The sequence below is a fragment of the Pseudomonas sp. NY8896 genome (assembly GCF_039634505.1).
The window spans coordinates 4,297,719-4,355,389 of sequence record NZ_CP132350.1 but is presented as its reverse complement, the minus strand read 5'-3'; the positions used below and the strand labels follow the sequence as shown (position 1 = coordinate 4,355,389).

Genomic DNA, 57,671 nt, shown 5'->3' with positions numbered 1-57,671 from the left:
TGAACAATGCCGGGCGCGGCACTACCGCACACAGGCCCTGGCGCAGCAGGCGCTGGCCGAGCGGGCGCGGCACCTGCTGCTCGACCACCGCCCGGCCAATGTCCAGCAGGTCGTGGTACTTCACCCCGGATGGGCAGGTGGTTTCGCAGTTGCGGCAGGTCAGGCAGCGGTCCAGGTGCAACTGGGTGCTGGCGGTGACCGGCTTGCCTTCGAGCACCTGCTTGATCAGGTAGATACGCCCGCGCGGGCCGTCCAGTTCATCGCCTAGCAACTGGTAAGTGGGGCAGGTGGCGGTGCAGAAGCCGCAGTGCACGCAGGATCGCAGGATGCTTTCGGCTTCTTCGGCGCGGGCCAGGCGGCGGGCTGTTTCGCTGAGGTTGGTTTGCATGGTCTGGCCTCACAGGTCCGGGTACAGGCGACCGGGGTTGAACACCCCCTGGGGGTCGAGCTGCTGCTTGAGGGCGCGGTGGTAGCGCATCAGGGCGGCGGACAGCGGCGGGCTGCTGGCTGCACCGGGGGCATAGCAGGTGGCGTGGCCGCCCACCTTGGCGACCTGGTCGCGAATGGCCTGAACCGGTGCGCCGGTTGTGAGCCAGCGCTGGGCGCCACCCCAGTCGATCAGCTGTTGGCCGGGCAGGTCCAGCTCGCCGCAGGCGTTGGGTACGGACAGGCGCCACAGCGGAGCGGCGCCGGCAAAAAATGGCAGCCGTTGTTCGCGCAGGTCGCTCCAGAACCGGTTGTGGAGTGTTTCGCCACCCAGCCGCCGGTACGCCGACTGCACCGAGCCTTCGCCGCCTTCCAGGCGCAGGTAAAGTGCTTCGCCGTCATGGCAGGCGGCGCTGATCGGTAGCGGTTGCTGCCCCCATTCGGCCAGCTCCGCCAGGGCTTCATGGCGGCTCATCGGCAGGCGCAGGCCAAGGCATTGACGTGGGCGTGGCAGCACTTTCAGCGACACTTCGGTCAGCAGCCCCAGGCAGCCGAAGCTGCCCGCCATCAGGCGTGATACATCGTAACCGGCCACGTTCTTCATCACCTCGCCGCCAAAGCGCAACAGCTTGCCGTGGCCGGTGATCACGCGGGTGCCAAGCACATAGTCACGCACCGACCCGGCCCACGGCCGCCGTGGGCCAGACAACCCGGCCGCGACCATCCCTCCCAGCGTGGCTTCCGGGCCCAGGTGCGGTGGTTCGCAGGGCAGCATCTGGCCGGCTTCGTGCAGGGCCGCCTCGATTTCGCGCAGCGGCGTGCCGGCGCGGGCGGTGAGCACCAGTTCGGTCGGATCGTAGCTGACGATGCCGCGGTGGCTGCGGGTATCGAGCACTTCACCGGCCACTGGGTTGCCGAGCATCGCCTTGCTGTTGCTGCCCTGGATACGCAGTGGCGTGCGTTGGTTCAGCGCCTGGTTTACCTGTTCCAGCAGTGCCTGGCTCATGTCGCGGTCCATGCTCATCAGAAACGCTCCAGTTCGGGGAAGGGCAGCTGCCCATGGTGCACATGCATGGCGCCGAATTCGGCGCAGCGGTGCAAGGTGGGAATGTTCTTGCCGGGGTTGAGCAGGCCCTGCGGGTCGAAGGCGGCCTTCACCGCGTGGAACAGGGTGATTTCGTCGCTGTTGAACTGCGCGCACATCTGGTTGATCTTCTCGCGGCCCACGCCATGTTCACCGGTGATGCTGCCGCCCACTGCCACGCACAGTTCGAGGATCTTGCCGCCGATGGCTTCGGCACGCTCCAGCTCGCCGGGGCGGTTGGCATCGAACAGGATCAGCGGATGCATGTTGCCGTCGCCGGCATGGAACACATTGGCCACGCGCAGGCCGTATTCAGCGGACAGGTCACTGATACCCTTGAGCACCCGGGGCAGTTCGCGGCGCGGGATGGTGCCGTCCATGCAGTAGTAGTCCGGGGAGATGCGCCCTACCGCTGGAAAGGCGTTCTTGCGCCCGGCCCAGAAGCGCACGCGCTCGGCTTCGTCGCAGGCCAGGCGCACCTCGCGGGCCCCGGCATGCGTCAGTACGTCGGCGACCCGCGCGCAGTCGTCGTGTACGTCGGCCTCCACGCCATCCAGCTCGCACAGCAGGATCGCCGCCGCGTCCACCGGGTAGCCAGCGTGGATGAAGTCCTCGGCGGCGCGGATCGCCAGGTTGTCCATCATCTCCAGGCCGCCGGGGATGATGCCGGCCGCGATGATGTCGGCGACTGCCCGGCCGGCGTCCTCGACGCTGTCGAAACTGGCCAGCAGCACTCGCGCCACCTGGGGCTTGGGTAGCAGCTTGACGGTAACTTCGGTGACGATACCCAGCATGCCTTCGGAGCCGGTGAACAGCGCCAGCAGGTCGAAACCTGGGCTGTCCAGGGCATCGCTGCCGAGGGTCAGGTGCTCGCCCTCGACCGTGAGGATTTCCACCTTGAGCAGGTTGTGCACGGTCAGGCCGTACTTGAGGCAGTGCACGCCACCGGCATTTTCGGCGACGTTGCCACCGATGGAGCAGGCTATTTGCGAGGAGGGGTCTGGTGCGTAGTACATACCATGAGGTGCGGCGGCCTGGGAGATGGCCAGGTTGCGCACGCCCGGCTGCACACGGGCGTAGCGACCCTGCGGGTTCACCTCAAGGATACGATTGAAGCGCGCCATCACCAGCAGGATGCCCTTCGCCAGCGGCAGGGCACCGCCCGACAGGCCGGTACCGGCGCCTCGGGCGACCACCGGTACGCCACGTTGGTGGCACAGTTTCAGCAGTGTTTGCACCTGCTCCAGGCGCTCGGGCAGCACCACCAGCAGTGGCACGGTGCGGTAGGCCGACAGGCCGTCGCATTCGTAGGGTTTGAGGTCTTCTTCGCGGTACAGGATTTCGAGGTCTGACAGGGCATCGCGCAGCGCCTGCAACAGGTCAGCCTGGTTCACGTTGGGCAACGCGCCATCGACGCGCTCGTCGTACAGGATATTCATCGGCTCACTCGGCAACGGTTTTTGTTGTTGTTGGCAAAGCGATCACCCTGCCAGCGTGCGCGTGCCGGCGGCTGTGGTCGAGCGCGGCAGGTACTGGTCCTACCAGTTTTTCTGCCAGGCTGTAGCTATTGCCGGCTTTGTCCGGCTAGATTGAAGCCAGTGATGCAACTGGTCCTACCAGTAGGGGCGTTGAGATGGGTACTGAAGGCAAGGCCAAGGTCGCCGATCAGGTCGCCGAACGGGTCGAACGGCTGATCGTCGAGGGCGTACTGAAGGTGGGCCAGGCGCTGCCGTCCGAGCGGCGGCTGGTGGAAAAACTAGGCTGTTCGCGCTCGGCTCTGCGGGAGGGCCTGCGCATCCTGCGTGGGCGCGGCATCATCGACACCGAGCAAGGACGGGGCTCGTTCGTCGCCGACCTGACGGGGCAGGTGGGGAGCACGCCGTTGATGCACCTGTTCAGCTCGCAACCGCGCACGTTGTTCGACTTGCTGGAGGTGCGGGCGTTGCTGGAGGCGGAGTCGGCGCGGCTGGCGGCTTTGCGCGCCACCGAGGTCGACCGTTTGCTGATCCGTCGGCGCTACGAAGAAATGCTGGCTGCCCATGAAACCGCGCAGGCGCTCGATGCTCGCGAGCATGCCCACCGTGACCATGCCTTTCACCGGGCGATCAGCGAGGCGTCGCATAACCCGGTGCTGGTGCATACCCTGCAATCGCTCAGTGACCTGACCCTGAGTACTGTGTTCGCTTCGGTCAACAACCTGTACTGCCGGCCTGCGCAGAAACGCCAGATCGATCGCCAGCATGCGCGGTTGTATCACGCAGTGATGGAGCAACTGCCGGAGCAGGCTCAGCGGGCCGCACGCGAGCACATCAACGGGATACGTGACAGTTTGCGAGAGATAGAGCAGGAAGAGCAGCGCTTGGTCAGGGCGACCATGCGCATGGATGGCTGGGGTTGAATTGTAACCCCGCACCGGCCTGTTCGCGGACAATGCCGAGCACAGGCCGGTACAGGTTCACTCAATGGTCAGCCACAGGGTCATCCTGAGACAGGATTGCCCTGGCCAACTCTTCATCATTGGCTTGCAGCCCTGGGTGGTCCTTGCGGGCCTGTTCCAAAGCCGACTCCACATAGGCGCCGCGGATGGCACCGCCGCTGGCGACGAACGCAGAAAGCTCGTCACGGGCCGGGATGATCCGTTTGTCATCCTTGAAGGTCGAATACAGCGAGGCGGAAACACCGGCCGAGGTGGCGACGTCGCCCGCATCGACGCGGGCCAGGGCAGCACCGGCAGGCAGCAGGAGCAGCAGCGCAGGGGCGAGGAATAGGTGGCGCATGTCGTGTTCTCCAGTAGCGTGAAGCACAGGGAAATAAACCACTCAGTGTTTAAGAGAGCAGGTGAGTGCGGGTAGTTCCCTTTCCTGGCTGGAATGACGAGAGGGGCAGGTACAGCGCAGGGCTCGATCTCAGTGAGGCCTCTGTGGAAGCGGCTCAAGGTTCAAATCGACAACCGCACCACCCGGTTGTCCAGCACCTGTTGCTCCTGTCCCCGCCGCTTGTTCACTACAAGCTCACCAATCGCAATCAGCCGGGTGCGCGTGATGTTGCGCGACAACCCCAGCAACTGCGCGGTATGCACCTGGTTGTAATGGCAGAACCGGTACGCCGAGCGCAGCAGGGCATTTTCCACCTTCTCGTAAAGATCACCCGACTGCTCCTCGTACAGCCGGCTGAACGCGCGCTGTAGCAAGTCATCCACGCCATTGCCTGCCGGCTCCTCCTCTTGCCGTTCGATACGCAAGTTGGACAAACGCAGGTCCTGCGCTTGCACCGTGCCATCGCCACAGGTCAACAAGCTGTGGTGAATCACGTTTTCCAGCTCACGGATGTTGCCCGGCCAACTGTACTCGACCAGCTTGGCCTGGGCCTTGGGGCTCAGTTCCACCGGCCCGTAGCCCAACCGGTCGCTGTAACTGCGGATGAAATGCCGGGCCAGTGGCAGGATGTCGCCCGGACGGTCGCGCAACGGGTGCAACTGCAACGTCACCACGTTCAGCCGGTAGTACAGGTCTTCACGGAAATGTCCGGCGTTGATGGCCTTTTCCAGCTGTACGTTGGTCGCCGCCAGGACCCGCACGTTGATCGGGATGCTCTTGCGCGAGCCCAGCCGCACCACTTCGCGTTCTTGCAGTACACGCAGCAGCTTGACCTGGATCGGCAGCGGCAAGTCGCCAATTTCGTCGAGGAACAAGGTGCCGCCGTTGGCCTCTTCGAACCAGCCGGCCTTGGCCGCGAGGGCGCCGGTGAAGGCGCCCTTTTCATGGGTGCGCCAGGCATGGCGCGTTGCGCGTAGCGCAACCCGCTTGGTTGTGGTGGCCAAAGCGGGTGACTTGGAGGTGAAAGTCCTCTACACACCCGGCAAGGGGAAGTGTTAGCCAGAGGCAAGGGTGTCGTGGGCGACCGCGAATCTGAAGGAAGCCCGAGGCAAACTGCTGGCCTGACGAACAGGAAGCGGATAGAGGCGGCACAGCGGGGTGAGGCGGCCCAAATCGTCAAAGCCCAGTACTTGCACGGGACGCTGTGACGTAAATCCGACAGGCATAAGCAGGAAGGTCACGCGAATTACCCTGGGAGATCTGCACGTTTGCCACTGTGCTACCGAGCGTCGAGAGGCGACGGGACGAGCGTGCAGAAGTCAGCCGAGGCCGTAGTAAGTGGCGGTTAACCGCGCCACCAAGGGCCGAACAGGTTATGCCGCCAGTAGGCGTCACTGTCTCGTTGGTAGCCGTAATGCAGAAATTTCCTACAACGGAATCTGTCACTCCGAATCCCGGCCAGAAGCCGAGGGTGATGCCTGACAGTGCAAAGGTGCCGGCGGCGTCAGCGACGTGGACGAACGCGGAGCCGGACACGCTGATGGAGCGGGTGCTTGCACCGGCCAACCTCAGGCGTGCGTATCAACGCGTGGTTAGCAACAAGGGGGCTCCGGGTGCCGATGGCATGACGGTCGCTGACTTGGCGGGCTACGTGAAACAGTATTGGCCAACCCTCAAGGCCAGGTTGCTGGCCGGTGAATACCATCCCCAAGCAGTGCGAGCGGTTGAAATTCCCAAGCCGCAGGGCGGCACACGGCAACTGGGAATCCCCACCGTCGTGGATCGCCTGATCCAGCAAGCATTACAGCAACAACTCACGCTACTCTTCGATCCGCTGTTTTCGGACTACAGCTACGGTTTTCGTCCGGGCAAAAGCGCTCACCAAGCCGTTGAACTGGCCCGCTCCCATGTGGCGGCGGGGCATCGCTGGTGCGTGGAGCTTGATCTGGAAAAGTTCTTTGATCGGGTCAACCACGACATCCTGATGGCCTGCTTGCAGCGTCGCGTCGAAGACAAGCGAGTGCTTAGGCTCATCCGCCGCTACCTTGAAGCTGGGGCCATGTCGGGCGGTATCGTCAGCCAACGGCAAGAGGGGACACCGCAAGGCGGCCCACTCTCGCCGTTGCTGTCGAATATCCTTCTGGATGAGCTCGACCGCGAATTGGAACGGCGGGGTCATCGCTTCGTGCGCTACGCCGATGATGCGAACATTTATGTGCGCAGTCCTCGGGCGGGCGAGCGGGTGTTGGCCAGTATCGAGCGCTTCCTGTGCCATCGTTTGAAACTGACGGTGAACCGGAAGAAGAGCCAAGTAGCAGGGGCTTGGAAGTGTGACTACTTGGGTTACGGGATGAGCAGGCACCAGCAACCAAGGCTGCGTGTGGCAACGATGAGCCTGGGGCGCTTACGCGACCGACTCAGAATATTGCTACGCAGTGTAAGGGCCCGCAAAGTGGCGACTGTCATTGAGCGAATCAACCCTGTCCTGCGAGGCTGGGCTGGCTACTTCAAGCTCAGCCAGAGCAAACGCCCACTTGAGAAATTGGATGGTTGGGTCAGGCATAAACTTCGCTGCGTCATCTGGCGTCAATGGAAACGGCCCTCAACGAGGGCGCGCAACCTGATGCGCCTGGGCCTGAGCGAAGAACGTGCCTGTAAATCGGCCTTTAATGGCCGAGGCCCGTGGTGGAACTCGGGAGCATCTCATGTGAATCAGGCGCTACCGAAGAGGCTATGGGATAGGTTCGGACTGGTCTCGATACTGGATACGATAAACCGGCTTAGCCGTATAACCTGAACCGCCGTGTACGGAACCGTACGCACGGTGGTGTGAGAGGACGGCGGCTGTGAAGCCGCCTCCTACTCGATCCGAACAGTTCGGCTTCCACCAGCGACTCGGAAAATGCGCCGCAGTTGACCGCAACGAACGGGCCGTTGCGCCGACCGCTGAGGTTGTGGATGTGGCGTGCGACCAGCTCCTTGCCCGTGCCGGTTTCGCCGATGATCAGGACGCTGGCCTCGCTGGGGGCGACCTGTTGCAGGTGGGCGAGCAGCGCCTGCGACCTTGGGTCTTCGAAGACCTGTGCGGTCGCCCGGATCGAGGTAGCCAGTGTCGGTGACGGGGGGAGGGTCAGCAGTTGCATGGGCAGTCCTCAGGAGTAGAAGGATGGGGCAGGGCGTTTGTCGTTGAGGGCCCACTCGCCAAGTTCGTGGATGCGATAGTCCACCGGGTCGTGCAGGGTTTGCGTGCGCAGGTTGCGCCAGTGCCGGTCGAAGCGCAGCGAGGCATGCGTGGCGCGGGCACCGGTAACCTCGAACAGGCGGTTGCAGATGTCCAGGCCGTGGCGGCTGGCGGCGACCTTGGCAGTGCCGATGGCCAGGGCCAGGTCGCCGCGCTCATCAGCGGTGAGTGCATGTTCCTTGGCCCAGGCGGCGTCCAGCAGGCGCGCGGCTCGTTCGATCAGCAGGCGCACGCTTTCCAGGCCAACCCAGAACTCGCCGTAATGGCGCAGTACGTAAGGGTCTTCGGCGCTGCTGGCGGCGCTGGAGCGGAACCACGGGCGGCTTTCCTTGAGGGTGTACTGACGGGCTTCGTCGAAGGCGCCTTCGGCAATGCCGAGGAACAGGTTGGCGAAATGCAGCTGGGCGATCAGTGGGCGCAAGGCGGCGAACGGAGTGCTCAAGGGGCCTGGATCGAGCAGCAATTCGTTGTGCTCGACCCGTACCCGCTCGAAGGTGGCGCTGCCACTGTCGGTCTGGCGCTGGCCGATGTTGTTCCAGTCGCTGTGCAGACTGATGCCGGTGCGGCCACTGGGGATGGCGGCAATCAGCAACTTGCCGCCGGCACGTTCGTCCACTGCCGAGGCAATCAGCATTTCCGAGTCGCTGGCGCCGGAGCAGAAACTCTTCTTGCCCGAAAACTCGCACCAGCCGTCGAAGTGCTTGACCACGGTGCGGGTGTCCAGCGGGTTCAGGGCATTGCCCCAGAACCACTGTTTGCGAGCAGTCTGTTCGAACCACGGTTGCCATTGGTCCGGGCGCGAGAACAGGCGCACGGTGGCCAGCATCAGGTGGTGAAAACCGAAAACATGGGCGATGGAGCTGTCGACCCGCGCGAACTCGCGCACCACCGCGAAGGTGTCGTGCCAGCTGGCACCCTGGCCGCCGAACGCCTGTGGGATCGCCAGTGACAGCAAGCCGCTGTCACGCAAAGCGTCGCGCTCGGCTTTGGGTGTGCCACCGCGTTCGTCGCGTTCCACAGCGGTCTGGGCAAACTGCCCGGCCAGTTCGCGGGCAATCGCCAAGGCCGGGCGCAGTGGTGTAGTCACAGGTGCATTCATGGCCGCTCCTCAGGCGCTTTTACGCAGGGCGTGGTGGGCGCCGAACAGTGGCACGGCACGCTCGGCGGCCAGGCGGATACGGGCGGCAAGGGCGTCGCTGGAGACGCGGTAGTCGGCCATTTCCGCCTGGCTGGCGAATACGCCGATGGGCAGGGTCAGGGCCTGCAGGAAGCTGAACAGCGGGCGCAGCTGGTGGTCGAGCACCAGCGCGTGGCGTTCGCTGCCACCGGTGGCGGCGAGCAACACCGGGGTGTCGACCAAGGCGTCCTGGCCGATCAGGTCGAACAGGTGCTTGAAGTGGCCGGTGAAGCTGCCGCGGTACACCGGCGTGGTCACCACCAGCAGGTCGGCCCGTTCCACCAGGCGCAGTTGCTGCTCGACAGTGTCGGGCAGTTCGCTGCGCCACAGGGCGCTGCCCAGTGGCCGGGCGATCTCGCCCAGTTCGATCAGGTGCGGCTTGATGTGCAGGTGTTCGGCCAGTTCGGCGAGGATCGCTTCGGTCAGGGCCAGGGTGCGCGAAGGGCGGGAAGTGCCGCCGGACAGGGCTACGACGTTCAGTGGGGTGCTCATGGGCTAGTCTCCGGTTCTGGTTGAGCGGGACTTTGCTTGAGCAATCGTCGTGCCTGGTTCTAATGTTGTTATAGATCAACGAGTTAGCGAGTATTAGTGGCTGCGCTGCTGTTGCCGTGCGGGCGTTTTGTGTTGATCAGGTGTTGCGCTGCAAACAGTTGGCCGGGTGTTGGCGGCTGTACAGTTGGGAGAGTTATAGAGGATTAATGAATAGGTAAAAAAGAATAAGAAGTCATATTCTTATTCTGTTTTTATCTTCAAGGTGCTGCGTGGTGCTGCCCAGCAGCCCCAAGCACCCTAGATGTGGGGGGCGTTGCGAGGGGATACCCCACCTGCAAATTCCGGTTTCAAATGCCCCTGTTCATCCAGCAGGTAAGCATCCATCACCTCCCGCACCACCGGCCCGGCCACTCGGCCCCCAGCCTCGCCGTTCTCGATCATCACGGCCACCACCACGCTCGGGTGGTCAGCTGGGGCAAAGCCAACGAACAGGGCGTTGTCACGGTGCCTTTCCAGCGTCTTGTCGCGGTTGTAGCGCTCACCCTGTTTGATTGCCACCACCTGCGCGGTACCGCTCTTGCCTGCAATCCGGTACTGCGCACCGGCGGCTGCGGCGCGGGCGATGCCGCGCGGGTCGTGCATGACCATCTGCATGCCTTGGCTGACCTGGTCCCAGGCGTGCTTGTCATGCAGCACGATATTGGGCATCGGGTTGGGGTCCACCGGCACATCGCCGCCCACGGTCATGGCCAGGTGCGGGCGATGCCACACGCCTTTGCTTGCCAGCAGGCTGGTGGCTTGGGCCAGCTGTAGCGGGGTGACCTGCATGTAGCCTTGGCCAATGCCGAGGATCAGTGTCTCACCCGGGAACCAGGCCTGGCGCCGCGTGGCGCGCTTCCACTCGGCCGAAGGCATCAGCCCCGAGGCCTCCTCGAACATGTCCAGCGACACCTTCTGGCCCAGGCCGAACTCGGCCATGTAATCGTGCAGGCGGTCGATGCCCAGTTTATGAGCCAGGTCGTAGAAGTAGGTGTCGTTGGAGCGCATGATGGCGGTGTACATGTCTACCCAGCCGTCGCCGCTGCGGTTCCAGTTGCGGTACTTGTGGTCGTAGTTGGGCAACTCATAGTAGCCAGGGTCGAACACCCGGCTGCCAGGGGTGATCACGCCGCTGTCGAGGCCGGCGATGGCCACTTCAGGTTTAACCGTCGAGCCGGGCGCATACAGGCCACGCAGCACGCGGTTGAACAACGGGCGGTCGATCGAATCGCGCAGGGCGGCGTACTGCTTGAAACTGATGCCCTTGACGAACAGGTTGGGGTCGAAGCTGGGGTTGCTGACCATCGCCAGTACGTCGCCATTGGCCGGGTCCAGCACCACCACCGAGCCACGGCGCTCGCCCAGGGCCTTTTCCGCGGCCACCTGCAAGTGCGCGTCCAGGGTCAGGACAATGTCCTGACCAGGGGTTGGGTCCTTGTGGTTGAGCACGCGCATCACCCGGCCCTGGGCGTTGGTCTCGACCTCTTCATAGCCCACGTGGCCATGCAGCTGGCTCTCGTAGAAGTGCTCGATGCCGGTCTTGCCGATTGACTGGGTGCCGCGGTACTCGGTGCTGTCGAGGACCTTGGCTTCTTTCTCGTTGATGCGCCCCACATAGCCGACCGAATGGGCGAAATGCTCGGCCAGCGGGTACTCGCGGATGAACTGCGGCTCGACCTCCAGGCCCGGCAGGCGGAACTGGTTTACCGCGACCAGGGCGATCTGCTCTTCGCTCAGGCCCACCATCAGGGTCACCGGCTCGAACGGCTTGCGGCCACGGCGCAGGTCTTTGTCGAACTGCTTGCGGTCGTCTTCGGTCAGGCCTAGTACCTGGGTCAAGGTGTCGAGCACTTTGGCCGAATCGCCGCCGGCCCGCTCACGGGTCATGGTCAGGTCGAAACTGGGCTTGTTGTCGGCCAGCACCACGCCATTGCGGTCGTAGATCAGTCCGCGTTCGGGGGCGATGGGTAGCACGTGCACGCGGTTGTTTTCCGACACCGCGGTCTGCTGGTCGTGCTGCAGTACCTGCAGCACATAGAGCCGGCCCACCAATACGGCACACAGGCTGAACACCAGGGCGGCGCAGGCCAGAAGCCGGCGGTTCACCAGGTGTTTTTCCTTTTCGTGGTCCTTGAGAGGGATGGGTTGCGGCATCAGGGGCTCTTTCCTACAGGCATCGCGCTGGCCGTGCGGGCGCGCGATCGGGTCGGGGATGCTACGCAACACATCCCGCCCTCTCAAGGCGAGGCGCGGCTGGCCGCAGGCTGATAACGCCTGTGTGTCCCATGATCAGGGCGCTGGCGGCAAACATGAAGATTTGTTCATGGCTGAGCCGCATGGAGGATTCGATGCTGGTTTTTTGCGTCATTATGGATCCATAAATGAATCGTGTTCGATTAACGAACGAAAAATCATATGAGGATTGAGCGGATAAATTATTGAAATTAATAGAGAAAAAATAAAACTGGCAGATCGGTCACATAGAATTTTAGTGGTTTTCTCAAAGCGCTTGGCTTTGGTTTGTTGTTTGTGGATCCATTATCTGGTTGATTAGCGCCTGACAACGGCCGGAGCCCTCCTGCCGTATGCGACAACAATTACAAAAAGGGTCCAGTCATGAATGGCTTTCCAAGGGTACGGAACCGTCAGGGTTCCATGCGCTTTGCCGGCGTGTGCGCATCAGTTCTCCCACCTGTGAACCGGCAGGTGGCCCCATGAATACCGACCTCAAGCAACGCCTGGACAACGACCCGATGGGCCGCTTCCAGTGCCTGGCCATTGGTATTTGCATCATCCTCAACATGATCGATGGCTTCGACGTGCTGGTCATGGCCTTCACCGCCGCCTCGGTGTCCGCCGAGTGGGGCCTGAACGGCGCACAGGTAGGGCTGCTGCTCAGCGCCGGCCTGTTCGGCATGGCGGCCGGGTCGTTGTTCATCGCGCCTTGGGCCGACCGGTTTGGTCGACGCCCACTGATCCTGTTGTGCCTGGCGCTTTCGGGCATTGGCATGCTGCTCTCGGCACTGAGCCAAACCCCGCTGCAATTGGCGCTGTTGCGAGGCCTGACCGGGCTGGGCATTGGCGGCATCCTGGCCAGTAGCAACGTGATCGCCAGCGAGTACGCCAGCAAGCGCTGGCGTGGCCTTGCGGTGAGCCTGCAGTCCACCGGCTATGCCCTGGGCGCGACCCTGGGCGGGTTGCTCGCGGTGTGGCTGTTGGGGCATTGGGGCTGGCGCTCGGTGTTCCTGTTCGGCGGCATCGTCACCGTGCTGGTGATCCCGCTGGTATTGCTGTGGCTGCCGGAGTCGTTGGACTTCCTGCTGGCTCGCCGGCCAGCCAATGCCCTGGCCCGGGTCAACCGCCTGGCAGTGCGCCTCGGTCAGCCGGCACTGGCGCAACTGCCGGCACTGGCGGCGAGGGCGCAGGGTACCACCCGTGGTTTCAGGCAACTGCTGGCGCCGGATATGCGCCGCACCACGTTGGTGATCTGGTTGCTGTTCTTCCTGGTCATGTTCGGCTTCTACTTCGTCATGAGTTGGACGCCGAAACTGCTGGTGGCCGCTGGCCTGTCGGCCCAGCAGGGCATCACCGGCGGTGTGCTGTTGAGTGTCGGCGGCATCCTCGGTGCGGCGCTGATCGGCGGGCTGGCATCGCGTTGGCCACTGACGCGGGTACTGGCGTTGTTCATGCTCATCACCGCCGTACTGCTGGTGTTGTTCGTGGTCAATGGGGCCTCGGTCACTGCTGCGCTGGCGCTGGGGTTGCTGATCGGGCTGTTTTCCAACGGCTGCGTGGCCGGCCTGTATGCCTTGTCGCCAGTGGTCTATGACGCCTCGGTACGCGCCACCGGCGTGGGCTGGGGCATCGGTATTGGCCGCATGGGCGCGATCCTGTCGCCGACCGTGGCTGGCGTATTGCTCGATGGCGGCTGGCAACCGCTGCACCTGTACGGGGTGTTCGCCAGCGTGTTCGTGCTGGCCGCAGGTTGCCTGTTGCTACTGCGGCCAATGGCCAAGCCAGCGGCCGCCCTCTCTACCGATGCACTGAGCCACTGAGTGCAACCCGGCCTGGCCGGGTACCTGAATGCAGCACGTCGCCCCAAGCCCATACCGGCCTGGGGCGGTTGGCTGCGCCTATGAAAAGCGGAGAACAATAATAATGATGCACACAACTTGCACGCTGGCCCGTTCGGCCCTGGCGGTGTCGCTGGCGCTTGGCCTGGGTTTGCCGGCCTGGGCCGAGGAGGGCGGCTTCCTTGAAGATGCCAAGGCCGGGCTGACACTGCGCAACTACTACTTCAACCGCGACTTCCGCGACGCAGGGGCGGCCAAGAGCAAGGTCGAAGAATGGGCCCAGGGTTTCATTTTCAAGTTCAGCTCTGGCTACACACCGGGGCTGATCGGTGTTGGCCTGGACGGCATCGCCATGTTCGGCGTGAAGCTGGACAGCGGCCGTGGTACCAGCGGCTCCGAACTGCTGCCGGTGCACGATGACCGGCGTGCGGCCGACGACTATGGTCGCGCCGGTCTGGCGGCCAAGCTGCGTATTTGCGCGACCGAACTGAAGGTCGGTGAGCTGTTGCCGGATATTCCGCTGCTGCGCTACGACGATGGCCGCCTGCTGCCACAGACGTTCCGCGGGGCAATGCTCGATTCGCGCGAGATCGAAGGCCTGAGCCTGCAGGCCGGCCAGTATCGCGAGGTGAGCCTGCGCAATTCTTCCGACATGCAGGACCTTTCCGCCTGGGCCGCGCCTGGGGTGACTTCGGATGGTTTCAACTATGTCGGCGCCGAGTACCGCTTCAACCAGCAGCGCACGCAGATCGGCGCCTGGCATTCGCAACTGGAGGACATTTACCAGCAAAGCTACTTCAACCTGCTGCACAGCCAGCGGCTGGGGGAGTGGACACTGGCGGCCAACCTTGGCTACTTCATCGACCGGGATGATGGACAGGCGCGCATTGGTGATATCCAGAGCCGCACTGGCTACGCTTTGCTGTCGGCCTCGCACAGTGGCCATACCCTGTACCTGGGGTTGCAGAAGGTCAGTGGCGACAGCCCGTGGATGTCGGTGTATGGCAGTAGCGGGCGGACCTTGGGCAACGACATGTTCAACGGCAACTTCAGCAACGCCGACGAGCGCTCGTGGCAAGTGCGCTACGACTACAATTTTGCCGCTATGGGTGTGCCTGGGTTGCTGGCCATGGTGCGCTACGGGCATGGTGAAAATGCCACCACGGCGGCCGGCAGCAATGGCAAGGAGTGGGAGCGCGATACCGAAGTGAACTACACCTTCCAGAGCGGGGCGTTGAAGAACCTCAACATCCGCCTGAACAATGCGACCAACCGGCGCAGCTTCAACAGTGATTTCGACCAGACGCGGCTGATTGTCAGCTATCCGCTGACGTTGTAAACGCCGCGACTTAATCGTTGGCTGGCCTGCCGGCGATGTGGGCTAACAGGCCACCAACAACCCCTCACCTTGCGCTAAGATGCCCGCTCATGTCCCTGGAAGTAGCCTGGATGAGCAAGCCCGGTCAAATGGTGCTGGTCGCGTTGCGCAAGATGATCGCCTCGGGCGAGCTGGCGGCCGGCGAGCGCTTGATGGAAGTCCCCACCGCCGAGCTGTTCGGCGTTTCTCGCATGCCGGTGCGCATGGCGTTTCGTACCCTTGAGCAGGAAGGCTTGCTGGTGCGTTTTGGCGGCCGGGGCTTTCAGGTGCGCTCAGTCAGTGCCGATGACATCGCCGGTGCGGTCGAGGTGCGCGGCGTACTGGAGGGGCTGGCCGCGCGCCAGGCTGCAGAGCGTGGTTTGTCGGTGCAAGCACGCGCGGCGCTGCAGCAGTGCCTGGTCGATGGCGACCAGCTGTTCGACAAGGGCTTCGTGACCGAAGAAGACCTGCAGGCTTACCACGACCTGAACATGCGCTTTCACCAGGTGATCATCGAAGCCAGCCACAACCCGGCCATTGCCGATGCCCTGGCGCGCAACGACCACCTGCCGTTCGCCTCGGTCACCGCGCTGGCGGTGGACCGCCATGACCTGGCCCGCGAATACCGGCGCTTCAATTTTGCTCACATGCAGCATCACGCGGTGTTCGATGCCCTGACCAACCGCCAGGGTGCCCGCGCCGAAGCGATCATGCGCGAGCACGCCAATGCCACCTTGCGCTACGCCGAGACCTTTGGCGGGGCGACGGCAGACGCAGGCATGAAGGTTATCCTGCCCTCGGCGTAAACCGGTTCAGATATCCAGCACCAGCAGCGGCGTTTTCGAGCGCGAGCAGCAGGGCGTGAACTGATCGTTCAGCGCCTGCTCCTCTTCGGTAAGGAACATGTCGCGGTGGTCCGGCGTACCCTGCAGCACGCGCGTCAGGCAGGTGCCGCAGATACCCTGTTCGCACGACATGGCAATCTCGATACCGTGCTGTTCCAGCACCTGCACCACGGTCTGGTCGGCCGGCACCTCGAACACCTGCCCCGTGCTGCCCACCTGCACCGAGAAGCTACCGTCGTTGCTGGCATCCACCGGCGCTGCGGCAAAATACTCGCGGTGCAGGTTGGCCTCCTGCCAGCCCAGTCCCTTGGCGCTGTCCAGCACATGCTGCATGAACCCGCCGGGCCCGCAGACATACAGGTGCGCATCCTCTTGCGGGTTGCCCAGCACCCGGGCGATATCCAGTGCGGTTTCCGGTTGCTCGTCAAAGTGTACGAACAGGCGGTCGGCGAACGGCGCGTTGCGAATGCGTTCGACAAAGGCCGCACGCTCGCTGGAGCGGGCGCAGTAGTGCAGCTCGAAGTCATGGCCGCTGTGGGACAGCTGCTCGGCCATGCACAGAATCGGGGTAATGCCGATGCCACCGGCAAACAGCAGGCTGCGCTGCGCCCCCTCGGCCAGCGGGAACAGGTTGCGCGGCGCGCTGATGCGCAGCCGTGCGCCGGCCTGCACCTGCTCGTGCAGGCTGCGTGAGCCTCCCCGCGAAGCCGGGTCGTTGAGCACGCCAATCAGGTAACGGTGGCGCTCCTCGGGGTGGTTGCACAGCGAATACTGGCGCACCAACCCATCGGGCAAATGCACGTCGATATGCGCGCCAGCGCTGAACGCCGGCAGCAAGCTGCCATCCGCTGCCGCCAGCTCGAAGCTGCAAATACCTTGCGCTTCGTCGTTACGGGACACCACTACGGCATCGATCATGTCGGCTGTTCCTCAGGCAGGGGTGGCGCTGGTAGCGATCAGTTGCGGTTGTGGCGCACGCTCTTTGGCGATGATGCGCTCCAGCACCTTGCGCGACTGCACGCCGCCAGCATCGATGTTCAGCTTCAGCAGGTTGCGCTCGGGGTGGGCCAGCAGGTTCTGCTGCTGGCGTTCGAGCATCTCCAGGTCTTCGCTGAAAATCTTGCCTTGGCCTTCGCGGATGTTGTCGGTCAGGGTTTGGTCATGCGCGGCGAAGTTGCGTGCCATGCCCCAGAAGTACCAAATCGATGTGTCGGTCTCTGGCGTGATGAAATCCACCACGATGCTCGACGCCTTGTGCTGCGCCTCGGCGTGGTAGCCACCCTTGCCGGCATGCGCCACACCCACTTCGATCAGCACATGGCTAGGCGGGGTGAAGCGGCAGATCTGCCAACGGTCCACCGGTACATCATCGGCCAGGCCGTTGCCACGCAGGGCCATGCGCCAGAAGGGCGGGGCCATGATGTTTTCCATGTGCCGGGCGGTGACCACTTCGTCGCCGGTGACGGTGGTGACTGGCGGGGCCTCGTCGATTTCCTTCTGGCCGATGCTGGAGGCATGCACGTAGGTTTCGTGGGTGAGGTCCATCAGGTTGTCGATCATCAGGCGGTAGTCGCAACCGATGTGGAACAGCCCGCCACCGTAGGCCCATTCATCATTCACCGCCCATTCAAGGTGCGGAATCAGCGCCGGGTCGGCCTGCGCCTGGTCGCCTGGCCATACCCAGACAAAGCCATAGCGCTCGACTGCAGCGAAAGTCTTGTTGCAGGGAAAGCCCCGTACCCGCTGGCCGGGCATCGACACGGTCTTGCCATCGCAGCCCATGACCAGGCCGTGGTAGCCGCATACCAGGTTGCCGTCCTCGACATAGCCAAGCGACAACGGCGCACCACGGTGCGGGCAGAAATCCTCGACGGCGGCTACACGGTTCTCGTGGCCACGGTAGAACACGATTTTTTCCCCGCAGATCCGCCGGCCCAAGGGCTTGGTGGCGATCTCGTCGGGGGTGCAGGCAACGTACCAGGTGTTTTTGGGGTACATGGGAGGCTCTCCGGGGTTTTGTTTTTATTTAATGGATCCATTAGAGCCGTTAAAGAAAATCACGGTCAATCTATATTGTGTGTTTATAGTAGGTTTTGTGCGGTTATCGGATTTTGTGGATCCATTGTCGGCTAGCGATGAGAATCGCAATACGCCTCTGCGACCACGTACCTGCTATTACTTAGCAGACACATCACACACCAAGGCCCCTCGATGCTCGCCATCGAAAACCTTCACAAATCATTCCCCACTCCCCAAGGCCCGCTCCCGGTTCTGCAGGGCGTCGATCTGCGCCTGGCACGCGGCAGCAGCCTGGCACTGATGGGCGAGTCGGGCAGCGGCAAGAGCACCTTGCTGCACCTGGTGGCTGGCCTGGACCGGGCCGACAGCGGCCGCATCCTGATCGACGACGTTGCGCTCGACGGCCGTTCGGAAGCGTCTCTGGCACAGTGGCGGCGTGAGGGGATTGGCCTGGTGTTCCAGCAATACAACCTGATCAGCAGCCTGGACGTCGGCCTGAACCTGACCTTCCAGGCTCGCCTGGCCGGGCGGTATGACCCGCATTGGGCGGCTTACCTGGCGCAACGTCTGGGCCTGGCGGGCCTGCTTGCGCGTTACCCGGAACACTTGTCGGGCGGCCAGCAGCAGCGGGTCGCCATCGGCCGCGCGCTGGCCGGGCGACCGGCATGGCTGCTAGCCGACGAACCCACCGGCAGCCTGGATGAGGCCAGCAGCGACGAGGTGCTGAACCTGTTGCTGCAGTTGGTTGCCGAAGCCGGCAGCGGTGTGTTGATGGTGACTCACAGCCCACGGTTGGCGGCGCGTTTGCAGCAGCGCTGCTACCTGCAGGCCGGCTGCGTGCGGCACGAGCAGGGCTGATGAGGCTGTTGTCGCTGGCATTGATGGCGTTGCTCAGCCATTGGCGGCGCCACCGCGTGCAGTGCTTGAGTATCTTCACTGGCCTGTGGCTGGCCACGGCGTTGTGGACCGGGGTGCAGGCGCTGAACAGCCAGGCACGCAGTGACTATGCCCGGGCCAGCGCGGTTTTGGCCGGGCCGTTGCAGGCGCAATTGCTGCCGCGCACTGGCGAGCGCTTCGACCAGGGTTTGTACGTGCAACTGCGCAGGCTGGGCTGGGCGGTATCACCGGTGCTGGAAGGGCGCTTGCGCCTGCCGGGCGAGCCGGCGCGCAGCGTGCGGCTGATTGGCATCGAGCCATTGAGCCTGTCGCCGGCCAGCAGCATTGCCGGTGTACAACTGCAGGCATTCGACCTGCAGGCTTTTATCGGCACGCCCGGGCAAGCCTGGGTTGGGCCAGACACCTTGCGTCAGTTGAGCGCAAACCCCGCGCAGCGGGCCCGCGACAGCGAAGGGCAGTTGCTGCCGCCTTTGGTTTTGCAGCCCGCGTTGGCGCCTGGGGTGATGGTGGTGGACATCGGCCACGCGCAGGCGTTGCTGCATGCATCTGGGCAGTTGTCACGCCTGCTGCTGGCCGGGGCACCTGGGCCATTGCCGGCAGATATCGCCCCCTTCCTCGAACTTCAAACACAGCAGGACGATGGCGGTTTGCAGCGCCTGACCGACAGTTTCCACCTCAACCTGACTGCGCTCGGCCTGCTGGCGTTCATCGTCGGCTTGTTCATCGCCCACGCCGCCATCGGCCTGGCGCTGGAACAGCGGCGTGGGCTGATCCGCAACTTGCGCGCCAGCGGCATCAGCCTGAAGACCCTGCTGTATGCACTGTTGCTGGAGTTGGGCCTGTTCGCGGTGCTGGGCGGGCTTGCCGGGGTGGCCAGTGGTTATGCCTTGGCCGCGTGGCTGCTGCCCGATGTGGCCGCCAGTTTACGCGGCCTGTATGGCGCACAGGTGGCGGGTACGCTGAACCTGCCTGCGTGGTGGTGGCTGCTGGGCGTGCTGGTGAGTGTATTCGGGGCATTGCTGGCAGGGCTGGGCAGCGTCATGCGTGCGGCCCGGTTGCCGTTGCTGGCGCTGGCGCAACCTCAAGCCTGGCGGCTGGCGCAGGGGCCTTGGCTGAGGCGTCAGGCATTGTTCGCGGGCTTGCTGCTGTTGCTGGCCTTGGGCTGTGGCGTGTTCGGAGCCAGCCTGCCCAGCGCGTTCGCCATGCTGGCGGGGTTGCTGCTGGCGGCAGCGCTGCTGTTACCGGGCATGCTCGACCGGGTGCTGGCCTGGCTGGCGCGCCGCTGCCAGCGGCCATTGGCGCAATGGTTCGTTGCCGACAGCCGCCAGCAACTGCCGGCCCTGAGCCTGGCGTTGATGGCCCTTTTGCTGGCGCTGGCTGCCAGTGTTGGCGTGGGCAGCATGACCGAGGGTTTTCGCAAGACGTTTGTCGGTTGGCTTGGCCAGCGCCTGTCCGCCGACCTGTATGTCACCCCACGCGATACAGCCCAAGGCCTGCAGATAGTCGAGTGGCTTGAGCAGCAGCCTGCGGCCAGTGTGGTGCTGCCCGGCTGGCGCGTGGACATTCAACTACAAGGTTGGCCGGTACAAGTGCAGGGCATTGTCGATCACTCCGTTTATCGAACGCGCTGGCCGCTATTGGAACAACAGCCACATGCCTGGCAGCGACTGGCCCGCGGGCAGGCTGTAATGCTCAGCGAACAGTTGGCCAGGCGGTTGAAACTGCAACTGGGCGATAACCTCAAGCTGCCTGCAAACACGTCGCCGGCCTTGCCTGTTGTGGGGATCTATGCCGATTACGGCAACCCCAAGGGGCATGTCCTGGCCAATGCCGGCTGGTTGCGCGAAAACTGGCCACAGGCAACCCTGACCGGCTTGAGCGTCGACTTGGCCGCTGAACGGGTGCCGGCGCTCAAGGTCGCTCTGCAACGGCATTTTGCCCTCGACGACAGCCGCGTGGTCGAGCAGGCGCGCCTGAAGCGCTGGTCGACCGACGTGTTCAACCGCACCTTTGCCGCCACCGCTGCCCTCAACAGCCTCACCCTTGGCGTGGCTGGCGTGGCGTTGTTCATCAACCTGTTGACCCTGGGCCAGTCCCGGCTGGGCCAGCTGGCACCGCTATGGGCGCTGGGTGTGCGGCGTATGCAACTGGTCTGGCTGGGCCTTGGCCAGACACTCATGCTGAGCAGCCTCACCGTGTTGATGGCGATCCCGCTGGGGTTGCTGCTGGCCTGGTGCCTGGTCGCGGTGGTCAATGTTCAGGCGTTTGGCTGGCGCCTGCCGCTCTATGTCTTTCCCGTGCAGTTGCTGCAGTTGGCCATGTTGGGGTTGTTCACCAGCCTGCTGGCCAGCGCCTGGCCGCTGTGGCAGCTGGCGCGCCGCCAGCCGCGCGAACTGTTGAGGCCATTTGCCGATGAAGCGTAATGCGTGGCTGTTGCTCAGCGTGTTGTTGTGCGGCTGTGATCAACCAGCACCACAGAGTTATGCCGGGCTTGGGCAGCAGGCCGGCGAACTCAGCCAGGTGACCCGCGACCATCGGCTGGCATTTCCACAGGACCACGGTCCACACGATGGTTTTCGTATCGAGTGGTGGTATGTCACCGCCAACCTGAAGGACGCTCAAGGCCGTGACTGGGGCGCCCAGTGGACGCTGTTCCGCTCGGCCCTGCGCCCAGGCCCGGAGACCACCGACTGGAACAGCCCGAACCTGTGGATGGGGCACGCGGCCTTGACCGGTCCGGGCGGCCACCAGTCTGGCGAAACCCTGGCGCGCGGCGGTATCGGCCAGGCCGGAGTGCAGGCTCAGCCGTTCCGAGCGTGGATCGATGACTGGTCGTTGCAGGGCAGGGGCAGTATCGAAAACCTGCAGATGGTCGCCGGTGGCGATGGTTTTCGCTATGACTTGCAGTTGCACAGCGATCACCCTCTGGTGCTGCACGGGGAGCAAGGTTACAGCGAGAAATCTGGCAAGGGGCAGGCTTCGTACTATTACAGCCAGCCTTTCTACCAAGTGCAGGGGCACATTCAGCGTGGCAGCCAGTGCATCGCGGTCACTGGGCAGGCCTGGCTGGACCGGGAATGGAGCAGCCAACCGCTGGCGTCAGGGCAAACGGGCTGGGACTGGTTTTCGCTGCACCTGGACAGTGGTGCCAAGCTGATGCTGTTTCAGGTACGCGAGGCGCGAGGGGACGCGTACCGCGCTGGGACCTGGGTTGGGCCGCAGGGTGAGGTGGTGGCGCTGGACGCAGCGCAGATTCAGTTGCAGGCGCAAGCCTGGTCTGCGCAGAAAAACGGCAAAAAGGTGCCGACACGGTGGCGGGTGCAGGTGCCTGGGCATGGAGTGGATGTGCAGGTTGATGCCGTGGAGCCGCAGGCGTGGATGCAGACGCGATTCCCTTACTGGGAAGGGCCGGTGCGGTTGAGCGGGAGCGCGGGTGGGCGCGGGTATCTGGAGATGACTGGATATTAGTCAGTCTGGTCATGACGCGGTCCCTTGTAGGAGCGGCCTTGTGTCGCGATAGGGCCGCAAAGCGGCCCCAACAATGTTGGGGCGATTCGAAGATCCTGGGGGTGCTTCGCACCCCGATCGCGACACAAGGCCGCTCCTACAAGGGGCCACGCCAGCCTGTTCAATCCTTGATGAGTGCGCGCAGCACAGCTCGTGCATCTTCGCTGCGCAAGCACTCGATGAACAACCGGCTTTCCCGCGCCACTGTGTCTTCAAGCTCCGCTCGCTGGCTGTCCTTGAGCAACCGCTTGCTGATGCGCAATGCCGCCTGCGGATAGCCTTGCAGCTGCCGCGCCAGGGTGCGGGCAGCCGCCAGGCACTGCGCGCCGTCTTCATGCAGTTCATTGGCCAGCCCCCAGGCCACCATCTGTTCGCCATCGAGCAACGCGTTGGCCAGCAGCAAGCGCGCCGCACGGGCCTGGCCAAGCAAACGCGGCAGCAACAGGCTGGAGCCGAACTCCGGGCACACACCCAATGGCGCGAAGGGCATGCGCAGTTTGGTCGAGCGGCTGACCAGCACCTGGTCGCAATGCAGCAACAGGGTGGCCCCGATGCCGATCGCCGCGCCACTGACCGCTGCGATCAGCGGCTTGTCCAGCCCCATGACTACCCGCATCAGGCGGAACACCGGGCTGTCCAGGTCGCTGGGCGGGTTGTCGAGGAAGTCGCGCAGGTCGTTGCCAGCGCTGAAGCAGTGCGGCCCACCGGTGATGATGATGGCGTCGACATCAGGGTTTTCACCCGCCGCCAGCAGCAGGTCGCCCAGCTGTTGGTACATGGCGGTGTTCAGGGCATTGAGCTTGTCGGGGCGGTTGAAGGCCAGGGTCAGCAGCCCTTGGTCCAGGTCGCGTGTGATCAGGTCGTTCATGGCAGCCGCTTTTATTGTTGTGGGCAGGTGCAAGGGTTTATCACGCTGTCCGGCTTGTTGTACAGTCGTTCAGTCCAGCCCCTAACCCGAGACCCACCGATGACTCAGGAAGCCCGCTACCACCGCATGCTGCCGGAACTGCGCAAAGCCAACCTGGTCGAGGCGACCTTGGTGTGCCTCAAGCGCCATGGCTTTCAGGGGGCGTCGATCCGCAAGATCTCGGCTGAAGCCGGGGTTTCGGTGGGGTTGATCAGCCATCATTACGCCGGCAAGGACGAACTGGTGGCCGAGGCCTACATGGCCGTTACCGGCCGGGTGATGGGCCTGCTGCGCGAGGCCATGGCCCAGGCTGCGCCCAATGCCCGCGAGCGGCTGTCGGCGTTCTTCCGCGCCTCGTTCTGCGCCGAGCTGCTCGACCCGCAATTGCTCGATGCCTGGCTGGCTTTCTGGGGCGCGGTGAAGACCGCCGACGCCATCAACCAGGTACACGACCACTCTTACGGCGAGTACCGCAACGAGCTCAGCCGGCTGCTGGCCAAACTGGCCGAGGAAGAGGGCTGGCAGGGTTTCGATGCCGACCTGGCGGCCATCAGCCTGAGCGCCTTGCTCGATGGCCTGTGGCTGGAGTCGGGGCTCAACCCCGGCACCTTCACCCCCGAGCAGGGCGTGGTCATCTGCGAGGCCTGGGTCGATGGCTTGCAGGCCGGTGGTCGGCGGCGCTTCAGCCTGCCCGAGGGCTGTTGATCGCCCGTTCAGTAACGAGTACGCTGCTGTCGCGAGTGTGTAGAACAACACCAATAAAAAGAGACGACACGCAATGACGCCTCGGGTATTGATCGTCGATGACGATCCGCTTATTCGTGACTTGCTGCAGGCCTATCTGTCCCAGGAAGGCTACGACGTGCACTGCGCCGACACGGCGGAAAAGGCCGAAGCCCTGCTCGGCAGCCAGGATGTCGACCTGGTGCTGCTGGACATCCGCCTGCCTGGCAAGGACGGCCTCACCCTGACCCGCGAGCTACGGGTGCGCTCGGAGGTCGGCATCATCCTCATCACCGGGCGCAATGACGACATCGACCGCATCGTCGGCCTGGAATGCGGCGCCGACGATTATGTCATCAAACCGCTCAACCCCCGCGAGCTGGTGTCCCGTGCCAAAAACCTGATCCGCCGCGTGCGCCATGCCCGCGAGGTACACCCGGCCCCGGCCTGCGCGCAATCGCTGAAGCAGTTCGCCGACTGGGCGCTGGACACCGATCGCCGTCGCCTGATCGACGCCCGTGGCGGGCAAACCCTGCTGACCCACGGCGAGTTTCAACTGCTTAGCGTGTTTCTGCGCAACAGCGGCCACACCCTTAGCCGCGACCAGCTGATGGACCAGATTCGCAACCGCGAGTGGGTGCCCAACGACCGCTCCATCGATGTGCTGGTCGGGCGCCTGCGCCGCAAGCTGCATGACGATCCGGCCGAGCCACAGCTGATCATCACCATCCACGGCACCGGCTACCTGTTCACCGCCAGTGTGGCGGCATGAGCCACTGCGCCTGGCTGTCGGCACTTGCGCTGTGTGTTGCGCAGGCCAATGCCAGCGAGCCGGTGCGGTATTGCGACTACCCGGTGTACCCACCCATTTCCTGGAGCGATGGCCACCAAGTGCGTGGGCTAGCCCCAACCGTGGTGCGCGAGCTGTTCGCACGCCTGGGCTACCCGGTGCAAACCGTGGTGCTGGGCAACTGGAAGCGCTGCCTGCTGGACGCCGCCGCCGGGCGGGTGGACGTGGTGCTGGCCTACAACAGCGACCAGCGCGACCAGCGCATGCGTTTTTCCACGGTGCCGGTGTTACGCGAGGAAGTGGCCGTGTTCTACAACCGCAAGCGGCCGGTGCAGTTCCAGCAACTGGAGGACCTGGCCGGCTACCGTGGCGGCCTGTTATACGGTGAAAGCTACGGCGCTGAGTTCGACCGCTTCGTCGCCCGCCACCAGAACATCGAGCGGGTGTCGTCCAGCCAGCAGAACTTTGGCAAGCTGATCCGCGGCCGCATCGACTACGTGATCCAGGAGCGGCGTACTGGCCAACTGTTCATCGAACACTTGCCCGGCGCGCAGGACATCCGCGTGCTGCCCACTGCACTGAGCGTGGACTATCTGCGTGTAGCCGTGTCGCGGCAATCCCCCCTGAGCCAGCACATGGATGAAATCGACGAGCAGCTGCAGCGCATGAACCGGGCTGGCGAGATCGAGCGCTGGCTGGAGCAAAGCGAAGTCACCTACCGCGACATGATCAAGCTGCCGGCGGATGCCCGATGATACGCCTGCGCACCGACGGCCTGCTGCGTCGCCTGCTGCTGTTCATCCTGCTGTTCAGCCTGTGCTTCACCGTGCTGGCCAGTGGCGTGCAGCTGTACATCGAGTACCGCCGCGAAATGCGTGACATAGACGCACGCATGGCGTTGATCCGCGCCGGCTACCTGGCCAGCCTGGAGCGTAGCCTGTGGGACCTGGACGAGGCGCAGCTGGATGTGCAACTGCGCGGCCTGGTGGACTTTTCCGATGTGGCGCGGGTGCGCCTGGTCAGTGATGATTTCCAGTTGTTGCGCGGTGAGGCCGAAGCCACAGGGCCGCTGCGCATCGAGCGCTTCCCCCTTGATTATCAGCCACCCTCGGGGCCGCCCAGGCACCTGGGCGAGCTGGAAGTCAGCATCGACCTGGGCGCGGTGCACCGCCGGTTGTACGCCACAGGCCTTGCCAGCCTGCTGTGGATGGGCGTGTTTCTGTGCGGCCTGGCAGTGGCACTGTCGGGGCTGTTCTACCGCCTGGTCACCCGCCACCTGCAAGTGATGGCCGAATTTGCCCGTCGTATTGGCGCCGGCCAGTGGCAGGAGCCGTTGCGCCTGGGGCGCCGACGTTCAGCGCGCCCCGATGAGATCGACACGGTGGCCAATGCCCTGGACGATATGCGCCGCGCCATCCTCAGCGATATCGAGCGCCGTGAGCGCGACCGCCTGGAGCTGCAGGGCAAGCGCGACGAATTGCAGGCCATGGTCGAGCGGCGTACGGCCAGCCTGGCCCGCGCCAAGGACGAGGCCGAGGCTGCCAACCTGGCCAAGTCACGCTTCCTGGCGACCATGAGCCATGAACTGCGCACGCCGCTCAACGGCATTCTGGGCATGGCCGAACTGCTGCGCGGCGGGCGCCTGGAGGCGGCCGACCGCCAGCGTGTCGAGGCCTTGTACAAAGCCGGCGAGGGCCTGCTGGCGATTCTCAACGAGGTGCTGTATTTCGCCCGGCTCGAAGAAGGCGAAAGCCGCGCCGAGCTGGTAGGTTTTTCCTTGCGCCAGTTGTGCCAGGAAGTGCTGGCGTTGCTCGAACCCATGGCCATGGAAAACGCCGACACCCTGCAACTGCATGTCGATGAGCAGTTGGCCGCGCACCAGCACGGCGCCGAGCAATACCTGCGCCAGGTGCTGAGCAACCTGCTGGCCAATGCCATCAAGTTCACCGAGCACGGCCAGGTACAGCTTACGGTGCAGGTGCTGGCCAGCAACGAACGCTCGCAGCGCCTGCGGTTGTCGGTCAGTGACAATGGCATCGGCATCGAGCCCGCCGTACAGGCGAAGATCTTCGACCGCTTCGTCCAGGCCAGCGAAACAGTGGCGCGTCGCTATGGCGGCACTGGCCTGGGCCTGGCGATCTGCAAGCACCTGGTGGAAAAACTGGGCGGCAGCATCGGCCTGGACAGTGTGCAAGGGCAGGGCAGTTGCTTCTGGTTCGAGCTTGACATGGCACGCGGGCAGCCCGTGCCTGCCGGCTCACCTGCCCCTTTGTCCTTGCTAAGCCTGGATATCCTGGTGGTCGAGGACGTTGCGCTGAACCGCGAGGTGGCGGGTGGCCTGCTGCTGCGCGATGGCCACCGGGTGAGCTTTGCCGAAGACGCCGGGCAAGCCCTGCAGGCGTGTGCGCAGCGGCGCTTCGATCTGGTCTTGCTTGACGTGCACTTGCCGGGCATGAGCGGGGTGGAGTTGTGCCGACAGCTGCGTGCCTCGCCTGGTCCGAACCGCCACAGTCGGATCCTGGCACTGACGGCTGGCGTGCAGCCGGGGCAGGTATCGGGCTACCTGGATGCTGGCATGCAAGGGGTACTGGCCAAGCCCTTGCGGCTGGACAACCTGCGCGAGGCGCTGGCCGAAGTAGCCTGCGGCGAAGTGACCAGCGCTGACGCAGACATGGACTGGTCACTGCTGGACACCCACCGCTCGCTGCTGGGCAAACAGAAGCTGCAAGGCCTGTTGAAGGTGCTGCGCCAATCACTGGAGCAGCATGCCACGGCGCTGGCCGAGGCGCTGCCGGCCCAGGACTTCACCGAAGTGCTGCACCTGGCCCATCGCCTGGCCGGTAGCTGCGATTCCTTGGGGTTCGCCGGGCTGGCAGCGCTGTTGCATCGCCTGGAAGAGGCGGCCCGGCAGCAGGACATCGAGGCGATGCAAACCCTCGACGGGCCGCTGGCCACCCAGCTAAGTCAGGCCCGCGCCACGCTGGAACAGCTGATCCAGAGCTGACGTACAAAAAACTTACGACTTTTTACATCTTCGATCCGTTCGTACAACGGCACCTTACATCCGTTTCCAATAATCCATGGCAACCGTGTTGCACGCGGTCCATGAGGCTTATTGGAGACAAGAATAATGACATGCCGTAGCGCTCAGCCCCTCCTTCGCAACGCCCCACGTGCCTGCCGCAATGGCGAGGTGCGCCATGACTGATACCGTTGAAAAAATCCAGCTCACCCGGGCCCTGAAAAGCCGGCACATCTTCATGCTGTCGCTTGGCGGAGTGATTGGCACCGGCCTGTTCATGGGCTCGGGCGTGACCATCAACCAGGGCGGGCCGGTGGGTGCGATCCTGGCCTACCTGGTCGCGGGTTTGCTGATGTACCTGGTGATGGTCTGCCTGGGCGAACTGTCGGTGCAGATGCCGGTGTCCGGCTCGTTCCAGGCCCATGCCACCAAGTTCATCGGCCCGGCCACCGGCTTCATGATCGGCTGGGTGTACTGGATGAGTTGGGCCACTACGGTGGGCCTGGAGTTCACCGCCGCCGGCATGCTGATGACCCGCTGGTTCCCGGACGTGCCGATCTGGTACTGGTCGGCACTGTTCGTGGTGGTGCTGTTCGGCCTCAATGCCCTGGCCACTCGCGCGTTTGGTGAAGCCGAGTACTGGTTCTCGGGCATCAAAGTGGCGACCATCCTTGGCTTTATCATCATCGGCCTGCTGGTGATCTTCGGTGCCATCCCGTTGACCAGCGGGGCGCCGGCGCCGATGCTGGACAACCTGGTGGGCGAGTCGCTGTTCCCCCACGGCCTGTCGGCGGTGTTCGCGGTGATGATGACGGTGGTCTATGCCTTCCAGGGCTGTGAAATCATGGGCGTGGCGGCCGGCGAGACCGAGCACCCGGAAAAGAGCATCCCGCGGGCGGTGCGCAACGTGGTGTTCCGCGTGCTGATCTTCTACGTGCTGGCGATTGCGGTGCTGTCGGCCATCGTGCCGTACGAGCAGGCTGGCCTGATGGAAAGCCCGTTCGTGCAGGTGTTCGACATGGTCGGCATCCCCTTTGCTGCCGACGTGATGAACTTCGTCATCCTCACCGCCATTCTTTCGGTGGGCAACTCCGGGCTGTATGCCTCTACGCGCATTCTTTGGGCGATGTCCAAGAGCGGCATGGCGCCGAAAAGCCTGTCGCCACTGAGCAAGCGCGGCGTGCCGCTGCGGGCGCTGAGCATCACCCTGTGCTTTGCGCTGATCTCGCTGATGACCAGCTTCATTGCCGCCGACACGCTGTTCATGGTGCTGATGGCGGTGAGCGGCATGTCCGGTACCGTGACCTGGATCGTCATCGCCCTGGCGCAGTATCGCTTCCGCAAAGCCTACCTGCGTGACGGTGGGCAGTTGCAGGACCTGAAGTACAGGGCGCCGCTGTATCCGTTGGTGCCGCTGCTGTGCATCACCCTGTGCAGCTCGCTGTTCGTGTTCCTGGCATTGGATGAAACCCAGCGGCCGTCGCTTTACTGGGGCTTTGGCTTCATTGCCCTGTGCTACGCGGCGTACTACTTCGTCAATCGTCGCCGGCAAGGGGCATTCGAGCCTAGCGTCCCTGGCGTCTGAGTCCGTAGCTCGTGGTTGGTAAGTGTACGTCGCTGCATGTTGGTCGCCTGTGAGATCGAGCGCCGCCCGCGCGGCGCATCGCGAGCTGCGCTCGCTCCTACGTTTGTTTCGGGCCAATATCGCCTGTGACAGACGCGCGCGACCGCCTTGTTTGTACGACGCGATATCGCGCCATGCGCCAAGGCGTTCGCACGCAAATTCCACAGGCATAATTGGCCCGAAACAAACGTAGGAGCGAGCGCAGCTCGCGATGCGCCGCGCGGGCGGCGCTCGATCTCACAGACCCTGAAAATGCAAAGGCAAAAACCAGCTGTGTAACACCGAAAACCGAGTTGTGCGAAGTTGTAACAGCCCATCCCGCCTTGTTGAACACTCGTTTAGTATCTCCCTCATCAAGTCCTCCCCAAACCATCACAACAACACCGAGGCCCCCATGACCACCCCGTCGTCGTCACTGTTGAGCAACGTCGAAGCCGGCGTTGCCTGGATCACCCTCAACCGCCCCGAGCAGCGCAACGCGCTGGATATCCCAACCCTCAAGCAACTGCATGCCTTGCTCGACAGCCATAACGGCGACCCGGCGGTACGCGTGGTGGTACTCACCGGCAGCGGGCGCAGTTTCTGCGCCGGCGCCGATCTGGCCGAATGGGCTGCCGCCGAAGCCGCAGGCACCCTGGAAAGCTACGGCTGGACCGAAACCGCCCATGCTCTGATGTTGCGCCTGCACAGCCTCGCCAAACCCACCATCGCCGCCATCAACGGCACCGCCGTGGGCGGTGGCATGGACCTCAGCCTGTGCTGCGACCTGCGCATCGCCGCCGCCTCGGCGCGTTTCAAGGCCGGCTACACCAGCATGGGCTACAGCCCCGATGCCGGCGCCAGCTGGCACCTGCCACGGCTGATCGGCAGCGAGCAGGCCAAGCGTTTGTTGTTCCTCGATGAACTGTGGGGCGCCGAGCGCGCCCTGGCGGCTGGGCTGGTCAGTGAAGTCTGTGCCGACGAGCAACTGCCCGCCGTGGCCGCCGAGTTGGCCGGGCGCCTGGCCTGCGGCCCGACCTTCGCCTTTGCGCAGACCAAGCAACTGATGCGTGACGGCGCCCGGCGCACCCTGGCCGAGCAGCTGGAAGCCGAGCGCCACGCCGGCCTGTTGTGCGGCCGCAGCCAGGATGGCGTCGAGGCGCTGCAAGCCTCGGTTGAACGCCGCGCCCCCCGTTTCATCGGCCAGTAACCCGATACCGACCCTGACCAGGACCTTCGCAGATGAATTTCCAACTGACCCAAGAACAAGAAATGTTGGTGGAAGCGGTACGCAGCTTTGTCGCCAAAGAGCTGCTGCCCCATGAGGAAGCGGTGGACCGCGCCGATGCCGTGTCACCCGAGCTGGCCGCACAGATCCGCGGCAAGGCCATCGCCGCTGGGTTCTATGCCTTCAACATGCCCGAGGAAGTCGGTGGCGGCGGCCTGGACTACTTGTCTCAGGCGTTGATCGAGCGTGAGCTGTCCAAGGTGTCCTGGGCCCTGCATGTATTTGTCGCACGGCCGTCGAAAATTCTCATGGCCTGCAAGGATGAGCAGATCAACGACTACCTGCTGCCCTGCGTGCAGGGCGAGAAAACAGACTGTTTCGCCCTCACCGAACCGGGCGCCGGCTCCGATGCCAACGCCATCAAGACCCGCGCCGTGCGCCAGGGCGATGACTTTGTCATCAACGGCAGCAAGCACTTCATCAGCCACGCCGGCCACGCCGATTTCGCCATTGTCTTCGCGGTCACCGACACCTACGAGCACAACGGGCGCAAGCGCAATGCGGTCACGGCGTTGCTGGTGGACCGTGGTACGCCGGGCATGACCATCCGCCGTGGCCCCAAATGCGTCAGCAACCGTGGCTACCACACCTACGAACTGTTCTTCGACGACTGCCGGGTGCCGGCCAGCAAGGTACTGGGCGAGGTTGGCAAGGGCTGGGAAGTGGCCAACGCCTGGCTTACCGCAGGCCGGGTGATGGTCGCCGCCAACTGCGTGGGCCAGGCCCAGCGCGCACTCGACCTGTCGCTGCAATGGGCCGCCGACCGTAAGCAGTTCGGCCAGGCCATTGGCAGCTACCAGGGTGTGTCGTTCAAGTTGGCCGACATGGCCACGCAGATTCGCGCCGCCGAGATGCTCACCCTGCACACCGCCTGGAAGATGGACCAGGGCAGCATGACCGATGGCGAGGCCGGCATGGCCAAGCTGTTTGCCAGCGAAGTGCTGGGCAAGGTGGCCGACGAAGCCGTGCAGATATTTGGCGGTATGGGCCTTATGGACGAAGGGCCGGTCGAGCGCATCTGGCGCAATGCGCGTATCGAACGCATCTGGGAGGGCACCTCGGAAATCCAGCGGCACATCATCGCCCGCGAACTGCTGCGCCCGCTGCTGCGCTGAGCGCCTGGAGAACCCCATGTCGCAATCGATTCGTGACAACCTCAAGCGCCTGTTGGCGCCCCGGCACCTGGCCTTCGTCGGCGGGCGCAGCTTGGCTCGGGCGCTCAAGCGCTGCGCCGAAGGTGGCTTTGGCGGCGAGCTGTTTCTGGTCAACCCACAGCATGAAAGCCTCGAAGGCATCCCCTGCGTGGCACGGGTGGCCGATTTGCCTTATGCCCCGGACGCTGTGTTCATCGCCACCAACCGCGAACTGACCTTGCAGTGCGTTGCCGAGCTGGCCGCACGCGGCGCCGGTGGCGCCATCTGCTATGCCTCGGGCTTTGCCGAAAGCGGCGAGGAGGGGCGCCAGCTGCAGCAGCGCCTGCTCGACGCCGCCGGCAACATGGCCTTGCTCGGCCCCAACTGCTACGGCCTGCTCGACTACCTGCATGGCGCTGCCCTGTGGCCGGTCGCGCATGGCGGCCAGCAGGTGGAGAAAGGCGTGGCGATCCTCACGCAAAGTGGCAACTTTGCCTACAACCTGTCCATGAGCGACCGCTCACTGCCGGTAGCCTACATGGCCTCGGTCGGCAACCAGGCACAACTGGGCGTGGCCGAGCTGATGGACGTGCTGCTCGATGACCCACGGGTAACGGCCATCGGGCTGCACCTGGAAGGCTTGAAGAACGTGCCGGGTTTTGCCCGCGCCGCCTACAAGGCGTTGCAGCAGGGCATACCGATCATTGCCCTGAAGACAGGCGTGTCGCAGATCGGCGCTGAACTGGCGCTGAGCCACACCAGCTCGTTGTCCGGCTCCGACGCCCTGTACGACAGCCTGTTCCAACGCTTGGGTGTAATCCGCGTCAGCGGCCCGGTGAGCTTTGTCGAAACGCTCAAGGCAGCCGCTTGCGGGCGCTTGCCCGCAGACGGCGAACTCATCGCGCTGGCCTGTTCAGGTGGCGATGCTGGCCTGATCGCCGACTATGCCGAACGCAACCAACTGCACCTGCCGAAACTTGAACAAGGGCAGGTGACGGCGCTGGCCGAGGTGCTACCGGCATTTGCCAACCTGGTCAACCCATTGGATTTCACCACTGCCATCTGGGGCGATGAAGCGGCCTTGCAACGCATGCTCGACAGCACCCTGAGCGGCGCAGCGGGTGCGGCCATGCTGGTGCTGGACTACCCGGCGGCGTTCACCGGTGAACGCAAGGAGTGCGACCTGCTGCTGGGGCTGTACAGCGATGCCCTCGAACGCCACGGCAAAATCGGTTTCGTCACCTCGGCATTCCCCGAACTTCTGCCTGCCAGCGCGCGCGAGCGCCTGCATGCACGGGGCATTGCGGCCCTGCAGGGCGTGGAAGATGGCCTGGCGGCCTGGGGCCGCATCGTCGCCTACCAACGCAACCGCCAGCGTTTGCTGGAGCAGGGCGAGGCCGCACGCATGCCGTTGTGCCCGCAGGCCCTTGCGGGCGAAAGCCGGCTGCTGGACGAATGGCAATCCAAGCAAGCCCTGCGCGCCTTCGGTTTGCCCGTGCCAGCGGGTGTGCTGAGTACACCCGAGCGTGCCGTGGCAGACGCTGCCGGCGTGGGGTACCCGCTGGTACTCAAGGCGGTCAGCGCACAGCTGCCGCACAAGACCGAGGCCGGTGCGGTGGCGCTGAACCTGCGCGATGCCGCTGCCCTGGACGCCGCACTGGTGCAGATGCGCCAGCGCATCGCTGCCTACGCCCCGCAGGTCGCGTTTGATCAAGTGTTGCTCGAACCCATGGCCGAGGCGCCCTTGGCCGAGTTGATTGTCGGTATCAAGCGTGAACCCGACTTTGCCCTTGCCCTGGTAATCGGCGCCGGCGGCGTGCTGGTCGAACTGCTCAAGGACAGTGCCAGCCTGTTGCTGCCTACCACCGACAGCGCCATCCGCACCGCACTGCTGAACCTGCGCAGTGCCACCCTGCTGCAAGGCTTCCGTGGCCGCCCGGCCGCCGATCTCGACGCCTTGGTCGCGGCCATTCGTGCGGTGGCTGACTACGCCTGTGAGAACGCCGGGCAACTGCTTGAGCTGGATGTGAACCCATTGATGGTCGGTGCCCACGGCACCACCGCGGTCGATGCGCTGATCCGCCTCGGCCAGGCGCAAGGAGAACGACATGAATGAGCTGACCCTGACCGCCGGCCAGGCACTGGTGCGCCTGCTGGCCAACTACGGCGTACAGACCGTGTTCGGCATCCCTGGGGTGCACACCCTGGAGCTGTACCGAGGCTTGCCGGGCAGTGGCATCCGCCACGTGCTGACCCGTCACGAGCAGGGCGCCGGTTTCATGGCTGACGGTTATGCGCGGGTGAGCGGCAAGCCGGGGGTGTGCTTCGTCATCACCGGCCCGGGTGTGACCAACGCCGCCACCGCCATCGGTCAAGCCTATGCCGACTCGGTGCCAATGCTGGTGATTTCGAGCGTCAACCACACCGCCAGCCTGGGCAAGGGCTGGGGTTGCCTGCATGAAACCCAGGACCAGCGTGCCATGACTGCGCCGATCACCGCGTTTTCGGCTGTGGCCTTGCGCGGCGACGACCTGCCCGAATTGATCGCCCGCGCCTGGGCTGTGTTCGACAGCGAACGGCCACGCCCGGTGCATATCTCGGTGCCGCTGGACGTGCTGGCGGCGCGCGTCAGCCGTGACTGGAGCGATGAGGTGGTGCGCCGCCCTGCGCGTGGCCAGCCGTGCCGCGAAACCCTCGACCAGGCTGCCCTGAAACTGGCCACGGCCAAGCGGCCCATGATCATCGCCGGTGGCGGTGCGTTGCACGCGGCCGAGCAATTGGCGCAGTTGAGCGCCCGGCTGGCGGCACCGGTGTTCACCAGCGTGGCCGGCAAGGGCCTGCTGCCACCGCAGGCTCCCCTGAATGCGGGGGCCAGCCTGTGCGTGGAACCTGGCTGGCAGTTGATCAGCCAGGCCGATGTGGTGCTGGCGGTAGGCACCGAGATGGCCGACACCGACTTCTGGCGCGAACGCTTGCCGATCATGGGCGAACTGCTGCGGGTGGACATCGACCCGCGCAAGTTCAACGATTTCTATCCCTGTGCCATTGCCCTGCTGGGAGACGCCCGGCAAACCCTGGCCGGCTTGCTGGAGCACCTGTCAGCACTCCAGCGCGACCCTGCCCAGGCCAGCGAGGCGGTAGCCAACCTGCGCCAGGCCATCCGCAATGGGCATGCACCGTTGCAGGCGACCCACCAGGCCATTCTGGACCGCATTGCCGCCGTACTACCCGACAATGCCTTCATCAGCAGTGACATGACCCAGCTGGCCTACACCGGCAATTACGCCTTCGCCAGCCGGGCGCCACGCAGCTGGCTGCACCCCACCGGCTACGGCACCCTCGGCTATGGCCTGCCAGCCGGCATCGGCGGCATGTTCGCCACCGACCACCGCCCCGGCCTGGTGCTGGTGGGCGACGGCGGCTTCCTCTACACCGCCCAGGAGCTGGCCACGGCGGTCGAAGAACTGCAGCGGCCGTTGGTGGTGTTGCTGTGGAACAATGACGCCCTTGGCCAGATCCGCGACGATATGCTCGGCCTGGATATCGAGCCGGTCGGCGTGCTGCCACGCAACCCGGACTTCATCGGCCTGGCCCGCGCCTTCGGTTGCACAGTGCACCAGCCACGCGACCTGGACGCGCTGCAGGCCGACCTGGCCAGTGGCTTCGCCACCCCAGGCGTGACCTTCATCGAACTCAAACACACCTGCGTCTGCTAAGGCGCGCACAACGACAAGAACCAGAGTGAACATCATGCCATTTCGCCGCACCCTTCTGGCCGCATCCCTGGCCCTGCTGATCACTGGCCAGGCCCCCCTGTATGCCGCACCGCCGTTGTCGATGGACAACGGCACCAACGCCCTGACCGTGCAGAACAGCAACGCCTGGGTCGAAGTCAGCGCCAGCGCCCTGCAACACAACATCCGCACCTTGCAGGCCGAGCTGGCCGGCAAGTCCAAACTGTGCGCCGTGCTCAAGGCTGATGCCTATGGCCACGGCATCGGCCTGGTGATGCCGTCGATCATCGCCCAGGGCGTGCCCTGCGTGGCGGTAGCCAGCAACGAGGAAGCCCGCGTGGTCCGCGCCAGCGGTTTCACCGGGCAACTGGTGCGGGTGCGCCTGGCCAGCCTCAGCGAGCTGGAAGATGCCTTGCAGTACGACATGGAAGAACTGGTCGGTAGCGCCGAGTTCGCCCGCCAGGTTGACGCCATCGCCGCGCGCCATGGCAAGACCTTGCGTATCCATATGGCACTCAACTCCAGCGGTATGAGCCGCAATGGGGTGGAAATGGGCAGCTGGTCCGGTCGTGGCGAAGCGCTGCAGATCACCGACCAGAAACACCTCGAGCTGGTTGCGTTGATGACCCACTTCGCCGTCGAAGACAAGGACGATGTGCGCAAGGGCCTGGCGGCATTCAATGAGCAGACCGATTGGCTGATCAAGCACGCCAAGCTCGACCGCAGCAAGCTCACCCTGCATGCGGCCAACTCGTTCGCCACCCTGGAAGTGCCGGAGGCGCGCCTGGACATGGTGCGCACCGGTGGCGCGCTGTTCGGCGATACCGTGCCGGAGCGTACCGAGTACAAACGCGCCATGCAGTTCAAGTCGCACGTGGCGGCGGTGCACAGCTACCCGGCCGGCAACACCGTCGGCTATGACCGCACGTTTACCCTGACCCGTGACTCGCGCCTGGCCAACATCACGGTCGGGTACTCCGATGGCTACCGCCGGGTGTTCACCAACAAGGGCCATGTGCTGATCAACGGCCACCGTGTGCCGGTGGTGGGCAAGGTGTCGATGAACACGCTGATGGTGGATGTCACCGACTTCCCGGACGTGAAGGGTGGCAACGAAGTGGTGCTGTTCGGCAAACAGGCCGGGGGCGAAATCACCCAGGCCGAGATGGAAGAAATCAACGGCGCGCTGCTGGCCGATCTGTACACCGTGTGGGGCAGTTCCAACCCGAAGATTCTCGTCGACTGAAACCGCTATTGAAGGGAGATTGCCATGCGCTACGCCAAGCTCACTCAACGCATCGCCGGCGACGGGGCCGCGGCCTGGGACATCCACTACCGCGCCCTGGCGCTGCAGGCCGAGGGCAAGGATATCCTGCTGCTGTCGGTGGGTGACCCGGACTTCGACACCCCCGCGCCGATCGTCGAGGCGGCCATCGACAGCCTGCGGGCCGGCCACACCCATTACGCCGATGTGCGCGGCAAGCTGGCCCTGCGCCAGGCCATCGCCAACCGCCACCGGAAACGCAGCGGCCAGGCTGTAGGCGCCGATCAGGTGACGGTGCTGGCGGGGGCCCAGTGCGCGCTGTACTGCGTGGCCCAATGCGTGCTCGAAGCAGGCGACGAGGTGATCGTCGCCGAACCGATGTATGTCACCTACGAAGCGGTGTTCGGGGCTTGTGGTGCCAAGGTGGTGCCGGTGCCGGTCAAGCCGGAGAACGGCTTTCGCGTGTGCCCGCGTGACGTTGCCGAGCGTATTACCCCGCGCACCCGCGCGCTGGCCCTGAACAGCCCGCACAACCCGTCGGGGGCGAGCTTGCCGCGTGCCACCTGGGAGGCATTGGCCGAGCTGTGCATCGCCCATGACCTTTGGCTGATTTCTGACGAGGTGTACAGCGAGCTGCTGTATGAAGGCGAGCATGTCAGCCCCGCCAGCCTGCCGGGCATGGCCGAGCGCACCGCGACCCTGAACAGCCTGTCGAAGTCGCATGCCATGACCGGCTGGCGCATGGGCTGGGTAGTCGGTTCGGCCGAGCTGGCCACGCACCTGGAAAACCTCGCCCTGTGCATGCTGTACGGCTCGCCGGACTTTATCCAGGATGCCGCCGTGGTGGCGCTGGAACAGCAACTGCCCGAGCTGGATGCCATGCGTGAGGCCTACCGCCAGCGCCGCGACCTGGTGTGCGAGCAGTTGGCAGGCTGCCCTGGTATCAAGGCGCTCAAGCCCGACGGCGGCATGTTCGTGATGGTCGATATCCGCGATACCGGCCTCAGCGCCCAGGCCTTCGCCGACCGCCTGCTGGACAGCCAGGGCGTGTCGGTGCTGGCGGGTGAGGCCTTTGGCCCCAGCGCCGCCGGGCACATTCGCCTGGGCCTGGTGCTCGGCAGCGAGGCGTTGGCCGACGCCTGCCAGCGCATTGCCCGCTATGCTGGCGAACTGATGCAGGAGCAGGCCGATGCGTGAGTATGCGCGGCTTTATATCGACGGCGCCTGGCAGGTGCCGAGCGGGCAGGGCGTGGCCGAGGTGATCGACCCGGCCAGTGAGCAGGCCATCGGCCGTGTACCGCTGGGCGACGAGGCCGATGTCGAGCGGGCGGTGATGGCGGCGCGACGGGCCTTCGATAGCTGGTCGCGCACGCCGTCCAATGTGCGCGCAGGGTATATCCGGGCATTGACCACGCAGTTGAAAAACCGTGCGGCGGAAATGGCAGCGGTCATCACCGATGAGCTGGGCATGCCGGTGCGGTGGTGCCAGGCGGTGCAGGTCGAAGGCCCGATTGCCGGGCTGGCGCAGTACGCCGAGCTGGCCGGGCTGATGGATGAAGTGCGTGAAGTCGGCAACTCGCTGGTGTACCGCGAAGCCGTTGGCGTATGCGCATTCATCAACCCTTGGAACTACCCGCTGCACCAGATGATCGGCAAGCTGGCGCCAGCCTTGGCTGCAGGTTGCACAGTGGTGGTCAAACCTAGCCAGGAAACGCCGTTGCACGCGTTTTTGCTGGCTGAAATGGTCGATGCCATCGGCTTGCCGGCCGGGGTGTTCAACCTGGTCAGTGGCCCCGGGGCCAAGGTCGGCGAGGCGCTGGCCCGACACCCACAGGTGGACATGGTGTCGTTCACCGGCTCCACCGGCGCCGGGGTGCGGGTGGCGCAAGCGGCCGCGCCGACGGTGAAGCGTGTGTGCCTGGAGCTGGGCGGCAAGTCGCCGCTGCTGATCACCGCCGACGCCGACTTGCATGCTGCGGTGCGCCATGGCGTGCAGGACGTGATGATCAACTCGGGGCAGACCTGCACGGCGCTGACCCGCATGCTGTTGCCGGCCAGCCGCTATGCCGAGGCACTGGACATTGCCGAGGCCGAAACCCGTGCACTGGTCATGGGCGACCCGCGTGACCCGGCCAGCTTCCTCGGGCCGATGTGTTCGGCAGGCCAGCGGCGTACCGTGCTCGACTACATTCGCGCAGGCCAGGAGGAGGGCGCGCGCTTGGTGTGCGGCGGTGATTACGGCGGCTTCGAGCGCGGGTTCTACGTGGCGCCGACGTTGTTCGCCGACGTCGACAACCGCATGCGCATTGCCCAGGAAGAAATCTTTGGCCCGGTACTGTGCCTGATCCCTTATGCCAACGAGGCCCAGGCGCTTGCGCTGGCAAATGATTCGCCGTTCGGCCTGTCCAGCGCGGTGTGGGCCGGCAACCGCGAGCGGGGCCTTGCCCTGGCGCGGCAGATACGTGCCGGGCAGTGCTTCATCAACGGAGGCGGGTTCAACTACCAGGCGCCGTTCGGTGGCTACAAGCAGTCGGGCAACGGCCGCGAGTGGGGCGAGGAGGGCCTGGCGGAGTTCGTCGAGGTCAAAGCGGTGCAGTGCTGAGCCCCTGCGGCAAGACAACCAGTTTTGTATGAGGAGAGTGTTTGTGAATGTACTGATCGTCCATGCTCACCCCGAGCCGCAATCGTTCACCGCAGCCCTGCGTGACCAGGCCGTGGAAACCTTTCGCGCCCAGGGCCACCAGGTGCAGGTCAGCGACCTGTACGCCATGGGCTGGAACCCGGTGGCCAGTGCCGATGACTTTACCCAGCGTGAGAACCCTGAATACCTGGTGTATGCGCTGGAGCAGCGCCAGGGCGTGAAGCGCGGCGGCATTGCCGCAGATATCCAGCAGGAACTGGACAAGCTGTTGTGGGCCGACTTGCTGGTGCTGAACTTCCCGATTTTCTGGTTCTCGGCACCGGCCATGCTCAAGGGCTGGATCGACCGGGTGCTGGTGTCGGGGGTGTGCTATGGCGGCAAGCGCTTCTACGACCAAGGTGGGTTGGCCGGCAAGAAGGCGCTGGTGACCGTGACCCTGGGTGGGCGCGAGCACATGTTTGGCGAGGGGGCGATTCATGGCCCGCTGGAGGACATGCTGCGGCCGATTCTGCGGGGCACGCTGGCCTATGTCGGGTTCGAGGTGCTGCCGCCGTTCGTGGCCTGGCATGTGCCGTATATCAGCGATGAGGCGCGGCAGGATTTTCTACAGCAGTACCGGCAGCGCCTGGAGCAACTGTCGGACGACCAGCCATTGGTGTTCCCGCGCCTGGCACAGTTCGATGAGGCGTTGTACCCACTCCCTTGAGCCGTGCGCGGTTTCTCGTATGAGCGGCACGATGCCGCTCCTACAAAAAAGCGCGCACGCAGCTAGGCACTAAAAGCGACCACCCACACATTCGGGGTATGTCCCCCCTCGGCAAATCCCACGATAGTGAACCCATCGGCTCGATTCCGGAGCATTCACACGATGGAGTTGCCATGCGCAAGGTACTGAAGATGATTGGTGGTCTGCTGCTGGCGTCTGGCGCCAGCCTGGCCCAGGCGGCAGAGGTGGACAGCGCCAATACGTTACGGTTGTACAACTGGACCGACTACATCGGCGAAACCACCCTGGCCGACTTCGAGAAGGCCACCGGCATCAAGGTCATCTACGACACCTTCGACGGCTACGAAACGGTACAGACCAAACTGCTCACCGGCCGCTCCGGTTACGACCTGGTCATGCTCAACGCCTCCCTCGTTCCCCCGCTGATCAGTGCCGGGGTATTCCAGGCGCTGGACAAGCAGCAACTGCCCAGCTGGCACAACCTCGACCAACAGGTGGTCGACAACCTGCAGGGCTACGACCCGGGCCTTAAGTACTCGGCGCCCTACACCTGGGGCAGCTCGGGGGTCACCTACAACGTCGACAAGATCAAGGCGCGCATGCCCGACGCACCGATCGGCTCGCTGGCCATGCTGTTCGACCCCAAGATCGTCTCGCGCTTTGCCGACTGCGGCGTCACCCTGATGGACGCACCCACCGAAGTGATCCCGCTGGCCCTGCAGTACCTGGGCAAGGACCCGCGCAGCGCGTCGCCGGCTGACCTCAAGGCGGCCGAACAGCTGCTGCTGGGCATCCGCCCGTACATTCGCAAGTTCGACTCGGTGAATTATCTCACCAGCCTGCCCAATGGCGATGTCTGCCTGGCGCTGACCTGGTCCGGTGACTACGCCACCGCCCAGGCTCGCGCGGTGGAAGCGAAGAAGGACATCAAACTGTCGTTCTTCATCCCCCAGGAAGGTTCGCTGATCTGGTTCGACAACCTGTACATCCCCAAGGATGCACCGCACGCGGCCAACGCCCACCGCTTCATCGAGTTCTTGCTGCAGCCGCAGACCATGGCCAAGGTCACCGACTACATCCACTACGCCAACAGCAACGCCGCCGCGACCGCGCTGGTGCGTGATGACATCCGCCAGGACCCGGCCATCTACCCGGACGCGTCAACCCGTGAACGCCTGTTCGCGCAGAAAACCCAGAGCCCGAAGGACATGCGTGCCATCACCCGGGTCTGGAGCACGGTCAAGACCGGTTTCTGAACACTGCCCAACGATTCCCGCCAAGGAGCTGCCCATGGCCACCCCAAGCAAAGCATTCGTCATTGCCCACGACCCGCTGGTCGAAGCCGACAAGGCCCACTACATGCACGGCTACCATGTGTTCGATGAGCACCGCGCGCAAGGTGCGTTGAACATCGTCGCCGGCGAGGGCGCGTACATTCGTGACGCCCACGGCAACCGCTTCCTCGATGCCGTCGGCGGCATGTGGTGCACCAATATCGGCCTGGGCCGCGAGGAAATGGCCCTGGCCATCGCCGACCAGGTGCGCCAGCTGGCGTACTCCAACCCGTTCTCCGACATGGCCAACGACGTGGCCATCGAACTGTGCCAGAAGCTTGCGCAACTGGCGCCGGGCGACCTTAACCATGTGTTCCTCACCACCGGTGGCTCGACCGCTGTCGACACCGCCTACCGGCTGATCCAGTACTACCAGAACTGCCGTGGCAAGCCGCACAAGAAACACATCATCGCTCGCTACAACGCCTACCACGGCTCCACCACCCTGACCATGTCGATTGGCAACAAGGCCGCCGACCGGGTACCGGAGTTCGATTATCACCACGACCTGATCCACCACGTGTCCAACCCCAACCCGTACCGCGCGCCGGACGACATGGACGAGGCCGAGTTCCTCGACTACCTGGTGGCCGAGTTCGAAGACAAGATCCTGTCGCTGGGTGCCGACAACGTGGCGGCGTTCTTCGCCGAGCCGATCATGGGTTCGGGCGGGGTGATCATTCCGCCCGAGGGCTACTTCCTGCGCATGTGGCAACTGTGCCAGACCTACGACATCCTGTTCGTCGCCGATGAAGTGGTGACCTCGTTCGGACGCCTGGGCACCTTCTTCGCCAGTGAAGAACTGTTTGGCGTCACCCCCGACATCATCACCACCGCCAAGGGCCTGACCTCGGCCTACTTGCCGCTGGGCGCGTGCATCTTCTCCGAGCGTATCTGGGAGGTGATCGCCGAGCCGGGCAAGGGGCGCTGCTTCACTCATGGTTTCACCTACAGTGGTCACCCGGTGTGCTGCACGGCGGCGCTGAAGAACATCGAGATCATCGAGCGCGAGCAACTGCTCGATCACGTCAAGGACGTTGGCAGTTACCTGGAGCAGCGCCTGCAAAGCTTGCGCGAGCTGCCGCTGGTGGGAGATGTGCGCTGCATGAAGCTGATGGCCTGTGTCGAGTTCGTTGCCGACAAGGCCAGCAAGGCGCTGTTCCCGGACGAGGTGAACATCGGTGAGCGCATCCACAGCAAGGCCCAGGCCAAAGGGTTGCTGGTACGCCCGATCATGCACCTGAACGTGATGTCGCCACCGTTGATCATCACCCATGCGCAGGTGGACGAAATCGTCGAGACCCTGCGCCAGTGCATCATCGAAACAGCACGTGAATTGACTGCGCTTGGCCTGTACCAGGGCCGATGAACCTGGCGCAAAGGGCTGTGCGGGGGCGTGCCTGGCAAGCTAGACTGCCGGGCATGACCCAGGCCTCTCCCGACACCCCGCTTACCCTCACGATGGGCGCGCTGCAGCAATGGCACGCGGCGCTGCAGCGCGCGCTGGCGCAAAGCGAAACCCCCGATGCACTGGAATATGTGGCCGCTGCCATCGGCCAGCTGGTGCAGGTGGAGTCGATGATGATCAGCCTCGAGTGCCAGGGGCGCGCACCGCAGTTGCTCTATCAGCAAGGCATTCCCGAGCTGCACCGCGCCGCAGTGCTGGAGCGCTATTTCAGCGCAGGCTACCTGCTCGACCCGTTCTGCCTGGCCGTGCAAAGCGGGCTGGCCGAAGGCTTTTACCATTTGCAGGAAATCGCCCCCGACAACTTCTTCGACAGCGACTACTACAAGGCCTATTACCTGGGCACCGGTTGCAGTGAAGACAGCTACTACATCGTCGACCTCAGCGCAGGCCGCAAGCTGTCGCTGAGCCTGTTCCAGGGCTGCAGCGGCACGCGCCTGAGTGCCGGGCAAATCGACCTGTTGCGTGCGCTGGAACCGATGGTCCGCGAACTGCTGGGGCGCTATGCCAGGCACAACCTGGACCCCGAGCCTGCCTCAGCCGAGCGCGGCAGCCTGCAGGCGGCGTTCGACAGTTTTGGCTGCCAAGTGCTGACCGACCGTGAGCGAGAGGTGGCACACATGATCTTGCGTGGGCATTCGGTGAAGTCCACTGCGCTGGAACTGGGTATCTCCCCGGAGACCGTGCGCATGCACCGCAAGAACCTGTACCTGAAGCTGGAGATCAACTCGCAGTCGGAGCTGTTTGCACGGTTTATCGACTGGTTGCGACAGGGGACTGCGGTGGTAGTCGCTTGATGCCACCCTGTTAGCGTTTTTCACCAGAAATCGCCATTTGTTAACGTTTTCGTTGATCCGTTAGTCATTTCGTACTTGCGGCGTTAATGTTTTCGCGTAAATTCTTTGAGTAGATAGCGTTTTCGGGCAAAAGGTAAAGGATTCAGCAATGCAGGTAGGATTCAGGGCGTTGGCCGATCGATATGGCATCACGATGGTGCAGCCACTTCGTGTCGAATCGACGATCGGAACCACCCGGGTGAGCCGTGACAGCGACGGGCTGGTGAGCAATCAATACCCGCCAAGCTATCGGCCATCGGACAATTTTGCAGGGCATTTCGAATTCGGCCTCAAATACGAGGACATTCACCTCGAGTTCTTTGCGCGCTTGTTTGCTGCCGTGGGCCCTGAGCCGGTCGAGGCCTGGTGCAGGCAATCCCCTTTTGGCCAGTTTGCCCGCCGTACCGGTTTTTTCTACGAATGGCTCACAGGCACCCGACTGGATGTGCCGGATGTCGGCAATGGTGCCTACTGTGATGCCGTCGCCAGTCATAAATATTTGGTTCGTACCTCGCCACTGCGTGTGCGCCGCTGGCGGGTAAACGACAACTTGCCGGGTACGTCAGGTTTCTGCCCGGTGCTACGCCGTACCGAGGAGGTTCAAAATGCCTTGGCATTCGACCTGGCGGCTGCATTGGGTGAACTCGACCAGGCCTTCGGTGCCGACATTCTGCTGCGCAGCGCCAGCTGGTTGACCTTCAAGGAGTCGCGCGCCAGCTTTCTAATCGAGAAAGAAGCCGATCAAGCGGACAGGATCCAACGGTTTGCGCACGTGATTGCCAGGTATTGTGGCACTGTCGAAGAACCGCTGAGCGAGCGATCGCTGCACAAGTTGCAGGCCGGGATATTGGGGCACGAAGCACTTGGTCTGGGGTTGCGGCAGTCTCCTGTTTTTGTCGGGCAGGCGACCATGCGCGAAGACATCGTGCACTACATCGCGCCCCATTACGGCCAGGTCGCGGAGCTGATCGATGGGCTCAAGGCTTTCGAAGCAGCTACACGAGGTGCCGAGTCGTTAGCCAGGGCCGCCGTTTTGGCATTTGGTTTCGTGTACATCCACCCGATGCGTGATGGCAATGGCCGCATCCATCGTTTTCTCATCAATGACACCTTGATTCGCGACAAGGCCATGCCTGCCGGGGTCATCCTGCCGGTGTCCGCTACCATCACCAGTTCGATCGCGTTTCGTGTGGGATACGACCAGGTGCTGGAAGTATTTTCCAGGCCGTTCATGCAGCGCTATGGGGCGTCATATCGGTTTGGCAAAGCCACCACTTACACGGACGGCACCTCGAGCAACTTCATGTTCGATGAGTACGATGATGCGGCCGTCGCCTGGCGATACCCGGATTTGACCGCGCATGTGTTGTACACCGCGCGAGTCATCGAGCATACCGTGCGCAAGGAGATGGCCGATGAAGCGCGGGTGCTGGTGGTATTCCGGCGTGCCCAGGAGCACCTGAAGGACGTGCTGGAAATGCCCGATCCGGACGCCAGTCGCATTATCCGCTCACTCAAGGAAAACGGCTGGCAGGTTTCCGGCAAGTTGAAAAAGGCTTACCCGGAGCTGGAGGATGCCGCACGGGCCGAGCGCGTTGTGCACGCTGTGCGCTCGGCTTTTGACGACGTCCTGTAGGTTGCTTAGCGGGACGCCAGTCGAGCCTCGAGCGCAGCGATGTGCGCCTGTAGCCGCTCATGCTCCTGGCGCTCGGCGCCGATGTCTTCGAACACGCTGATCAGGTGCTCCGGCTCGCCATTGGCACGGCGCTGCAGCGAGGTGCGCGCGCGTACCCAGATGTACTCGCCGCTCTTGTGGCGCACACGCTTTTCCACCTCGTAACGCTCGGTTTCGCCGGCCAGCATGCGCTGCAGCAACTGCAGGTTCTGGGCCAGGTCGTCGGGGTGGGTGATCTGCTGGAAGGTCATGCCATACAGCTCGTCGGCACGGTAGCCCAGAAGCTCGCACAGGCTGTTGTTGACCCGCTGCCAGGTGCCGTCCGGGTCGATGTAGGCGAGGGCGCCCCAGGCCAGCTCGAAGATCGCCCGAAAGCGCTCCTCGCTTTGGCTCAGCGCCTGCTGGGCGACCTGGCGTTCGGTGTTGTCCATGCTGATGCCGACCATTTTCACCGAGCGGCCGGCGCTGTCACGCACGACCGTGGCGCGGGAAGAAATCCAGCGCACTTCACCGTCCGGGCGGGTGATGCGGAAGTCGCATTCGCAGCCACTGCCGTCGGCCACCGCGTCGGCGTACATCCCCTGCATGCGCTGCACGTCTTCGTCGGGCAGGTGCCTCCAGAAGTCTTCGTTGTGGTGGACCGGCCAGCCATAGACCTGCTCGACGTTGGGCGAGTAGGTAACTTCGTCGCTGATCAGGTTCCATTCCCAGGTGACGATGCGCGCGCCTTCCTGGGCCAGCTTCATGCGTGTTTCGCTTTCCATGATCTCGGCGGTCAGGCGCCGGCGCAGGTCGGTCATGGGCAGCTCGACCACCTGTGGTTGCTGGATGTTCTGCAGTGCCTCGTCGCCATAGCGCAGCCAGATCCAGTTGACCTTGAGAAAGTCGGCCAGCTTGCGCAGGTTGTCGTAGTCGATCTCGCCGCCACGGGTCCATTTGTGCACGGCGGTGCGCGAAATACCCAAGGCCGTGCCCACGGCTTGCAGGGTCAGCTTGTGATGCTCGAGCAGTTCCTTGAGGCGGAAGGCGAAGCTGTTTTCCAACATCGGCAGGGTGTCCTGATCTGGGCCAAGAGCCTGCCAGTATACGCAACTTGTCAACTTTGGGTTGACGGCCCTGGGCGATTTGCAACTCCTTGTAGGAGTGGCCTTGTGTCGCGATGGGCCGCACAGCGGCCCCGGCAATTGTGTGCCAGGGCAAAGATCCTGGGGCCGCTGTGCGGCCCATCGCGACACAAGGCCGTTCCTACAGGGACCGCATTTGTCAGAGATCAAGCACAAGCCGCGCCGTACGGGCGCGCGAGACGCACAGCATAATGCTCTGCTGCGCGGCTTTTTCTTCGTCGCTCAGGTACTGGTCGTAATGCTCGGCTTCACCTTCAAGAATGGCCGTCTCGCACGTACCGCACACGCCTTCGCGGCACAGGCACTCGACCTTGGCGGCCTTGGACTTCTCGATGGCCTGCAGAATGGTCATGCCTTCTTCCACTTGCAACTCCACACCCGACTGCGCCAACACCACGGTAAAGGCACTGCCGGTGACCGGGGTGGCGGCGAACTGTTCCCAATGCACGCGCTGTTCGGCGATGCCGGCTTGGGCTGCGCAGGCGATGACCGCATCGATTAGCGGTTTGGGGCCGCAGACGTACAGGTGCGCTTGCGCGTCCAGCCCCGCGCACAAGGCGGCCAGGTCAAGCTTGCGGTCGAGGCTGTCGATGTAGAATTGCGTGTTGGCAGCGTGCGGGCCGTTGGCCAACTGGTCCTGGAACGCACCGTGCTCTGGAGCACGGAAGGCATAGTGCAGCTCGTAGTCGGTGCTGCCGCCTTCCAGCTCGTGCAATTGCGCCAGGAACGGGGTGATGCCGATGCCGCCGGCAATCAGCACGTGACGGCCAGCCGAAGGGTCGAGGGCGAACAAGTTGTTGGGCGAGGAGATGGTCAGGCGAGTGCCGACCTCCACCTGCTGGTGCATGAACGCCGAGCCGCCTTTGGACTGCTCTTCCAGGCGCACGCCGATCTGGTAGCTGCGGGTGTCGCGCGGGTCGCTCATCAGCGAGTAGGCGTTGCTGAACTGGCTGCCGTCGGCGCCTTGCATCTGCACGATGACATGGCTGCCGCCGGTGAAGGCGGGCATCGCCGCGCCGTCTTCGCGGGCCAGGGTAAAGCGCTTGATCAGCGGCGTGGCTTGTTCCACGTCGGTTACGCGGACGCTGAACATTTCATAAGTGTTGGCCATGGTTCACCTCGACTGCCTGGGCGCGCGGCAGGCCCTGCCGCGCACCTTTACGTGCAAAAAAACGTGGAGCGGTTGCCATCAATCGTCGAGGTGGGCCACGGCGATCAGGTTGTGGAAGTGGGCAATGCCGTGCTCGCTCATACCGCTGCGTTCGCGGTCGGCCATGATGCGGCCCTGGCCACGGTAGCCTCGCGACTTGAGGCCCTTCTGCACGCTTTCGACCAGGCGCAGGTCTTCTGGGCGGAACACTTCGCGGTACCAGTCGATCAGCTTCTGCTGTTCCTCGGTGATGTCCTTGTTGAGGAAGTAGATGTCGTAGTGTTGCAGGGTGGTTTCGGCATCGACCGGGAACTCGTAGATCACGGTCATGAAGTTGGCCCCTGGCGGCACGTTGAACATGGTGCACGGCCAGGCCCAGAAGCCGGCGAACGACGGGTCCTTCACGTTTTCGTCGAACTTGAACGACTGTTCCGAAGGCTTGGCCAGGCCATATTGCAGGGTCCAGTTACCGTGCATGGTGTGGCTGTACTGGCCGACGTCGACCGAGTCGGAGAAGCCTGGGTGCGCCGGGGCGCAGTGGTAGCACTCGAGGTAGTTGTCGACGATCGACTTCCAGTTGGCAGGGGTGTCGCTGACGAAGCGTGCTGCCAGGTGCAGGTCGTCGATCACCGCGCAGGCTTCGCGCATGCGCGTTTGCAGGCCTGGCAACTGGTCTTCGACAGAGCCTGCGTCCATGTCCATGTTGATGAAGATGAAGCCGGCATATTCCTCTACGCGCAGCTGCACCAGGGTGGAGTTCTCTTTGTCGAAGTTCACCACGTTGTCGCAGTTGCGGGCGTGGGCCAGTTCGCCGTCGAGCTTGAAGGTCCAGGCGTGGTATGGGCAGGTGATGACGTTCTTGGCTTTGCCGCTGCCGCTGAGCAACTGGTGGCCACGGTGCGGGCAGACGTTGTAGAACGCACGCAGCACGCTGTCACGGCCGCGCACGACGATGATGCTTTCGCCAATTACTTCGCGGGTGATGTAGGCATTGTTGTCTGCCACTTCGCTGCGGTGGCCCACGCAGATCCAGCTGCGGGCGAAGATGGCTTCTTTCTCGTGTTCGAACACTGCGGCCTTGGTGTAGAAATTGGCCGGGATGGTGAAGGCCTCGTCGGCGTTTGCGCAGAAATCGGCGGGCAGGCGTTTGAAGTCGTTCATGACAGGTTTCTCACAAGCTCGGTTTTTAGTTGTTGGTTAACGCGTATCTGTTGGTTAACAGATCAGGCAAAAAAAATTGCAACCCTTCAAAGGGGCCGCAGTGCGGCCCCTTTTGATTTCATCAATGCACGGCAGCAGCGCTGCGCGGTGCATGCTCGGCAGGTTGTTCACCGGCCATCCGTGCAGCCTCTTCTTCGATGATGTGGGCCGGTACCTGGCCGTAGTCAGCGACCATCCACTTGAGGAAGCCGTAGATCTTCACCAGCAGAATCACCATGAACGGGATTGCGGTCAGCACCACGGCAGTCTTCATGGTCGACAGCGAAGCCTTGGCGAACAGCATGGCCAACGGCACCAGGGTCAATACCACACACCAGAACAGGCGGTGGGTCGGTGTCGGGTCGTCACCTTCACGCAGGTTGCGAGTGCTGGTGGCTGCCACCGCGTAGGCTGCGGCATCCATGTGCGAAGCGCAGAAGATGGCCATGATGAACAGGTACACGCCAAGGAACACTTGGCCCCACGGCAACGCCAGCAGCAGGTGGGTTACAGCCGACTCACCGCCTTGCTCGGCCAGCATCTTCGGTACGTCCACCGCGCCGGTGATGAACTGGTGCATGCTGTAGCTTTCCAGTGCGCCGAAGAAGAACCAGCAACCGAAGCTGCCGCCTAGCAGCAGGGCCAGGACCACTTCCTTGATCTGCCGGCCGCGCGAAACGCGGGTGACGAACATTGCTACGCCCGGGGCGTACGACACCCACCACAGCCAGTAGAACACCGTCCAGTTGCGGGTGAAGGCACCGTCGCCGGCCGGGTCGGTGAACAGGCTCATGTGCACGTAGTTCTGGATCATCAGGCCAATCGAGTTGGCGGTGTTGTTGAGGGTGAACTGAGTTGGGCCGACCAGCAGGACGACAGCGGCAAACACCAGCGCGCCGATGCACACCATCTTGCTCAGGCGCTGCAGGCCGCCATCGATGCCGATGTAGGAGCTGAGCGAGAACATCACCGCCACGCCGCCGATCACCATCAATTGCACGGTGAAGGTATCCGGGGTGCCGGTCAGGTCATGCAGGCCGCGCGTCAGGGTAGAGGCAGTGAGGGCCAGCGACACGGTCAGGGCGCCCATCATGGTCAACAGGAAGATCAGGTCGACAGTACGGCCTACTGGCCCGGTGGCCTTGAAACCCGTCACCGCTTCGATAATCGACGCCAGGTTCAGGCCGCTCTTCTTGCGGACATGGAAGTGGTAGGCCATGGCCAGCGAAGCCAAGGCGTAGATCGACCAGGCGCTGATGCCCCAGTGGAAGAACGAGTAGCCCACGCTGTACTCCAGCGCCTTGGGGGTGGCGGCGGCGATGTTCAGGCCTGGGGTCTGATAGTAGTAGGCCCATTCCATCACGCCCCAGTACAGGGTCGAGGACCCCATGCCGGCACAGATGAACATGAACACCCAGGTGGCGGTGGCGTATTCAGGCTTGCCACTGCCCAGGCGGATGTTGCCGTATTTGCTGAAAGCCAGGTACAGCACCGCCAGGGTACTGGCGAACACCAGCACCTGCACGCTGGTACCGAAGGTGCGGGTGGACAGCTCGAACAACTGGTTGGCGGCGCTTTCAGCCTGGGCGGGGAAGGCTGCAAGGCCGATCACGGTGAGCAGCACGGCAATCAGGCTCACGGTAATCAGGAACACATCAATCTTTTTATTCTTGTGCGACATCATCGTCTCCTGGGACGTTGGCGTACTTGTCATACCCGGCAGGCATCCGGGGTGTAGCGGTACAACTCCTTTCGTGGTTGTTAACCTTTAGTTTACTAATATCTAATGGTTAACAGATTCTGCATACAATCTGCGCCGCTAGCAAGAGGCAAGGGGCCGATTGTCAGACACTTCTGACAATCGGCCCCTGTGCGTCAGGCTTCGACCAGCGCGGTGATGGCCTGGCCCACTTGCTGGGTGGACTGCTGGCCACCCATGTCGCGGGTGACATCACCGGCGGCGATGACCTGCTCGATGGCCTTGAGGATGTCGTCGTGGGCGGCGCGGTAGCGTGGGTCGGCGCCGTCGTTGCCAAGGAAGTCGAGCATCAGCGCACCCGACCAGATCATCGCGATCGGGTTGGCGATGTTCTTGCCGTAGATGTCCGGTGCCGAGCCATGCACGGGTTCGAACAGCGACGGGAATTTGCGCTCGGGGTTGAGGTTGGCCGATGGCGCGATGCCGATGGTGCCGGCGCAGGCCGGGCCGAGGTCGGAGAGGATGTCGCCGAACAGGTTCGAAGCCACCACCACGTCAAAGCGGTCCGGCTGCAGCACGAAGCGCGCGCAGAGGATATCGATATGCTGTTTGTCCCAGCTGATTTCCGGATAATTGGCAGCCATCGCAGCGGTGCGCTCGTCCCAGTACGGCATGCTCACGGCCATGCCGTTCGACTTGGTGGCCGAGGTGACGTGCTTGCGCTCGCGGGTCTGGGCCACGTCGAAGGCGTACTTGAGAATGCGGTCGACGCCGCGACGGGTGAACACCGATTCCTGCAGCACGAACTCGTTTTCGGTGCCTTCGAACATGCGCCCACCCAGCGACGAATATTCGCCCTCGGTGTTCTCGCGGATGACCACGAAGTCGATGTCACCTGGTTCACGACCTGCCAGCGGGCAAGGCACGCCAGGGAACAGGCGCACTGGGCGGATGTTCACGTATTGGTCGAAGTCTCGGCGGAACTTGAGCAGCGAACCCCACAGCGAGATGTGGTCCGGCACCTTGTCTGGCCAGCCCACAGCACCGAAGTACAGGGCATCGAAGCCCTTGAGCTGTTCGAACCAGTCGTCCGGCATCATCTTGCCGTGGGCCAGGTAATAGTCGCAGCTGGCCCACTCGAAGAACTCGAAGCTGATGTCCAGGCCATGCTTGCGCGCAGCGGCCTCGACTACACGAATGCCTTCAGGCAGTACTTCGTTGCCGATGCCATCGCCGGGGATTGCCGCAATTCTGAAAGGCTTGCTCATGGGGTGCACTCGTTATCCAGGGAACAGGTGCTGGTTATGCTATAAGGGCTTTATCCGGAGATAATCTGGCCAATCATGGATTCTTGGAACACGATACGTGAATAATCTGCCCAGCCTCGACGACCTCAATATCTTCCTTCAGGTGGCCAAGCGCGCCAGCTTTGCCGCCGTCGCGGACGAGCTGGGCATGTCGGCGGCGTACATCAGCAAGCGCATCCGCATGCTTGAGCAAACCCTGGAAGTGCGCCTGCTGCACCGTACCACCCGGCGGGTGACGGTGAGCGAGGAGGGTGAGCGGGTGTATCAGTGGGCGCTGCAGATATTCGATGCGGTGCAGCGCATGGGCGATGACATCAGTGCCCAGCACCGTGAGCCGGCCGGGCAATTGCGCATTGCCAGCAGCCTTGGCCTGGGCCGCCGCTTCGTGGCGCCGGCCTTGTCGGAGCTGGCCGAGCGTTACCCGCGCCTGGACATTCGCCTGGACGTGCACGACCGGCTGGTGGACCTGATTGCCGAAGGCGTCGACCTGGACATCCGCGTGGGCAACGCCATTGCGCCCAACCTGATCGCCAAGCCGCTGGCGCGTAACCGCCGGGTACTGTGCGCCGCGCCGGCTTACCTGGCCCGGCGCGGTACGCCCAAGGTGCTGGGCGAACTGGCCAGCCATGACTGCCTGGTGATCAAGGAACGTGATCACCCGTTTGGCGTGTGGCAGTTGATGGGGCCGGACGGTGAGGAAGGCGTGCGGGTCACCGGCGGCTTGTCGACCAACCATGGCGAAGTGGCGCACCAGTGGTGCCTGGACGGGCGCGGGATCTTGCTGCGCTCGTGGTGGGATGTGCACGACAGCCTGCAGGATGGGCGCCTGGTCCAGGTGCTGGAGGACTATCACCAGCCAGCGGATATCTGGGCGGTGTACACCTCACCATTGGCCAGTTCGGCCAAGGTGCGGGTGGCGGTGGACTTTTTCCGGCAGTACTTTGCCGAGCGGTATAGCTTGCCAGAGTAGACACTGGCCCTGACGCGCGCTTTGTATAGGAGCGGCCTTCAGGGTACGGGTACACGCGAAACCGCTTTCACTTCGCGCAACGCCAGGCTGGACTGGATCGAGGCAATCCCCGGCTGCCGGCGCAACACTTCTTCCACAAACCGCCCATAACTCTCCAGGTCGGTCGCCAGTACGGTCAGCACATAGTCGGCCTCACCGGTCACCTTGTGGCAGGACAGCACCTGCGGCAGCTTCAGAATCACCTGCTCGAACTCGTCCGGCGCATTGGCCGAGTGGTTGCCAAAGCGCACCTGGGCAAATGCCATCACGTCGTACCCCAATTTCCTGCGGTCGAGGTTGGCCTGGTAATCCTTGATGATGCCCAGCTCTTCCAGCCTTTTGCGCCGACGCCAGCAGGGTGTCACGGTCATCGACAGGCGTTCGCCCAGTGCCGCGCTCGAAAGGGTGCCGTCCGCCTGCAACAGGCGCAGCAGCTCGCGATCGGTCTCGTCCAATTCTTCGATAGCAAAAGCTTTGCTCATGGCTTGGTGGTCCTGTGAATACTTTGCTAAAGAATCCGGTTTGGCTGAGCATAAAGCAAAGCATTTCCAGCGGTCTCTCGCGAAAATTGGTTACCCGGTAACTCCCTTGAAAAAGGATATTCGCGTGCTGACAGTCTTTAGTAACAACCACCGCTTGCACCATGGCTCGGAACTCAAGGACGGCGCGATAACGCCATCGTTTGAAAACCCCCAGCGTGCCGACACCGTGCTGGCCCGGGTGCTCGGCACCGGCCTGGGCGATGTCATCGCCGAGCAGGCGTTCGACCGTGCCTGCTACGTGGCGGCGCACAGCGAACGCTATGTGAGCTTCCTGGAAAACGCCTGGCAGGAATGGGCCGCCACCGGCAAGACCCACGACGCGCTGCCGCTGGTGTGGCCGGTGCGTGACCTGGCCATCGACCGTGAGCCCGGCTTCATCGACGGCAAGCTTGGTTTCTACGCCATGGACGCCGGTGCGCCGATCACCGCTGGCACCTGGGAGGCGGTACGCAGCAGCGCCAACGTTGCCCTGACCGGCATGCAGCGCATCATCGACGGTGCCGACAGTGCCTTCGCCCTGTGCCGCCCGCCTGGGCACCATGCGGCGCGTGAATACATGGGCGGCTATTGCTACCTGAACAACGCTGCCATCGCCGCCGAGCGCTGCCTGAGCCAGGGCGCCAAGCGTGTGGCCGTGCTGGACGTGGACTTCCACCACGGCAACGGCACGCAGAACATCTTCTACGATCGCCCCGATGTGCTGTTCGCCTCCCTGCATGGTGACCCTCACGTGTCCTACCCGTACTTTTCCGGCTACGCCCATGAGCAGGGTGTGGGCGCAGGCGAAGGCTTCAACGTCAACTACCCGCTGGGCAAAGGCACGCGCTGGGCGCAGTACCAGCTGGCCCTGCAGGACGCGCTCAAGCGCATCGTTGCGCATCGGCCCGAATACCTGGTGGTGTCGCTTGGCGTCGACACCTTCGAGGACGACCCGATCAGCCATTTCAAACTCACCAGTGAAGACTTCCTGCGCATGGGCGCCGAGATCGCCAGTGCTGGCATCCCGACCCTGTTCGTGATGGAAGGCGGCTACATGGTCGATGAGATCGGCATCAACGCGGTGAACACCCTGCAAGGCTTCGAAAGCGCGCGTTAAGCCCCGCGACAAGCCGTGGCCACGCTGGCCACGGCACAGCACGACTAGCCAGACCAACAATAACAAGAGGTCGCCCATGCAAGACATGTCCGCAAGCCTTGAGCAAAGCAAACCGGCAGAGCCCGCCCGTGACGGGCACCTGCAACGCACGCTGGAAAACCGCCACATCCAGCTGATTTCCATCGGAGGCGCCATCGGCACCGGCCTGTTCATGGGGTCGGGCAAGGTGATCGCGCTGTCCGGTACCTCGATCCTTCTGGTCTACGCCATCCTCGGGTTCTTCGTCTTCTTCGTGATGCGCGCCATGGGCGAGCTGCTGTTGTCCGACCTGCGCTTCAAGTCGTTCGCCGACATCGTTGCCCATTACCTGGGCCCGCGCGCCGGCTTTGTGCTGAGCTGGTCGTACTGGCTGAGCTGGAGCGTGGCGGTGGTCGGCGACGTGGTCGTGGTGGCGGGGTTCTTTCAGTATTGGTACCCCGATGCACCGGCCTGGCTACCCGCGTTCTTCACCCTGTTCGTGCTGCTGGGGTTGAACCTGCTGGCGGTGCGCATATTCGGCGAGGTGGAGTTCTGGTTCGGTATCATCAAGATCGTCGCCATCGTGCTGTTGATCATCACGGCGGCGGTGATGATCGCTACCTCTTATACCTCGCCCAATGGTGTGGTCGCCTCGCTGTCCAACGTGGTCGCGCCGGGTGCGGTGCTGCCCCATGGCATCAGCGGTTTCTTTGCCGGGTTCCAGATTGCCGTGTTTTCTTTCGCCGGTACCGAACTGATCGGCACCACCGCCGCCGAGGCCAAGAACCCGCATCGCTCGCTGCCCAAGGCGATCAACACCATCCCGCTGCGCATCCTGCTGTTCTACATCCTGGCGCTGGTGTGCATCATCAGCGTGGTGTCGTGGGCCGAAGTGCCGGCCAACCGCAGCCCCTTCGTCGAACTGTTCCTGCTGGCGGGTTTTCCGGCGGCGGCGGGCATGATCAATTTCGTGGTGCTGACGTCAGCTGCGTCATCGGCCAACAGTGGGGTGTACTCGGGTTGCCGGATGTTGTTCGGCCTGGCCGAGCGGCGTAACGCACCGGCCCTGTTCGCCAGGCTTTCGGCACTGAGCGTGCCGGTGTACAGCCTGGTGTTTTCCGGGGTGTGCATGTTGATCGGGTTGAGCTTGCTGTTCATCATTCCCGAGGTGATGACCGTGTTCACGCTGATCTCGACGGTGTCGGCGATTTTGGTGATCTTCACCTGGTCGATGATCCTTGCTGCGTACCTGGCTTATCGCAGACTCAACCCGGCTGCGCACGACGCCTCGCTGTTCAAGTTGCCGGGCGGGGTGCCGATGGCAGTCACGACCTTGGGCTTTCTCGGCTTTGTGCTGGTGCTGCTGGCGCTGCAGCCGGATACCCGGTTGGCGCTATGCGTGATGCCGTTGTGGTTCGTGTTTTTGCTGGTGGCTTACCATCGTCGCCGTGAGCACAATTAATGAGCCGACAGTGGCGTGACCGTCCAGTGGTTGATTTAGAGAAGTTTCCTACAGGTTTTTAGGAAGCCCACTGAGCCTCCGGCAAGCGATTCCTCGTTAGGGTTCAGGGACCATCAGGGTCCCTTTCTACGCGAGGTCGCTTATGCCCCTTAGCCAACGTATCGCCATTGCGGTAGCCGAAGCCGGGCTGCCGCACGACCAGTGCATGTCCTGCGAGCGGCAAGGCCTGCCGATTCTGCCACTGCGCCGCGCCTTAGTGCCGGATGCACGTCCTGGTTGTGTCACCACTGTTGCCGGCAGCCTACATGTTTCGACGAAAATGGGCCTGCGCACCTTGCGCATGGGCTACCTGTACGTGCTGCTGGACCAACAGGTCTGGCATGCCTACGAAGTCAGCGAGCAGGGCCACCTGCGCCGCTTCAACCCCTACGAACCTTCCGACGGCCTGCCCGCACCACTCCCCGAAAAGTGCGTGAATGAAAACCACGACATTCCCTCATCTTTCCTGAACATCGATACCGACCGCTATGGCAGCGCCTGGCTGGCCTTTTCGAGCGACCCTTGGCCGGTGAGCGTGCTGAATGCCTACAAACGCGGCACGGCACCTGCGCATCGCTTTGAGGGTTTGGACCTGACTCCGGCGCGCAACAACCCCGAATTGCTGGGCATCGCCATGACGCCTGACAACCTGCAAATCGACAAGGAGGTGTTCGAGTACGCGCAGCACGGGTGTTCGCCGTTCGACAGTGCGCATGGCTTTTACACCCGCTGGCTGCGCCGGTTTGCACTGAAGGGGTACCTGGTCAACGCGATGAACCGGCACAAGCTGGAGAGCGGTGTGCTGGCGGTGGTGCTCGACGACACCGTTGGCTTGATTCAGGAGTACAACCATCAACGACTGAACTGGGTGGTGAAGCGTCAAGTCTGGCGCGAAGAGCCCATGCGGGCGTATCAACTGCAGACTTCACAAATTCTGCAGATCATTCGCGCGACGCACCGGGAGTGGGCGGCACAGAAAATACCGTCGCTGGAGCCAATGACCGGCGACGGGCCTCCGGTGTTCGTGGATCCGGCAGTAGAGCGTCAGCGCCTGGTCGAGCGTGCGCAGCTGGAAAGTGACGAGCGGCTTGAAGAGCGCTACCACGAACCGCAACGGGCGGCGTTCCAGGCCGAATACGACCAGCAGGAAGCCGAGTTCCAGCGCTACATCGACAAGGACGCCCGTGCGTATGCCGCACTGTTCGACACGCCCATGTTCAAGGTGGCCGAGCAGTACGATTACGACGGTGATCATCGTGAGTCTGGCGTGGCGTATGCCAAGACCATGGCGTTGTGCCTGGGGGGCGGTATTACCGAGGCCGTGGTGCTTGGTACGGTGCCAGCGGCCGGCACCAGCGAAACGCTCTGGCTGAAATGGCTGCAAGACCCCGACAGCCCACCTTACCGCGCGTTGTTGATGCGGGACCGTGCATTGCTGGCCGGGCTGCTGCCCAGTTTTACCGCTGCCGAAGCCATCAACTGGAACGACAGCGACAAGCTCTACGGCATCTTGAGCAAGATCATTGCCAGCGACGACGCGGGCCTGCGCATGCGCAACACCCTCAAACAGGCCATCGCCGAAACGCAGAGCGCGCTCAACGCGGCCAGCCAGCGCCTGGCGCCCAACGTGCTCCCTGGCATTCAAAAAGCCGTGCGGCACCTGAACAGCGCGACGCAGTTCCTCTACAACGGCGTGCACCTGATCGAACTGGAAGTGAAGATGAAGCTGGGCGAGTACTACGCCTTGCAAAGTGCCCACCTGCGCGAATTGCAGCACAAGGCCAATGCCTCTATCGCCGAGGCACGGGACCGGATGCATCGCAGCATCGATGACTTCGAATTTGGCTCGATGAAGGCGTTCCGCAAGGTGCGCCCGATCATCCAGCATGGGTTGATGAGCCTGGCAGTGC

At 63.6% G+C, this 57,671-nt stretch carries 45 protein-coding genes and 2 pseudogenes (2 of these 47 cut by a window edge); 29 read left to right on the top strand and 18 right to left on the bottom strand.

The features are described from left to right. The 3 genes in view from glcF to glcD are tightly spaced (at most 9 nt apart) and all read right to left on the bottom strand, a layout consistent with a single transcriptional unit that may run on beyond the window. Positions 1–388: the 5' portion of a glycolate oxidase subunit GlcF gene (gene glcF / locus Q9451_RS19415; RefSeq protein ID WP_012271807.1), read on the bottom strand. The gene continues 848 nt to the left of window position 1, outside the view; the window shows 388 of its 1,236 coding nt (coding positions 1–388); its start codon is at positions 386–388; its stop codon lies beyond the left edge, outside the window. Positions 389–397: 9 nt separating this feature from the next. Beyond that, on the bottom strand, positions 398–1,450 hold the full coding sequence (gene glcE, locus Q9451_RS19410) for a glycolate oxidase subunit GlcE (protein ID WP_012271808.1): 1,053 nt from the start codon (positions 1,448–1,450) through the stop codon (positions 398–400). After that, on the bottom strand, positions 1,450–2,949 hold the full coding sequence (gene glcD / locus Q9451_RS19405; RefSeq protein WP_012271809.1) for a glycolate oxidase subunit GlcD: 1,500 nt from the start codon (positions 2,947–2,949) through the stop codon (positions 1,450–1,452). The genes glcE and glcD overlap by 1 nt, the downstream gene beginning before the upstream one ends. 194 nt (positions 2,950–3,143) lie before the next feature. Here glcD and glcC point away from each other — a divergent pair, with 194 nt between their 5' ends. Then, entirely contained in the window at positions 3,144–3,908 is a 765-nt protein-coding gene (gene glcC, locus Q9451_RS19400; RefSeq protein ID WP_012271810.1) for a transcriptional regulator GlcC, read from the top strand. A gap of 61 nt (positions 3,909–3,969) precedes the next feature. On the opposite strand, the gene Q9451_RS19395 is transcribed toward glcC, so the two are convergent. Continuing rightward, entirely contained in the window at positions 3,970–4,287 is a 318-nt protein-coding gene (locus Q9451_RS19395) for a DUF2388 domain-containing protein (RefSeq protein ID WP_012271811.1), read from the bottom strand. A 161-nt stretch (positions 4,288–4,448) separates the two neighbouring features. Continuing rightward, positions 4,449–5,273, bottom strand: a pseudogene (sfnR, locus tag Q9451_RS19390) (sigma54-dependent transcriptional activator SfnR); the annotation flags it as partial. Between the two features lie 428 nt (positions 5,274–5,701). Between sfnR and ltrA the strand changes: the two are divergent. Then, on the top strand, positions 5,702–7,123 hold the full coding sequence (gene ltrA / locus Q9451_RS19385; protein ID WP_024718247.1) for a group II intron reverse transcriptase/maturase: 1,422 nt from the start codon (positions 5,702–5,704) through the stop codon (positions 7,121–7,123). A 33-nt stretch (positions 7,124–7,156) separates the two neighbouring features. Here the strand turns inward: ltrA and Q9451_RS19380 are convergent. The 4 genes and pseudogenes from Q9451_RS19380 to mrdA all read right to left on the bottom strand — a co-directional run. Beyond that, positions 7,157–7,469: pseudogene (locus tag Q9451_RS19380) on the bottom strand (sigma 54-interacting transcriptional regulator); the annotation flags it as partial. A 9-nt stretch (positions 7,470–7,478) separates the two neighbouring features. After that, positions 7,479–8,666 (bottom strand): acyl-CoA dehydrogenase family protein, encoded by a 1,188-nt coding sequence (locus Q9451_RS19375; protein WP_012271813.1) that lies wholly within the window; start codon positions 8,664–8,666, stop codon positions 7,479–7,481. A gap of 9 nt (positions 8,667–8,675) precedes the next feature. Beyond that, complete coding sequence (gene msuE, locus Q9451_RS19370) at positions 8,676–9,236, bottom strand: FMN reductase (protein ID WP_012271814.1); 561 nt, start codon at positions 9,234–9,236, stop codon at positions 8,676–8,678. 297 nt (positions 9,237–9,533) lie between these two features. After that, a complete protein-coding gene (mrdA, locus tag Q9451_RS19365; RefSeq protein WP_041166469.1) occupies positions 9,534–11,429 on the bottom strand; it encodes a penicillin-binding protein 2 in 1,896 nt (631 codons plus the stop codon). Between the two features lie 560 nt (positions 11,430–11,989). Here mrdA and Q9451_RS19360 point away from each other — a divergent pair. The 3 genes from Q9451_RS19360 to Q9451_RS19350 all read left to right on the top strand — a co-directional run bounded on the left by Q9451_RS19360 (position 11,990) and on the right by Q9451_RS19350 (position 15,511). Next, on the top strand, positions 11,990–13,330 hold the full coding sequence (locus Q9451_RS19360; RefSeq protein WP_012271816.1) for an MFS transporter: 1,341 nt from the start codon (positions 11,990–11,992) through the stop codon (positions 13,328–13,330). A gap of 103 nt (positions 13,331–13,433) precedes the next feature. Continuing rightward, positions 13,434–14,687, top strand: coding sequence for an OprD family porin (locus Q9451_RS19355; protein WP_012271817.1), 1,254 nt, complete (start codon positions 13,434–13,436; stop codon positions 14,685–14,687). A gap of 110 nt (positions 14,688–14,797) precedes the next feature. Further along, on the top strand, positions 14,798–15,511 hold the full coding sequence (locus Q9451_RS19350) for a GntR family transcriptional regulator (RefSeq protein WP_012271818.1): 714 nt from the start codon (positions 14,798–14,800) through the stop codon (positions 15,509–15,511). Positions 15,512–15,517: 6 nt separating this feature from the next. Here Q9451_RS19350 and Q9451_RS19345 read toward each other — a convergent pair whose 3' ends face one another. After that, positions 15,518–16,468, bottom strand: a complete 951-nt coding sequence (locus tag Q9451_RS19345; protein WP_012271819.1) for a PDR/VanB family oxidoreductase — start codon at positions 16,466–16,468, stop codon at positions 15,518–15,520. A 12-nt stretch (positions 16,469–16,480) separates the two neighbouring features. Beyond that, positions 16,481–17,548 (bottom strand): aromatic ring-hydroxylating dioxygenase subunit alpha, encoded by a 1,068-nt coding sequence (locus Q9451_RS19340; protein WP_012271820.1) that lies wholly within the window; start codon positions 17,546–17,548, stop codon positions 16,481–16,483. 213 nt (positions 17,549–17,761) lie between these two features. On the opposite strand from Q9451_RS19340, the gene Q9451_RS19335 reads away from it, so the two are divergent. The 3 genes from Q9451_RS19335 to Q9451_RS19325 are packed head-to-tail and all read left to right on the top strand — an operon-like array spanning position 17,762 to position 21,934. Further along, on the top strand, positions 17,762–18,427 hold the full coding sequence (locus tag Q9451_RS19335) for an ABC transporter ATP-binding protein (RefSeq protein WP_012271821.1): 666 nt from the start codon (positions 17,762–17,764) through the stop codon (positions 18,425–18,427). Continuing rightward, on the top strand, positions 18,427–20,889 hold the full coding sequence (locus tag Q9451_RS19330; protein WP_012271822.1) for an FtsX-like permease family protein: 2,463 nt from the start codon (positions 18,427–18,429) through the stop codon (positions 20,887–20,889). Before Q9451_RS19335 ends, Q9451_RS19330 begins: the two co-directional genes overlap by 1 nt. Beyond that, complete coding sequence (locus Q9451_RS19325) at positions 20,879–21,934, top strand: lipocalin-like domain-containing protein (protein ID WP_012271823.1); 1,056 nt, start codon at positions 20,879–20,881, stop codon at positions 21,932–21,934. The genes Q9451_RS19330 and Q9451_RS19325 overlap by 11 nt, the downstream gene beginning before the upstream one ends. 160 nt (positions 21,935–22,094) lie before the next feature. On the opposite strand, the gene Q9451_RS19320 is transcribed toward Q9451_RS19325, so the two are convergent. Further along, positions 22,095–22,841, bottom strand: coding sequence for an enoyl-CoA hydratase-related protein (locus tag Q9451_RS19320; protein ID WP_012271824.1), 747 nt, complete (start codon positions 22,839–22,841; stop codon positions 22,095–22,097). A 99-nt stretch (positions 22,842–22,940) separates the two neighbouring features. Between Q9451_RS19320 and Q9451_RS19315 the strand changes: the two genes are divergently transcribed. From Q9451_RS19315 to Q9451_RS19235, 17 genes are all read left to right on the top strand, one after another. Beyond that, the gene (locus tag Q9451_RS19315; RefSeq protein WP_012271825.1) at positions 22,941–23,585 is read left to right on the top strand and encodes a TetR family transcriptional regulator C-terminal domain-containing protein; all 645 of its coding nucleotides are present in this window, start codon (positions 22,941–22,943) and stop codon (positions 23,583–23,585) included. A gap of 73 nt (positions 23,586–23,658) precedes the next feature. Continuing rightward, a complete protein-coding gene (locus tag Q9451_RS19310) occupies positions 23,659–24,375 on the top strand; it encodes a response regulator (protein WP_012271826.1) in 717 nt (238 codons plus the stop codon). Beyond that, entirely contained in the window at positions 24,372–25,148 is a 777-nt protein-coding gene (locus tag Q9451_RS19305) for a transporter substrate-binding domain-containing protein (protein WP_012271827.1), read from the top strand. Before Q9451_RS19310 ends, Q9451_RS19305 begins: the two co-directional genes overlap by 4 nt. After that, the gene (locus tag Q9451_RS19300; protein ID WP_012271828.1) at positions 25,145–27,397 is read left to right on the top strand and encodes a hybrid sensor histidine kinase/response regulator; all 2,253 of its coding nucleotides are present in this window, start codon (positions 25,145–25,147) and stop codon (positions 27,395–27,397) included. The genes Q9451_RS19305 and Q9451_RS19300 overlap by 4 nt, the downstream gene beginning before the upstream one ends. A 196-nt stretch (positions 27,398–27,593) precedes the next feature. Further along, a complete protein-coding gene (locus tag Q9451_RS19295; protein ID WP_012271829.1) occupies positions 27,594–29,000 on the top strand; it encodes an amino acid permease in 1,407 nt (468 codons plus the stop codon). A gap of 433 nt (positions 29,001–29,433) precedes the next feature. Next, positions 29,434–30,228: an enoyl-CoA hydratase-related protein gene (locus Q9451_RS19290; RefSeq protein WP_012271830.1), complete on the top strand. Its 795-nt coding sequence runs from the start codon at positions 29,434–29,436 to the stop codon at positions 30,226–30,228. A 32-nt stretch (positions 30,229–30,260) separates the two neighbouring features. Continuing rightward, complete coding sequence (locus Q9451_RS19285; RefSeq protein ID WP_012271831.1) at positions 30,261–31,421, top strand: acyl-CoA dehydrogenase family protein; 1,161 nt, start codon at positions 30,261–30,263, stop codon at positions 31,419–31,421. 16 nt (positions 31,422–31,437) lie between these two features. Then, on the top strand, positions 31,438–33,555 hold the full coding sequence (locus Q9451_RS19280; protein ID WP_012271832.1) for an acetate--CoA ligase family protein: 2,118 nt from the start codon (positions 31,438–31,440) through the stop codon (positions 33,553–33,555). Beyond that, positions 33,548–35,155 carry a 5-guanidino-2-oxopentanoate decarboxylase gene (locus tag Q9451_RS19275; protein ID WP_012271833.1) on the top strand — a complete coding sequence of 536 codons (1,608 nt, stop codon included), beginning with the start codon at positions 33,548–33,550 and terminating at the stop codon, positions 35,153–35,155. Before Q9451_RS19280 ends, Q9451_RS19275 begins: the two co-directional genes overlap by 8 nt. A 34-nt stretch (positions 35,156–35,189) precedes the next feature. Then, the gene (alr, locus tag Q9451_RS19270) at positions 35,190–36,419 is read left to right on the top strand and encodes an alanine racemase (protein WP_012271834.1); all 1,230 of its coding nucleotides are present in this window, start codon (positions 35,190–35,192) and stop codon (positions 36,417–36,419) included. 24 nt (positions 36,420–36,443) lie between these two features. After that, positions 36,444–37,634, top strand: a complete 1,191-nt coding sequence (locus Q9451_RS19265) for a pyridoxal phosphate-dependent aminotransferase (protein ID WP_345960711.1) — start codon at positions 36,444–36,446, stop codon at positions 37,632–37,634. After that, on the top strand, positions 37,627–39,039 hold the full coding sequence (locus Q9451_RS19260) for an aldehyde dehydrogenase family protein (protein WP_012271836.1): 1,413 nt from the start codon (positions 37,627–37,629) through the stop codon (positions 39,037–39,039). Before Q9451_RS19265 ends, Q9451_RS19260 begins: the two co-directional genes overlap by 8 nt. Positions 39,040–39,082: 43 nt before the next feature. Further along, positions 39,083–39,784 (top strand): NAD(P)H-dependent oxidoreductase, encoded by a 702-nt coding sequence (locus Q9451_RS19255; protein ID WP_012271837.1) that lies wholly within the window; start codon positions 39,083–39,085, stop codon positions 39,782–39,784. Between the two features lie 173 nt (positions 39,785–39,957). Continuing rightward, positions 39,958–41,061 (top strand): polyamine ABC transporter substrate-binding protein, encoded by a 1,104-nt coding sequence (locus Q9451_RS19250; protein WP_012271838.1) that lies wholly within the window; start codon positions 39,958–39,960, stop codon positions 41,059–41,061. Positions 41,062–41,095: 34 nt separating this feature from the next. After that, entirely contained in the window at positions 41,096–42,508 is a 1,413-nt protein-coding gene (locus Q9451_RS19245; protein ID WP_012271839.1) for an aminotransferase, read from the top strand. Beyond that, positions 42,505–43,401, top strand: a complete 897-nt coding sequence (locus Q9451_RS19240) for a LuxR C-terminal-related transcriptional regulator (RefSeq protein WP_012271840.1) — start codon at positions 42,505–42,507, stop codon at positions 43,399–43,401. Before Q9451_RS19245 ends, Q9451_RS19240 begins: the two co-directional genes overlap by 4 nt. 148 nt (positions 43,402–43,549) lie before the next feature. Next, positions 43,550–45,076 (top strand): Fic family protein, encoded by a 1,527-nt coding sequence (locus Q9451_RS19235; protein WP_012271841.1) that lies wholly within the window; start codon positions 43,550–43,552, stop codon positions 45,074–45,076. A 5-nt stretch (positions 45,077–45,081) separates the two neighbouring features. Here Q9451_RS19235 and Q9451_RS19230 read toward each other — a convergent pair whose 3' ends face one another. From Q9451_RS19230 to Q9451_RS19210, 5 genes are all read right to left on the bottom strand, one after another. Beyond that, on the bottom strand, positions 45,082–46,161 hold the full coding sequence (locus Q9451_RS19230) for a helix-turn-helix transcriptional regulator (RefSeq protein WP_012271842.1): 1,080 nt from the start codon (positions 46,159–46,161) through the stop codon (positions 45,082–45,084). Between the two features lie 217 nt (positions 46,162–46,378). Next, positions 46,379–47,350, bottom strand: a complete 972-nt coding sequence (locus tag Q9451_RS19225) for a PDR/VanB family oxidoreductase (protein ID WP_012271843.1) — start codon at positions 47,348–47,350, stop codon at positions 46,379–46,381. Positions 47,351–47,428: 78 nt separating this feature from the next. Then, positions 47,429–48,550 (bottom strand): ring-hydroxylating oxygenase subunit alpha, encoded by a 1,122-nt coding sequence (locus tag Q9451_RS19220; RefSeq protein WP_012271844.1) that lies wholly within the window; start codon positions 48,548–48,550, stop codon positions 47,429–47,431. Between the two features lie 121 nt (positions 48,551–48,671). Next, positions 48,672–50,270, bottom strand: coding sequence for a BCCT family transporter (locus Q9451_RS19215; RefSeq protein ID WP_012271845.1), 1,599 nt, complete (start codon positions 50,268–50,270; stop codon positions 48,672–48,674). Between the two features lie 194 nt (positions 50,271–50,464). Then, positions 50,465–51,556, bottom strand: a complete 1,092-nt coding sequence (locus Q9451_RS19210) for a tartrate dehydrogenase (protein ID WP_012271846.1) — start codon at positions 51,554–51,556, stop codon at positions 50,465–50,467. A 97-nt stretch (positions 51,557–51,653) separates the two neighbouring features. Here Q9451_RS19210 and Q9451_RS19205 point away from each other — a divergent pair, with 97 nt between their 5' ends. Next, positions 51,654–52,565 carry a LysR substrate-binding domain-containing protein gene (locus Q9451_RS19205; protein ID WP_012271847.1) on the top strand — a complete coding sequence of 304 codons (912 nt, stop codon included), beginning with the start codon at positions 51,654–51,656 and terminating at the stop codon, positions 52,563–52,565. Between the two features lie 38 nt (positions 52,566–52,603). On the opposite strand, the gene Q9451_RS19200 is transcribed toward Q9451_RS19205, so the two are convergent. Continuing rightward, complete coding sequence (locus Q9451_RS19200; RefSeq protein ID WP_012271848.1) at positions 52,604–53,086, bottom strand: Lrp/AsnC family transcriptional regulator; 483 nt, start codon at positions 53,084–53,086, stop codon at positions 52,604–52,606. A 124-nt stretch (positions 53,087–53,210) separates the two neighbouring features. Here Q9451_RS19200 and Q9451_RS19195 point away from each other — a divergent pair, with 124 nt between their 5' ends. From Q9451_RS19195 to Q9451_RS19185, 3 genes are all read left to right on the top strand, one after another. Further along, positions 53,211–54,242 carry a histone deacetylase family protein gene (locus tag Q9451_RS19195; RefSeq protein WP_012271849.1) on the top strand — a complete coding sequence of 344 codons (1,032 nt, stop codon included), beginning with the start codon at positions 53,211–53,213 and terminating at the stop codon, positions 54,240–54,242. A 76-nt stretch (positions 54,243–54,318) separates the two neighbouring features. Then, complete coding sequence (locus Q9451_RS19190; protein ID WP_012271850.1) at positions 54,319–55,722, top strand: amino acid permease; 1,404 nt, start codon at positions 54,319–54,321, stop codon at positions 55,720–55,722. Between the two features lie 142 nt (positions 55,723–55,864). Beyond that, positions 55,865–57,671, top strand: the 5' portion of a protein-coding gene (locus tag Q9451_RS19185; RefSeq protein ID WP_345960709.1) for a T6SS effector BTH_I2691 family protein. 1,442 nt of this gene lie beyond the right edge of the window; the window shows 1,807 of its 3,249 coding nt (coding positions 1–1,807); its start codon is at positions 55,865–55,867; its stop codon lies off the right edge, out of view.

Excerpts from the sequence above, each read along its gene's own strand:
- Q9451_RS19335 (WP_012271821.1), top strand. The coding sequence starts at position 17,762 with ATGCTCGCCATCGAAAACCTTCACAAATCATTCCCCACTCCCCAAGGC.
- Q9451_RS19340 (WP_012271820.1), bottom strand. The coding sequence starts at position 17,548 with ATGTACCCCAAAAACACCTGGTACGTTGCCTGCACCCCCGACGAGATC.
- Q9451_RS19315 (WP_012271825.1), top strand. The coding sequence starts at position 22,941 with ATGACTCAGGAAGCCCGCTACCACCGCATGCTGCCGGAACTGCGCAAA.
- Q9451_RS19300 (WP_012271828.1), top strand. The coding sequence starts at position 25,145 with ATGATACGCCTGCGCACCGACGGCCTGCTGCGTCGCCTGCTGCTGTTC.
- ltrA (WP_024718247.1), top strand. The coding sequence starts at position 5,702 with ATGCCGCCAGTAGGCGTCACTGTCTCGTTGGTAGCCGTAATGCAGAAA.
- Q9451_RS19290 (WP_012271830.1), top strand. The coding sequence starts at position 29,434 with ATGACCACCCCGTCGTCGTCACTGTTGAGCAACGTCGAAGCCGGCGTT.
- Q9451_RS19295 (WP_012271829.1), top strand. The coding sequence starts at position 27,594 with ATGACTGATACCGTTGAAAAAATCCAGCTCACCCGGGCCCTGAAAAGC.
- Q9451_RS19240 (WP_012271840.1), top strand. The coding sequence starts at position 42,505 with ATGAACCTGGCGCAAAGGGCTGTGCGGGGGCGTGCCTGGCAAGCTAGA.
- glcD (WP_012271809.1), bottom strand. The coding sequence starts at position 2,949 with ATGAATATCCTGTACGACGAGCGCGTCGATGGCGCGTTGCCCAACGTG.
- Q9451_RS19265 (WP_345960711.1), top strand. The coding sequence starts at position 36,444 with ATGCGCTACGCCAAGCTCACTCAACGCATCGCCGGCGACGGGGCCGCG.
- Q9451_RS19305 (WP_012271827.1), top strand. The coding sequence starts at position 24,372 with ATGAGCCACTGCGCCTGGCTGTCGGCACTTGCGCTGTGTGTTGCGCAG.
- Q9451_RS19235 (WP_012271841.1), top strand. The coding sequence starts at position 43,550 with ATGCAGGTAGGATTCAGGGCGTTGGCCGATCGATATGGCATCACGATG.
- Q9451_RS19325 (WP_012271823.1), top strand. The coding sequence starts at position 20,879 with ATGAAGCGTAATGCGTGGCTGTTGCTCAGCGTGTTGTTGTGCGGCTGT.
- Q9451_RS19225 (WP_012271843.1), bottom strand. The coding sequence starts at position 47,350 with ATGGCCAACACTTATGAAATGTTCAGCGTCCGCGTAACCGACGTGGAA.
- Q9451_RS19320 (WP_012271824.1), bottom strand. The coding sequence starts at position 22,841 with ATGAACGACCTGATCACACGCGACCTGGACCAAGGGCTGCTGACCCTG.
- alr (WP_012271834.1), top strand. The coding sequence starts at position 35,190 with ATGCCATTTCGCCGCACCCTTCTGGCCGCATCCCTGGCCCTGCTGATC.
- Q9451_RS19215 (WP_012271845.1), bottom strand. The coding sequence starts at position 50,270 with ATGTCGCACAAGAATAAAAAGATTGATGTGTTCCTGATTACCGTGAGC.
- Q9451_RS19395 (WP_012271811.1), bottom strand. The coding sequence starts at position 4,287 with ATGCGCCACCTATTCCTCGCCCCTGCGCTGCTGCTCCTGCTGCCTGCC.
- Q9451_RS19360 (WP_012271816.1), top strand. The coding sequence starts at position 11,990 with ATGAATACCGACCTCAAGCAACGCCTGGACAACGACCCGATGGGCCGC.
- Q9451_RS19355 (WP_012271817.1), top strand. The coding sequence starts at position 13,434 with ATGATGCACACAACTTGCACGCTGGCCCGTTCGGCCCTGGCGGTGTCG.
- glcE (WP_012271808.1), bottom strand. The coding sequence starts at position 1,450 with ATGAGCATGGACCGCGACATGAGCCAGGCACTGCTGGAACAGGTAAAC.
- Q9451_RS19230 (WP_012271842.1), bottom strand. The coding sequence starts at position 46,161 with ATGTTGGAAAACAGCTTCGCCTTCCGCCTCAAGGAACTGCTCGAGCAT.
- Q9451_RS19250 (WP_012271838.1), top strand. The coding sequence starts at position 39,958 with ATGCGCAAGGTACTGAAGATGATTGGTGGTCTGCTGCTGGCGTCTGGC.
- Q9451_RS19330 (WP_012271822.1), top strand. The coding sequence starts at position 18,427 with ATGAGGCTGTTGTCGCTGGCATTGATGGCGTTGCTCAGCCATTGGCGG.
- glcC (WP_012271810.1), top strand. The coding sequence starts at position 3,144 with ATGGGTACTGAAGGCAAGGCCAAGGTCGCCGATCAGGTCGCCGAACGG.
- Q9451_RS19245 (WP_012271839.1), top strand. The coding sequence starts at position 41,096 with ATGGCCACCCCAAGCAAAGCATTCGTCATTGCCCACGACCCGCTGGTC.
- Q9451_RS19285 (WP_012271831.1), top strand. The coding sequence starts at position 30,261 with ATGAATTTCCAACTGACCCAAGAACAAGAAATGTTGGTGGAAGCGGTA.
- Q9451_RS19310 (WP_012271826.1), top strand. The coding sequence starts at position 23,659 with ATGACGCCTCGGGTATTGATCGTCGATGACGATCCGCTTATTCGTGAC.
- Q9451_RS19220 (WP_012271844.1), bottom strand. The coding sequence starts at position 48,550 with ATGAACGACTTCAAACGCCTGCCCGCCGATTTCTGCGCAAACGCCGAC.
- Q9451_RS19200 (WP_012271848.1), bottom strand. The coding sequence starts at position 53,086 with ATGAGCAAAGCTTTTGCTATCGAAGAATTGGACGAGACCGATCGCGAG.
- Q9451_RS19345 (WP_012271819.1), bottom strand. The coding sequence starts at position 16,468 with ATGATCGATGCCGTAGTGGTGTCCCGTAACGACGAAGCGCAAGGTATT.
- Q9451_RS19260 (WP_012271836.1), top strand. The coding sequence starts at position 37,627 with ATGCGTGAGTATGCGCGGCTTTATATCGACGGCGCCTGGCAGGTGCCG.
- Q9451_RS19275 (WP_012271833.1), top strand. The coding sequence starts at position 33,548 with ATGAATGAGCTGACCCTGACCGCCGGCCAGGCACTGGTGCGCCTGCTG.
- Q9451_RS19375 (WP_012271813.1), bottom strand. The coding sequence starts at position 8,666 with ATGAATGCACCTGTGACTACACCACTGCGCCCGGCCTTGGCGATTGCC.
- msuE (WP_012271814.1), bottom strand. The coding sequence starts at position 9,236 with ATGAGCACCCCACTGAACGTCGTAGCCCTGTCCGGCGGCACTTCCCGC.
- Q9451_RS19350 (WP_012271818.1), top strand. The coding sequence starts at position 14,798 with ATGAGCAAGCCCGGTCAAATGGTGCTGGTCGCGTTGCGCAAGATGATC.
- Q9451_RS19210 (WP_012271846.1), bottom strand. The coding sequence starts at position 51,556 with ATGAGCAAGCCTTTCAGAATTGCGGCAATCCCCGGCGATGGCATCGGC.
- Q9451_RS19190 (WP_012271850.1), top strand. The coding sequence starts at position 54,319 with ATGCAAGACATGTCCGCAAGCCTTGAGCAAAGCAAACCGGCAGAGCCC.
- Q9451_RS19280 (WP_012271832.1), top strand. The coding sequence starts at position 31,438 with ATGTCGCAATCGATTCGTGACAACCTCAAGCGCCTGTTGGCGCCCCGG.
- mrdA (WP_041166469.1), bottom strand. The coding sequence starts at position 11,429 with ATGCCGCAACCCATCCCTCTCAAGGACCACGAAAAGGAAAAACACCTG.